The 57,671-nt window shown below is 72.9% G+C and carries 47 protein-coding genes, 2 tRNA genes and 1 pseudogene (2 of these 50 only partly in view); 40 read left to right on the top strand and 10 right to left on the bottom strand.

The features are described from left to right. Together ACY1JF_RS02470 and ACY1JF_RS02465 are read right to left on the bottom strand one after the other, a co-directional pair. Positions 1-302, bottom strand: the 5' portion of a protein-coding gene (locus tag ACY1JF_RS02470) for an acyltransferase family protein (protein ID WP_462703274.1). The gene continues 841 nt to the left of window position 1, outside the view; the window shows 302 of its 1,143 coding nt (coding positions 1-302); its start codon is at positions 300-302; its stop codon lies off the left edge, out of view. A gap of 34 nt (positions 303-336) precedes the next feature. Continuing rightward, positions 337-939: an acyltransferase gene (locus ACY1JF_RS02465; protein WP_462703273.1), complete on the bottom strand. Its 603-nt coding sequence runs from the start codon at positions 937-939 to the stop codon at positions 337-339. Between the two features lie 269 nt (positions 940-1,208). Between ACY1JF_RS02465 and rplU the strand changes: the two genes are divergently transcribed. From rplU to ACY1JF_RS02425, 8 genes are all read left to right on the top strand, one after another. Further along, positions 1,209-1,529, top strand: a complete 321-nt coding sequence (gene rplU, locus ACY1JF_RS02460; RefSeq protein ID WP_004931419.1) for a 50S ribosomal protein L21 — start codon at positions 1,209-1,211, stop codon at positions 1,527-1,529. 14 nt (positions 1,530-1,543) lie between these two features. Continuing rightward, the gene (rpmA, locus tag ACY1JF_RS02455) at positions 1,544-1,798 is read left to right on the top strand and encodes a 50S ribosomal protein L27 (RefSeq protein ID WP_215169040.1); all 255 of its coding nucleotides are present in this window, start codon (positions 1,544-1,546) and stop codon (positions 1,796-1,798) included. A 103-nt stretch (positions 1,799-1,901) separates the two neighbouring features. Beyond that, the gene (gene obgE, locus ACY1JF_RS02450; protein ID WP_462703272.1) at positions 1,902-3,338 is read left to right on the top strand and encodes a GTPase ObgE; all 1,437 of its coding nucleotides are present in this window, start codon (positions 1,902-1,904) and stop codon (positions 3,336-3,338) included. A 257-nt stretch (positions 3,339-3,595) separates the two neighbouring features. Continuing rightward, a complete protein-coding gene (locus ACY1JF_RS02445) occupies positions 3,596-5,161 on the top strand; it encodes an alkaline phosphatase D family protein (protein ID WP_462703271.1) in 1,566 nt (521 codons plus the stop codon). A 105-nt stretch (positions 5,162-5,266) separates the two neighbouring features. Continuing rightward, positions 5,267-6,457 (top strand): hypothetical protein, encoded by a 1,191-nt coding sequence (locus tag ACY1JF_RS02440; protein ID WP_462703270.1) that lies wholly within the window; start codon positions 5,267-5,269, stop codon positions 6,455-6,457. 215 nt (positions 6,458-6,672) lie between these two features. Beyond that, positions 6,673-8,169 carry a D-ribitol-5-phosphate cytidylyltransferase gene (locus ACY1JF_RS02435; RefSeq protein ID WP_462703269.1) on the top strand — a complete coding sequence of 499 codons (1,497 nt, stop codon included), beginning with the start codon at positions 6,673-6,675 and terminating at the stop codon, positions 8,167-8,169. 177 nt (positions 8,170-8,346) lie between these two features. Continuing rightward, positions 8,347-10,452, top strand: coding sequence for a hypothetical protein (locus ACY1JF_RS02430; RefSeq protein WP_462703268.1), 2,106 nt, complete (start codon positions 8,347-8,349; stop codon positions 10,450-10,452). 186 nt (positions 10,453-10,638) lie between these two features. Continuing rightward, the gene (locus ACY1JF_RS02425; protein ID WP_462703267.1) at positions 10,639-11,862 is read left to right on the top strand and encodes a glycosyltransferase family 2 protein; all 1,224 of its coding nucleotides are present in this window, start codon (positions 10,639-10,641) and stop codon (positions 11,860-11,862) included. On the opposite strand, the gene ACY1JF_RS02420 is transcribed toward ACY1JF_RS02425, so the two are convergent. Both ACY1JF_RS02420 and ACY1JF_RS02415 read right to left on the bottom strand, forming a co-directional pair. Continuing rightward, entirely contained in the window at positions 11,831-14,125 is a 2,295-nt protein-coding gene (locus ACY1JF_RS02420) for a hypothetical protein (RefSeq protein WP_462703479.1), read from the bottom strand. The genes ACY1JF_RS02425 and ACY1JF_RS02420 overlap by 32 nt on opposite strands. A 122-nt stretch (positions 14,126-14,247) precedes the next feature. Continuing rightward, positions 14,248-15,660, bottom strand: coding sequence for a polysaccharide pyruvyl transferase family protein (locus ACY1JF_RS02415; RefSeq protein WP_462703266.1), 1,413 nt, complete (start codon positions 15,658-15,660; stop codon positions 14,248-14,250). A gap of 214 nt (positions 15,661-15,874) precedes the next feature. On the opposite strand from ACY1JF_RS02415, the gene proB reads away from it, so the two are divergent. From proB to ACY1JF_RS02390, 5 genes are all read left to right on the top strand, one after another. Further along, positions 15,875-17,005 carry a glutamate 5-kinase gene (gene proB / locus ACY1JF_RS02410; protein ID WP_462703265.1) on the top strand — a complete coding sequence of 377 codons (1,131 nt, stop codon included), beginning with the start codon at positions 15,875-15,877 and terminating at the stop codon, positions 17,003-17,005. Between the two features lie 480 nt (positions 17,006-17,485). Further along, the gene (locus tag ACY1JF_RS02405) at positions 17,486-17,944 is read left to right on the top strand and encodes a hypothetical protein (RefSeq protein ID WP_462703478.1); all 459 of its coding nucleotides are present in this window, start codon (positions 17,486-17,488) and stop codon (positions 17,942-17,944) included. Between the two features lie 115 nt (positions 17,945-18,059). Then, the gene (locus ACY1JF_RS02400) at positions 18,060-19,346 is read left to right on the top strand and encodes a glutamate-5-semialdehyde dehydrogenase (RefSeq protein ID WP_462703264.1); all 1,287 of its coding nucleotides are present in this window, start codon (positions 18,060-18,062) and stop codon (positions 19,344-19,346) included. Positions 19,347-19,467: 121 nt separating this feature from the next. Further along, the gene (locus tag ACY1JF_RS02395; RefSeq protein WP_462703263.1) at positions 19,468-20,046 is read left to right on the top strand and encodes an SCO2584 family spore wall biosynthesis protein; all 579 of its coding nucleotides are present in this window, start codon (positions 19,468-19,470) and stop codon (positions 20,044-20,046) included. Positions 20,047-20,133: 87 nt separating this feature from the next. Further along, entirely contained in the window at positions 20,134-21,201 is a 1,068-nt protein-coding gene (locus ACY1JF_RS02390; protein ID WP_462703262.1) for an SCO2583 family membrane protein, read from the top strand. Between the two features lie 105 nt (positions 21,202-21,306). Here the strand turns inward: ACY1JF_RS02390 and ACY1JF_RS02385 are convergent, their stop codons facing one another. Beyond that, entirely contained in the window at positions 21,307-22,515 is a 1,209-nt protein-coding gene (locus tag ACY1JF_RS02385; protein WP_462703261.1) for a M48 family metallopeptidase, read from the bottom strand. A 124-nt stretch (positions 22,516-22,639) separates the two neighbouring features. Here ACY1JF_RS02385 and ACY1JF_RS02380 point away from each other — a divergent pair, with 124 nt between their 5' ends. The 9 genes from ACY1JF_RS02380 (at position 22,640) to ACY1JF_RS02340 (ending at position 27,866) form a co-directional block, all read left to right on the top strand. Beyond that, complete coding sequence (locus ACY1JF_RS02380; protein ID WP_462703260.1) at positions 22,640-22,801, top strand: hypothetical protein; 162 nt, start codon at positions 22,640-22,642, stop codon at positions 22,799-22,801. A gap of 191 nt (positions 22,802-22,992) precedes the next feature. Continuing rightward, positions 22,993-23,157, top strand: coding sequence for a hypothetical protein (locus ACY1JF_RS02375; RefSeq protein ID WP_462703259.1), 165 nt, complete (start codon positions 22,993-22,995; stop codon positions 23,155-23,157). A 67-nt stretch (positions 23,158-23,224) separates the two neighbouring features. Next, the gene (nadD, locus tag ACY1JF_RS02370) at positions 23,225-23,905 is read left to right on the top strand and encodes a nicotinate-nucleotide adenylyltransferase (RefSeq protein ID WP_462703258.1); all 681 of its coding nucleotides are present in this window, start codon (positions 23,225-23,227) and stop codon (positions 23,903-23,905) included. 16 nt (positions 23,906-23,921) lie between these two features. Further along, positions 23,922-25,721: an LCP family protein gene (locus ACY1JF_RS02365; protein ID WP_462703257.1), complete on the top strand. Its 1,800-nt coding sequence runs from the start codon at positions 23,922-23,924 to the stop codon at positions 25,719-25,721. A gap of 79 nt (positions 25,722-25,800) precedes the next feature. Continuing rightward, positions 25,801-26,241, top strand: coding sequence for a ribosome silencing factor (gene rsfS, locus ACY1JF_RS02360; protein WP_462703256.1), 441 nt, complete (start codon positions 25,801-25,803; stop codon positions 26,239-26,241). Next, on the top strand, positions 26,241-26,912 hold the full coding sequence (locus tag ACY1JF_RS02355; RefSeq protein WP_462703255.1) for a histidine phosphatase family protein: 672 nt from the start codon (positions 26,241-26,243) through the stop codon (positions 26,910-26,912). Before rsfS ends, ACY1JF_RS02355 begins: the two co-directional genes overlap by 1 nt. Positions 26,913-27,002: 90 nt before the next feature. Continuing rightward, positions 27,003-27,075: transfer RNA gene (locus tag ACY1JF_RS02350), tRNA-Ala, on the top strand. Between the two features lie 308 nt (positions 27,076-27,383). Further along, positions 27,384-27,617, top strand: coding sequence for a hypothetical protein (locus ACY1JF_RS02345; RefSeq protein ID WP_215169073.1), 234 nt, complete (start codon positions 27,384-27,386; stop codon positions 27,615-27,617). Between the two features lie 176 nt (positions 27,618-27,793). Further along, a tRNA-Ala gene (locus ACY1JF_RS02340) sits at positions 27,794-27,866 on the top strand. 93 nt (positions 27,867-27,959) lie between these two features. On the opposite strand, the gene ACY1JF_RS02335 is transcribed toward ACY1JF_RS02340, so the two are convergent. Together ACY1JF_RS02335 and ACY1JF_RS02330 are read right to left on the bottom strand one after the other, a co-directional pair. Further along, a complete protein-coding gene (locus tag ACY1JF_RS02335; protein ID WP_462703254.1) occupies positions 27,960-29,573 on the bottom strand; it encodes an NADH-ubiquinone oxidoreductase-F iron-sulfur binding region domain-containing protein in 1,614 nt (537 codons plus the stop codon). Next, entirely contained in the window at positions 29,570-30,844 is a 1,275-nt protein-coding gene (locus tag ACY1JF_RS02330) for a cytochrome b/b6 domain-containing protein (protein ID WP_462703253.1), read from the bottom strand. Before ACY1JF_RS02330 ends, ACY1JF_RS02335 begins: the two co-directional genes overlap by 4 nt. 390 nt (positions 30,845-31,234) lie before the next feature. Between ACY1JF_RS02330 and leuS the strand changes: the two genes are divergently transcribed. The 7 genes from leuS (at position 31,235) to holA (ending at position 42,605) form a co-directional block, all read left to right on the top strand. After that, the gene (leuS, locus tag ACY1JF_RS02325) at positions 31,235-34,120 is read left to right on the top strand and encodes a leucine--tRNA ligase (RefSeq protein WP_462703252.1); all 2,886 of its coding nucleotides are present in this window, start codon (positions 31,235-31,237) and stop codon (positions 34,118-34,120) included. Between the two features lie 239 nt (positions 34,121-34,359). Further along, on the top strand, positions 34,360-35,079 hold the full coding sequence (locus ACY1JF_RS02320) for a hypothetical protein (protein ID WP_462703251.1): 720 nt from the start codon (positions 34,360-34,362) through the stop codon (positions 35,077-35,079). A 278-nt stretch (positions 35,080-35,357) separates the two neighbouring features. Next, entirely contained in the window at positions 35,358-36,203 is an 846-nt protein-coding gene (locus ACY1JF_RS02315) for a DegV family protein (RefSeq protein ID WP_462703250.1), read from the top strand. A 105-nt stretch (positions 36,204-36,308) separates the two neighbouring features. Further along, entirely contained in the window at positions 36,309-37,592 is a 1,284-nt protein-coding gene (locus ACY1JF_RS02310) for a helix-hairpin-helix domain-containing protein (RefSeq protein ID WP_462703249.1), read from the top strand. Then, a complete protein-coding gene (locus tag ACY1JF_RS02305; protein ID WP_462703248.1) occupies positions 37,589-40,330 on the top strand; it encodes a ComEC/Rec2 family competence protein in 2,742 nt (913 codons plus the stop codon). Before ACY1JF_RS02310 ends, ACY1JF_RS02305 begins: the two co-directional genes overlap by 4 nt. A 531-nt stretch (positions 40,331-40,861) precedes the next feature. Then, positions 40,862-41,107 carry a hypothetical protein gene (locus ACY1JF_RS02300; protein WP_462703247.1) on the top strand — a complete coding sequence of 82 codons (246 nt, stop codon included), beginning with the start codon at positions 40,862-40,864 and terminating at the stop codon, positions 41,105-41,107. Positions 41,108-41,618: 511 nt separating this feature from the next. Next, positions 41,619-42,605, top strand: coding sequence for a DNA polymerase III subunit delta (gene holA, locus ACY1JF_RS02295; RefSeq protein WP_462703246.1), 987 nt, complete (start codon positions 41,619-41,621; stop codon positions 42,603-42,605). A gap of 507 nt (positions 42,606-43,112) precedes the next feature. Here holA and rpsT read toward each other — a convergent pair. Beyond that, positions 43,113-43,379, bottom strand: coding sequence for a 30S ribosomal protein S20 (gene rpsT / locus ACY1JF_RS02290; RefSeq protein ID WP_365824265.1), 267 nt, complete (start codon positions 43,377-43,379; stop codon positions 43,113-43,115). 263 nt (positions 43,380-43,642) lie between these two features. Here rpsT and lepA point away from each other — a divergent pair, with 263 nt between their 5' ends. The 5 genes and pseudogenes from lepA (at position 43,643) to ACY1JF_RS02265 (ending at position 50,782) form a co-directional block, all read left to right on the top strand. Beyond that, on the top strand, positions 43,643-45,511 hold the full coding sequence (lepA, locus tag ACY1JF_RS02285; RefSeq protein WP_462703245.1) for a translation elongation factor 4: 1,869 nt from the start codon (positions 43,643-43,645) through the stop codon (positions 45,509-45,511). Positions 45,512-46,010: 499 nt separating this feature from the next. Beyond that, on the top strand, positions 46,011-47,888 hold the full coding sequence (locus ACY1JF_RS02280; protein ID WP_462703244.1) for an AMP-dependent synthetase/ligase: 1,878 nt from the start codon (positions 46,011-46,013) through the stop codon (positions 47,886-47,888). Positions 47,889-48,218: 330 nt separating this feature from the next. After that, positions 48,219-48,814 (top strand): annotated as a pseudogene (locus tag ACY1JF_RS02275) (PP2C family protein-serine/threonine phosphatase); the annotation flags it as partial. A gap of 56 nt (positions 48,815-48,870) precedes the next feature. Continuing rightward, positions 48,871-50,103: a radical SAM family heme chaperone HemW gene (hemW, locus tag ACY1JF_RS02270; protein WP_462703243.1), complete on the top strand. Its 1,233-nt coding sequence runs from the start codon at positions 48,871-48,873 to the stop codon at positions 50,101-50,103. Positions 50,104-50,203: 100 nt separating this feature from the next. Then, positions 50,204-50,782, top strand: a complete 579-nt coding sequence (locus ACY1JF_RS02265; RefSeq protein ID WP_462703242.1) for a Uma2 family endonuclease — start codon at positions 50,204-50,206, stop codon at positions 50,780-50,782. On the opposite strand, the gene ACY1JF_RS02260 is transcribed toward ACY1JF_RS02265, so the two are convergent. Beyond that, positions 50,760-51,632, bottom strand: a complete 873-nt coding sequence (locus ACY1JF_RS02260) for a DUF3097 domain-containing protein (RefSeq protein ID WP_462703241.1) — start codon at positions 51,630-51,632, stop codon at positions 50,760-50,762. The two genes, ACY1JF_RS02265 and ACY1JF_RS02260, sit on opposite strands and share 23 nt — an antisense overlap. Before the next feature lie 34 nt (positions 51,633-51,666). Then, complete coding sequence (locus tag ACY1JF_RS02255; RefSeq protein ID WP_462703240.1) at positions 51,667-52,392, bottom strand: MBL fold metallo-hydrolase; 726 nt, start codon at positions 52,390-52,392, stop codon at positions 51,667-51,669. 160 nt (positions 52,393-52,552) lie between these two features. On the opposite strand from ACY1JF_RS02255, the gene hrcA reads away from it, so the two are divergent. From hrcA to ACY1JF_RS02225, 6 genes are all read left to right on the top strand, one after another. After that, positions 52,553-53,569: a heat-inducible transcriptional repressor HrcA gene (gene hrcA / locus ACY1JF_RS02250; RefSeq protein ID WP_462703239.1), complete on the top strand. Its 1,017-nt coding sequence runs from the start codon at positions 52,553-52,555 to the stop codon at positions 53,567-53,569. Continuing rightward, complete coding sequence (gene dnaJ, locus ACY1JF_RS02245) at positions 53,570-54,703, top strand: molecular chaperone DnaJ (protein ID WP_462703238.1); 1,134 nt, start codon at positions 53,570-53,572, stop codon at positions 54,701-54,703. A 258-nt stretch (positions 54,704-54,961) separates the two neighbouring features. Beyond that, entirely contained in the window at positions 54,962-56,047 is a 1,086-nt protein-coding gene (locus ACY1JF_RS02240; RefSeq protein ID WP_462703237.1) for a nitronate monooxygenase, read from the top strand. Then, on the top strand, positions 56,044-56,787 hold the full coding sequence (locus ACY1JF_RS02235; RefSeq protein ID WP_462703236.1) for a 16S rRNA (uracil(1498)-N(3))-methyltransferase: 744 nt from the start codon (positions 56,044-56,046) through the stop codon (positions 56,785-56,787). The genes ACY1JF_RS02240 and ACY1JF_RS02235 overlap by 4 nt, the downstream gene beginning before the upstream one ends. 82 nt (positions 56,788-56,869) lie before the next feature. Then, positions 56,870-57,388 carry a hypothetical protein gene (locus ACY1JF_RS02230; protein ID WP_462703235.1) on the top strand — a complete coding sequence of 173 codons (519 nt, stop codon included), beginning with the start codon at positions 56,870-56,872 and terminating at the stop codon, positions 57,386-57,388. Between the two features lie 45 nt (positions 57,389-57,433). Next, a protein-coding gene (locus tag ACY1JF_RS02225) for a S41 family peptidase (protein ID WP_462703234.1) crosses the window boundary here: on the top strand, positions 57,434-57,671 show its start. Its footprint extends 2,960 nt past the window's final position; the window shows 238 of its 3,198 coding nt (coding positions 1-238); it begins with the start codon at positions 57,434-57,436; the stop codon falls past the right edge of the window.

Raw genomic sequence — 57,671 nt, 5'->3', positions numbered from 1 at the left:
ACGGAGGCGGCCACCGACACGGCGAGCATCGGCCAGATCCGCGCGAAGCGGCGCCACAGGAACACCGTGGCCGGCACGCGCTTGCCGTCGTAGCTCCAGGCCAGCACGAACCCCGACAGGACGAAGAAGAACGTCACGCCGCTGCGGCCGTACCAGACCAGGTCGCTCACCCCCGGCAGGCGCCCGGACTGGCGGGACAGGTGGTAGAGCACGACGACCAGGGCCGCCCAGAAGCGCAGCCCGGTCAGCGACGGCAGCCGGTCGCGTCCCGGCGGGGCGGCCGGACGGCGGGACATGTCCATGGCGCAGGCGTCCGATGCCGGGTTCCGCCGCGCCTCACAGGCCCCGTTCCCGCAGTGTCCCGTCCTTCTCCTCGTACAGTGCCCCGCTCCTGGGGCACTCCCACACCCCCGGCTCCCCCTCCCGTTCGGCCAGCCGGACGCCGGCCCGGCCCACCCAGCCGATCCGCCGGGCCGGCACGCCCGCCACCAGGGCGAAGTCGGGGACGTCCCGCGTCACCACCGCGCCCGCCGCGACCATCGCCCAGCGGCCGATGGAGACCGGGGCCACGCACACCGAGCGGGCCCCGACCGACGCCCCGTCGGCGATCTCCACGCCGACGGCCTCCCAGTCGCCGCCGCGCTTCTGCCTGCCCTCCGGGTCCACCGAGCGCGGGTTGTGGTCGTTGGTGAGGACCACGGCCGGGCCGATGAAGACGCCGTCGCCCAGCTCGGCCGGCTCGTAGACGAGCGCGTAGTTCTGCAGCTTGCAGTTGTCACCCATGCGCACGCCCGGACCGACGTACGCCCCCCGGCCGATCACACAGCCCTCGCCCAGCCGCGCGCCCTCCCGGATCTGCGCGAGTTCCCAGACGCTGCTGCCGTCGCCGACCTCGGCGCTCTCGTCGACCTGGGCGCTGGGCTGGATCCTCAGACTCACCGCGTTCGTCCCCTCTTGCCCGCACGGCTCCCCGCACGACACCTTCGTGTGTGTGTACGGGGCGTGAGCATACGGGCAAGCGGGCCGTCCCAACCCGGTTTGACCGGCGGATGCGGTCCCCGTAACCTTGACCGTCGGCGTGTCCGCAGACCCGCCACATCCCCGTAAACCTCATCCTCCCGGGCGCCCGGTGTCCAGGGAGAGGCCGTCCGTTGGTCCGGGCGGCTGGCCTGCGGGGGTGCCGTTCTCCGAGCGAAAGAGAGATCCGCGTGTACGCCATCGTGCGCAGCGGTGGCCGTCAGCACAAGGTTGCTGTCGGTGACATCGTCGAGGTTGACAAGATTTCCACCGCCAAGGTTGGCGACACGGTCGAGCTCTCGACCCTGCTCGTTGTCGACGGCGACGCTGTGACCAGCGACCCGTGGGTGCTGGCCGGCATCAAGGTCCAGGCCGAGGTCGTGGACCACCACAAGGGGCAGAAGATCGACATTCTGCGCTACAAGAACAAGACCGGCTACCGCCGTCGTCAGGGCCACCGCCAGCAGTACACGGCGATCAAGGTCACTGAGATCCCCGCGGCTGCGAAGTAAGGGACTGAGGAGAGATGGCACACAAGAAGGGCGCATCGTCCACCCGGAACGGTCGTGACTCCAACGCTCAGCGCCTCGGCGTGAAGCGCTTCGGCGGTCAGGTCGTCAACGCGGGCGAGATCATCGTCCGTCAGCGTGGCACCCACTTCCACCCGGGCGCCGGTGTCGGCCGCGGTGGCGACGACACGCTGTTCGCGCTGCAGGCCGGTTCGGTGCAGTTCGGCACCGCGCGTGGCCGCAAGGTCGTGAACATCGTCCCGGTCGCCTGACCGGAGACTCGCGCGAGGCGGACCTCACTTCCCTCCCGGGAAGCGGGTCCGCCTTTCGCGTGTTGGACCAGGAAACATCCGTACGTAACTGGAGGCACATCCCATGACCACCTTCGTGGACCGCGTCGAGCTGCACGTCGCCGCGGGTAACGGAGGTCACGGCTGTGCCTCCGTGCACCGGGAGAAGTTCAAGCCGCTGGGCGGCCCGGACGGCGGCAACGGCGGCCGGGGCGGCGACGTCATCCTCACCGTCGACCAGTCCGTGACCACCCTGCTCGACTACCACCACTCCCCGCACCGCAAGGCCACCAACGGCAAGCCCGGCGAGGGCGGCAACCGCTCCGGCAAGGACGGCCAGGACCTGGTGCTGCCGGTCCCGGACGGCACCGTCGTCCTGGACAAGGCGGGCAACGTCCTCGCCGACCTGGTCGGGCACGGCACCTCCTTCGTCGCCGCGCAGGGCGGGCGCGGCGGGCTCGGCAACGCGGCGCTGGCCTCCGCGCGGCGCAAGGCCCCCGGCTTCGCGCTGCTCGGTGAGCCCGGCGACCTCCGGGACGTCGTGCTGGAGCTGAAGACCGTCGCCGACGTGGCGCTGGTCGGATACCCGAGCGCGGGCAAGTCCTCGCTGATCTCGGTGCTGAGCGCCGCCAAGCCGAAGATCGCGGACTATCCGTTCACCACGCTGGTGCCGAACCTCGGTGTCGTCACCGCCGGGTCGACCGTCTACACGATCGCGGACGTGCCGGGGCTGATCCCGGGCGCCAGCCAGGGCCGCGGGCTCGGTCTGGAGTTCCTGCGGCACGTGGAGCGGTGCAGCGTGCTGGTGCACGTGCTGGACACGGCCACCCTGGAGTCCGACCGCGACCCCCTGAGCGACCTCGACATCATCGAGGAGGAGCTGCGGCAGTACGGCGGGCTCGGCGACCGGCCGCGGGTCGTCGTCCTCAACAAGATCGACGTCCCGGACGGCAAGGACCTCGCCGAGATGGTGCGGCCCGAGCTGGAGGAGCGCGGCTACCGCGTCTTCGAGGTGTCGGCCGTGGCCCACCTCGGGCTGCGGGAGCTGTCGTTCGCGCTCGCCGAGCTGGTGGCCGGGGCGCGTGCCGCCCGGCCCAAGGAGGAGGCGACGCGGATCGTCATCCGTCCCAAGGCCGTGGACGACACGGGCTTCACGGTGACCCGCGAGGAGGACGGGCTGTTCCGGGTGCGGGGCGAGAAGCCCGAGCGCTGGGTGCGGCAGACCGACTTCAACAACGACGAGGCCGTCGGCTACCTCGCCGACCGGCTGGGCCGGCTCGGTGTGGAGGAGGAGCTGGTGAAGGCCGGGGCCCGGGCCGGTGACGGCGTCGCCATCGGCCCCGAGGACAACGCCGTCGTCTTCGACTGGGAGCCGTCGATGATGGCCGGGGCGGAGATGCTCGGCCGGCGCGGCGAGGACCACCGCTTCGAGGCGCCCCGGCCCGCGGCCCAGCGCCGCCGGGACCGGCAGGCCGAGCGGGACGAGGCGGACGAGGAGTTCGAGGGCTTCGGCCCGTTCTGAGGCGGGGGCCCGGGGCCGCCCGGCGCCGGGCGGCCCCGGGGCTTGTGACGGAGGCCGGCGCCCGGCCGGGACCGCGTTCGCCGGCCGATCACCCCGGCGACCCGTCGCGGCAAGCACCCGTTGGGCTGCCGCGGCGGGTTTTCCGCTGTCTGCCTTCTTGTCATGCACTCGCCTCGCTCGGTTCAGCGGGCGGTCCGTGACGGCATGGGAACTTCCGGTGGTCGCAAAGGCCACCGTGGCAAGGGAGTTCCGCCTACATGAGTGCCGACCTGACCGGAGCCGTACCGTCCGACCGCCGCCGCTTCCTGACCGGGGGCGCCGCCCTGCTCGGCGCCGCTGCCACCAGCCAGCTGTGGCAGCCCGCCACCGCCCAGGCGGCCGAGAAACCGCTGCCCGAGGACGTGTTCAGCCTCGGTGTCGCCTCCGGCGACCCGCTCCCGGACGGCGTCGTGCTGTGGACCCGCCTCGCCCCGGACCCGCTGGCCGGCGGCGGCATGCCCGCCCGGAACGTGCCGGTGCAGTGGCAGGTCGCCTCCGACGCGAAGTTCCGCGAGGTGGTCCGCACCGGCTTCGCCGTGGCCCGGCCCGCCTTCGGGCACAGCGTCCACGTGGACGTGCGCGGCCTGCGGCCGGGACGCACGTACTGGTTCCGCTTCCGGGCCGGCGGCCGGCTCTCGCCCACCGGCCGCACCCGCACCGCCCCGGCGGCGGACTCCACCGGCGCCGGCGGCCTGCGCGTGGCCCTGGCCTCCTGCCAGAACTGGCAGCACGGCTGGTTCACCCCGTACGCCGACATGCTCGAACAGGACCCGGACGTCGTCCTGTTCGTCGGGGACTACATCTACGAGTCCTCGCCGTCCGCGACCGCCGTGCGCACGCACGAGGGCACCGGCGAGCCCTACTCCCTCACCCAGTACCGCAACCGCTACGCCCAGTACCGCAGCGACCCCGACCTCGCCGCGATGCACGCGAACGCCCCCTTCGTCGTCACCTTCGACGACCACGAGGTCGACAACGACTACGCCGGCCAGGTCCCGCAGGACCCCGCCAAGCAGACGCCCGACGACTTCGTGGACCGCATCACCGCCGCCTACCAGGCCTACTACGAGCACATGCCGGTCCGCGCCACCGCCGTCCCGAACGGCCCGCACATCCAGATGTACCGGCGCCTGGAGTTCGGCCGGCTGGCCCGGCTGAACGTGCTGGACACCCGGCAGTTCCGCAGCGACCAGGCCACCACCCAGGCCGGCGCCCAGGACCCGAAGCTGACGATGCTCGGCGCCGCGCAGAAGAAGTGGCTGCTGAACGGGCTGCACGGCTCGCCCGCCCGCTGGAACCTGATCGCCTCCCAGATCATGATGGCCGAGACCGACCTCAAGGTCGGCGAGGGCAAGCTCTGGTACTACGACGCCTGGGACGGCTACCAGGCCGAACGCAACGCCCTGCTGAAGGAGTTCCGGAAGGTGGCCAACCCGGTCGTGCTCACCGGCGACCGCCACCTCACCATGGTCAGCGACCTGAGGACCGACTACGCCGACCCGGCGTCGCAGGTCGTCGGCGCCGAGTTCGTCGGCACCTCCATCTCCAGCAACGGCGACCAGGACCAGGCCGCCTTCCACGCCCAGTTCGACCCGCTCAAGGCCGACAACCCGCACTGGAAGCTGATCGACGCCCACCGCGGCTACCACCTGTTCGACATCCGCCCGGACGGCATCGACGCCCGGGTGCGGACGGTGGACACGGTGCTCAAGCCCACCGCGACCGCCTCCACCCTGGCCCGGCTGCGGGTCGAGGCGGGCGACCCCGGCGTCTCCCTCGTGTGAGGTCCGCCACCGGACCCGGCGGCGCGGCTCCCCGGTGTGAGCCGCGCCACCGCAGGCATCGCTTCTCAGCCAACCCTCAGGAAGACCTCTTACCGTCTTCTGACCATGGAGACGGACTGTACGAGAGATGACATCCCGGCCAACGGCGGGGTGTCCGCGTTCCCGGCCGGGACCCGACTGCTGCACATAGGCCCGCACAAGACCGGGACCACCTCGATCCAGGGCGCGCTGTTCGCCGCCAAGGACGCCATGGCGGCGCACGGCGTGGACTTCCCGGCCGACAGCCGGCACCCGATGTCGGCCGCCCTGGCGGTCTGCGCCCGCCCCGGGATGCTGGGCAACACCAAGCCCACCGAGCGGCACTGGGAGACGCTGGTCTCCCAGGTCGCCGCCACCGGCGGGCGGACCTCGGTGGTCAGCAGCGAGTTCTTCGCCGACGCCCCCGACGACGAGACCGTCGAGCGGATCGTCCGGGAGCTGGGCGGCGACCGGGTGCACGTCATGGTCACCCTGCGCCCGCTGGCCAAGATCATGCCCTCGCAGTGGCAGCAGTACGTGCAGAACGGTCTGCGCATGGGCTACGAGAGCTGGCTGGAGCACATGCTCAGGAAGCCGCCGTACGAGAAGCCCAACCCCAGCTTCTGGCGCCGTCACCGGCACGACCGGCTCGTGGAGCGCTGGGTCCGGGCGGTCGGCCCCGAGCGGCTCACCGTCGTCGTGGTCGACGACCGCGACCGCGGCGGGCTGATGCGCACCTTCGAGGCGCTGCTCGGCCTGCCCGACGGACTGCTCCAGCCCGTCCCGGACACGGCGAACCGGTCGCTGACCCTCGCCGAGACCGAGATGCTGCGCAAGCTCAACGTGGAGTTCCGCGGCAACGAACTCCCCGAGGAGCTGTACTCCTCGCTCGTCCGCTACGGCGCCGTCATGCACATGAAGAACGCGTGCGCCCCGGGCCCGGACGACGTGAAGATACACACGCCCCGGTGGGCCGCCGAGGCCGCCGCGGAGATCGGCGCCGAGATGGCGGAGCGGATCGCCGCCATGGGCGTCCGCGTGCTGGGCGACTTGGCGCTGCTGTCCGTCGTGCCCGAGCCCCCCGAGCCGGCCGGGACCAAGCCGCGCATCGACCCCGAGGTGGCCGCCCAGGCGCTGTACGGGGCGCTCGCCGCCGCCGCGGCGGCACCCGTGCGCAACACCGCTCCGGTCAAGTCGCGTACGGTGCACCAGACGTCCTCCAAGGACCTCGTCAAGGTGCTCGGTCACCGCGCCCTGAAGAAGCTGCGCCGGCACTGAGGTCGCACGCGGTGCCACGCCGGGCTCCTGTGGGGTTGCTCACGGCGGTTCCGCGGGAGTTTGGGCCGCCGCCGTGAGCGCTCCGTCCGTCACCAGGAGCGCCAGGTGAATGAAAGGTTGCGTGCACATATGCGGCAGAGGTCGCTCACCTTGCACTGCGGTAACCACAAGTGGGACCATTTCGAAGTTCCCTGTCGCCCCAAGGTAGGTCACCTGTGTCCCAGCACATAGCCAAGCCCCGTACCACCGCAGTGATCCTGGCCGGCGGCACCGGTCAGCGGGTGGGTCTGTCGATCCCCAAGCAGCTGCTGAAGATCGCCGGCAAGGCAGTCATCGAGCACACCCTGACCACCTTCGAGAACGCCGGCTCCGTCGACGACATCATCGTGCTGATGGCGCCCGGCTACGTGCCCGACATCGAGAAGATCGTCGCCAAGGCCGGCTTCACCAAGGTGAAGAAGGTCATCGAGGGCGGCTCGACCCGGAACGAGACCACCGAGCGCGCCATCGCCGCCCTCGGCGAGGGGCTGGGCGAGGGCGAGGACCTCAACGTCCTCTTCCACGACGCGGTGCGCCCCCTGCTGTCGCAGCGGGTCATCGACGACTGCGTGAGCGCGCTGGAGCGCTACGACGCCGTCGACGTGGCCATCCCGTCGGCGGACACCATCATCGTCACCCGCACCCACGGCTCGGACGGCGAGTTCATCACCGACGTCCCGGACCGCTCCCGGCTGCGCCGCGGCCAGACGCCCCAGGCGTTCAAGCTGTCCACCATCCGCCGCGCCTACGAGATCGCGGCCGGCGACCCGAACTTCCAGGCCACCGACGACTGCTCGGTCGTGCTCAAGTACCTGCCCGACGTGCCGATCCACGTCGTGGCGGGCGACGAGTACAACATGAAGGTCACCCAGCCCGTCGACGTCTTCATCGCCGACAAGCTCTTCCAGCTCGCCTCCAGCGCCGCCCCCGAGCAGGTGAGCGAGGAGGCGTACCGCGAACTGCTCACCGGCAGGACCATGGTCGTCTTCGGCGGCTCCTACGGCATCGGCAAGGACATCGCGGAACTCGCCGAGTCCTACGGCGCGAAGGTCTACGCGCTCGGCCGCTCCACCACCGGCACCCACGTGGAGAACCCGGAGGAGGTCGACGACGCCCTGTCCAAGGCGTACGCCGAGACCGGGCGGATCGACTACGTCGTCAACACCGCGGGCGTGCTGCGCATCGGAAAGCTCGCCGAGACCGACAACGCCACCATCGAGGAGGCGCTGAAGGTCAACTACCTGGCCCCGGTGCAGATCGCCCGGTCCTCGTACAAGTACCTGGCCGAGACCAAGGGCCAGCTCCTGCTGTACACCTCCAGCAGCTACACCCGCGGGCGCGCCGAGTACAGCCTGTACTCCTCCACCAAGGCCGCGATGGTCAACCTCACCCAGGCGCTCTCCGACGAGTGGGCCGGCGACGGCGTCCGCGTCAACTGCGTCAACCCCGAGCGGACCGCGACGCCGATGCGCACCAAGGCGTTCGGCCAGGAGCCCGCGGGCAGCCTGCTCTCCTCCGAGGCGGTGGCCCGCGCCTCGCTCGACGTGCTGCTGTCCGAGCTGACCGGTCACGTCATCGACGTGCGCCAGCAGGACCCGACCGCGGGCGCGGCCAGGGCGTCCGGCTTCGAGCAGGCGCTGGCCGCGGTGCTGGACCGTCAGGACGGCGTGTAATAATCGTCGGCAAATAGACATCTGCAATTCAGGCCCCTGCGTCCGCTCGTCAACGTCATTCGTGTCGTTGGCGCAGCGAAGGCAGGGGCCTGAATCAGTCCCTTCACCAATAGTTCACAACGTCCAGCAGAACAGCAGCAGACAACCGAGATCCCCCCTTCACCAAGCAGGTTCTCCGTGATATCCACCGCTATTCGCGTCGCCCGGGTGGGCAGCGCGGCCGAGCTGGCCGCGGCGGTCCTCATGATGCTGGGCTACCCCGGCCTCATGGTGGCCGCGCTCGTCCCGAGCGTCCCCGCCTTCGCGGCCGCGGCCGCCGTGACGTACCTGGCGGACCACTTCCTGCACCGCAGGAACAGCTACCTGATCAACCGGCTCAGCAAGGTCCGGGCCGGCCTGTCGATCCGCTTCCTGATCCGGCAGCTGCTGCTGGTTCTCCTGCTGGCCCGGCTGTCCCTCGCGGACAACCTGATCTACTACGGCGCGATCGCCTGCTTCATCGCCTTCTTCGGCCTCCAGGCCCCGCACGGCGCCCTGGTGACCCTGATCCGCAACCGCCGCCGGCTGCCGGTCGCCACCCGCAACGTCGACCTGGTCTCGCGCGTCCGCATCCCCGACGCCCCGCCGCGCGGGCTGCTGCACCGCTCGGCCGAGAAGATCCTCCACCTCGACCTGTTCGCCGTCGTCGGGATACTGGCCGCCGCGCAGCTGGACAGCCCCGCGGCCGGGTTCGCCGGCATCGGCCTCACGCTGCTGCTGGGGGTCCTGTACGTGCTGGCCCTGCTGCGCTACGTCCGCGGCCGCCGGGTCCCGCCGAACGCCGAGACGGTGCTGGCCGCGGTCGACGACTGGCTGCGCGAGTACCGGCCCGAGACGGTGCTGTACTTCTCCGGCTCCAAGGACTCCGCGTACCAGGTCAACATGTGGCTGGAGACCATGGAGCAGCTGGAGACCCGGCCGCTGGTCATCCTGCGCGAGCGGGTCATCCTGCAGAACCTGGCGCCCACCACAGTCCCGGTGATCTGCGTGCCCGGCGGCGTGCACCTGATGAACATGGACCTGTCCACGGTCCGCGTCGCGCTCTACGCCGCCAACGTCGGCAAGAACATCCACATGCTGCGCGTGCCGACCATGAAGCACGTCTTCATCGGCCACGGCGACAGCGACAAGCTGGCCAGCGTCAACCCGTTCAGCAAGGTCTACGACGAGGTGTGGACCGCCGGGCGCGCGGGCCGCGACCGCTACGCCATCGCCGACGTCGGCGTCCGCGACGAGGACATCGTCGAGGTCGGCCGCCCCCAGCTCGCCCCGATCCGCACCTGGCAGGGCGTCCCCGAGGGCCGCATGCCCACCGTGCTGTACGCGCCCACCTGGGAGGGCTGGGACGGCAACCCGGGCAACACCTCGATCGTGCTGGCCGGCGAGAACATCGTGCGGCGGCTGGTGACCGCCGACCCGCCGGTCCGCGTCCTGTACAAGCCGCACCCGTTCACCGGCACCGTCAGCAAGGAGGCCGGCGCCGCCCACCGGCGGATCACCGCCCTGGTGGAGAAGGCCGCCGCCGAGCGCGCCGCCGACGCCCGCTTCGCCGCCGACGCCTCCGCGCAGGCGAAGGCCAGGGCGGAACTGGCCCGCGTCGAGGCCCGGCTCGCCGCGCTGTCCGGCGGCTCCGACAAGGGCGACGAGGCCGAGGCCAGCCGTGACGGCGTGGTCGACGTCCGCAGGCACGAGGAGATCGCCCGGCTGCGCGCCGAGTGGAACGACGCCTACTGGGCGGCCGTCCCGGCCTGGGAGCACCGGGTCATCACGGGCGCCGAGCCGCGCCTGTACGACTGCTTCAACGTCTCCGACGCGATGGTCTCCGACATCTCCAGCGTGGTCTCCGACTTCATCGCCAGCGGCAAGCCGTACGCGGTCACCGACTCGGGGGAGCTGGGCGAGGAGGAGTTCAAGCGGCAGAACACGGCGGTGCGCGCCGCGGTGATCCTCGACAACACCGCCGCCGGGCTCGGGGCCCTGCTGGACGCGGTCCGCGACCCGGCCCGGGACACGCTGGCCGAGGACCGCGGGGACCTCAAGCGCTACCTGCTCGGACCCGACGAGCCGACCTCCATCGAGCAGTTCAACGACGCCGTCGCGGACCTCGCGGTGAAGGCCGAGGCGCGCAACGTCGGCCAGGCGTCCCGGATCGTGGCCGGCGGCCCCGACGTGGAACTGGCGGACGCGCTGCCCGTCCAGGGGGCGGGCGGCGCCGGCGAGGCGGACGGCGTGGGCGCGGCCTGACCGCGCACGCCCCGCACCGAACGGCCCGGCCCTTGAGGGCCGGGCCGTTCTCGTCGGTAAAACCGTGATGTCGATCACACGTTCGCAGGGGTGGGGCAACCCCCTGGCCCGGTCACCCGTCTAAGACATAGCCAAAGAGGTAATACGGGGAGAACTTCCCATGAGCAGGGTGACCAGGGAGTGAAAGTGACCGGGACGCAACCTGATGTCACCGTGATCATCGGGGCGTACGAGGCGATGCCGTATCTGGTCGAGTGCCTGGCCTCCGTCGAGGCGCAGACCATCGACCCGACGCGCGTCGAGGTCATCGCGGTGGACGACGGCTCCACGGACGGCACCGGGGACTGCCTGGAGCGGTTCGCCGCCCGTGCCCCCATGCCGGTCACGGTGATCCGGCAGGAGAACTCCGGCGGCCCCAGCGGCCCCCGCAACGTCGGCCTGGACAGGGCCACCGGACGTTACGTGTTCTTCCTCGACGCCGACGACCGGCTCGGCCCCGAGGCCCTCCAGCGCATGGTCGCCCTGGCCGACCGGGCCGGCACCGACGTGGTCCTCGGCCGGGTCGAGGGCGTCAACCGGGGCGCCCCCAAATCGATGTGGCGCAAGACGCTGGAGCGCACCGACGTCCACTCCTCCGCCATCAAGTTCACGCTCAGCGCGCAGAAGCTGTTCCGCCGCGCCCTGCTGGAGCGTCACGGCATGCGCTTCGACGAGTCCCTGTTCACCGGCGAGGACGCGCTGTTCACGATGGAGGCGTACCTGCGGGCGGACGGCGTCTCGGTGCTGGCCGACTACACCTGCTACTACCTGGTCGGCCGCGACGACGGCAAGCACGTGACCAAGAGCGGCGGTTACGCCCTGCGGTTCGACTCCGCGCGCTCCCTGATGGAGCTGATCGCGGAGCTCGTCCCCGCCGGTGAACGGCGCGACAATCTCATGGTCCGCCCCTTCGTCGTCACCCTGCTGCCCCAGTTCGGCCCCCGCTGGCTCAAGGACACCGAGGAGGTCCGCCGGCACAAGCTCGACCTGGCCAAGCCGCTCCTGGACGCCTACTGGACCCCGGGCGTCGCCCGCCTGCTGAAGGTCGAGGAACGGCTGCGGCTGCACCTGGTGGCACGGCAGCGGCCCGACCTGCTGGACGACGTGGTGGAGTTCGTCCGGGCCAAGCGGCAGGCGGCCGCCGTCCTGGAGAAGGGCGGTCGCCGCCTCTACCTCGTCTACCCGCACTTCCGGGACCGGAAGGCGGGCATCCCCGACGAGATCTACCGGGCCCGGGGCCGCGAGGCGCGTCCCTTCCTCGGCTACGTGGAGCGGTCGGCGGACTCCCTGCTGCGCCGTGCGGTGCGCCGGGCCCGCCGGGTCCTGCCGCACTCCCGCGTCACCGACGGCGACCGGCCGGCGGCGGCGTGACGGCGCCGGGCGGGGCGGCGCCGGGCGCGGTGGCGCCGGGCGGGGTGGCCGTCGTGCCGGGTGCGGGCGTCTCGTCGGTGGAGGCGGGCGTTTTCCCGGTGGGGGCGGGTGTCCGCGTGCCGGGTGCGGGTGTCTTCCCGGTGAGGGCGGGTGTCTCGTCGGTGGGGGCGGGTGTCTCCGTGCCGGGTGCGGGCGTCTCCTCGGTGGAGGTCGAGTCGTCCGTGTCCTCCCGCCGCTGACCGGGCAGTTCCGCCGTGCGGCGGCCGGCTGTCCGGGCCCGGTGTTCGCGGGCCGACGCGCACAGCGCCCGTACGGCCGCGGCGAACCGCTCCTGCGCGGGCGGTTCGGCCGGGCCCAGCAGCCGCAGCGCCAGCGCGGCACGGGCCTGGGCGAACGCGTCCTTCTCCGGGTGCCGCACCGCCTCCAGCAGCGCCGGGACCCCGGCGGCGTCCGGTGTCAGCACGGTCGCCGCCGCCACCGTCGGGAACGCCACCCGGAACGCCTCCTCCGCCAGCCCGCTGGTGTTCGCCACCGCGTACGGCTTCCCGCTCGCCAGGAAGTCGCTGATCACGCTCGACACATCACTGATCAGCAGGTCGGCCCGGTCGAAGCAGGAGTACAGCGCGGGCCGCGCCTCGGTGACGATCAGGTGCCGCCCCTCGGGCACCGACGCCCAGTACGCCTCGTCCCACCCGGCCGCCGCCCGGGCCACCGCCGCGGCCCGCCCCGGCTCCGGCGCCGACTGCGCCAGCATCCGCTCCGCCTGGTCCGCCCCGGCGCGCGGCGCGGACCTGGTCAGCCGCTCCAGCTCGGCCGCGTACCGCGCGAGCACGTCGCCGCCGCCCGGCCGCGGCGCCGGGCGCCGCTGGTTCGCCGCCCGGATCAGCTCCCGGACGCGCAGATCGGCGGCGCGGGCCCGCGGATCCACCGTCCCGGTCAGCGGATGCGGCTTGTACAGCAGCCGTACGCCCGGGTCGGCGAGGAGCGCCCGCACCAGGTTCTCTCCGGCCGCGATCACCGAGGTGTTGCCGGGGTTGCCGTCCCAGCCCTCCCAGGTCGGCGCGTACAGCACGGTCGTGTACGGGCCGGCCGGCGGCCCCGCGTACGGGCGTACCGCGTCCAGCTGCGGACGGCCGATCTCGACGACGTCCTTGTCCTCGACGCCGACCTCGGCCAGCGCGTACCGCTCGCGCGCCGCCGGACCGGCCACCCACACCTCGTCGTACGCCTTGGCGTACGGGTTGCAGGACGACAGCTTGTCGCTCTCCCCGTGGTTGACGAAGGCGTGCTTGATGGTGGGGATGCGCAGCACCTGGGAGGTCTTGCCGGAGTTGGAGGGGTGGATGAGCACCTGGAGCGTGGAGTGCTCCAGCCGCATCAGCGTGGACACCTTCGGCAGGCACACCACCGGCAGGTCCGTCGCCGCGAGCTTCTGCACCATGAACCGCTCCCGCAGCACCACCACCGGCCGCCCGCCGAGCCGGGCCAGCGGCTCCAGCCACATGTTCGCCTGGTACGCCGAGGAGGCGCCGCCCGAGAAGTACAGCCCGACCGTCGGCCGGTACTCCGCCAGCCACGCGTCGAACCAGTCGAGGACCTCCTGCTCACCGGCGGGCCGGCGGCCCGGCAGCAGCCGCAGCAGCAGTGCGCCGAGACCGGCCACCGAGAACACCAGGGACACGGCCAGTCCCGCCGCCCCGTACAGGGGCGCGTCGGTGGCCGCCGTGGCCAGCAGCCCGCCGGTCGCGGGCAGCCCGAGGAGCAGCAGCCGGTGGCCGGGGCGGCGCAGCAGCACCGGCGGCGCCGGGGACAGCCGCAGCGCCGAGGCGTCGATGTTCCGGGTCACCACCGGCAGCGTGCGGCTGCGCCGGACCAGTACGGAGACCGCCTGGATCGCGCAGTGCAGCGCGTAGCAGGCGAGCAGGCCGGCGACGAGCGGGGCGTACACCGTCTCGCGGTGCTGTTCGCCGAGCCGCAGCAGGCCCACCACGAGCAGCAGGTCGCGCAGGACGTGCCGCACGGTGACGTCCGCGTGCGACTTGGTCAGCAGCGACAGCGTGCCGCGCTGCCACCGGTAGACCGCGCCCTCGGCGGCCAGTGAGGAGGCGGTGGCCACCAGCAGCAGCGGCACGTCCGGCAGCAGCGCGCCGACGGCCTGGACGGTGAAGGACGTCACCAGGACGCCGAGTGCGAGCAGTCTGGCGGTGATCCGGTGGCGGCGGGGCCGCGCCGTGCGCCACCGGCGGGAGGAGGGTTCGGGCACTGCGGTCACTCCAGGGTCGTCGCGAAGCGGGCTCCCGGGTTAACGCGCGCCGACCTTGGGACGACACGCGCGTGTCCTGGAACCCGCTGTGCGACAACCGTGCTATGAGCTTCTGCCGGACCTCAGCGTCCCGGGCGCAGCGCCCGTCCCACCACGCGCCGGGCGCGGCGGTAGACCGTCGTCTTCGACCGCGACGGCTGGCCCGGCTGCTTGGCCGCGGCCTTCACCTTGGCCAGCTCCCGCTTCATCCTGGCGTTCTCGGCGGTCAGTTCACCGACCCGGCCGAAGAGGTAGCCCAGCCGCGCGGCGGTCGAGGCGGGGTCGTCACCGAGCCAGGGGCGGATGCCCGCGGGGAAGGTCAGCGACCGCATCCGCTCCTCGAAGGCCGCGCCCTGGTCGCCGTGGGTGAAGGTGTTCTCCAGGCCGTTCTTGTCCAGGAAGCCGGTGAAGCGGTCGAACCGCTCGCGGTGGTTGCGGGTGAGCGGGCCGAAGTCGGCCTCCTCGTACAGCCGCGCCGGGTCGAGGTCCTCGGGGAGCTGGTCGATCCGCTGGTGGGGTATCTCGAAGTAGCGGCACAGCTCCAGGGTCCGCGAGTCACCGGTGAGCACGGTCGCGGGCGTCCCGGCCAGCAGGGCCGCGATGTTGCCGTGGATGCGGGAGCCGAAGGAGTAGTCGTACTCGCTCAGGTCGCTGATCCAGGTCACCGGGTCGATGTAGACCCGGGCCTTGTCCTCCCCGTACATCGGGTGGTCGGGGTGGGTGGGCATCTCGGTGACCTGGCCGTTGGGGTCCGACAGGTCCCGCCAGTGCAACTGCTTGGCGTCGCTGAGGTTCTGGCCGATGTAGCACAGGTTCGGGTAGCGCGCGTGGGTCTGCCGGATCACCCGGTCCAGGCCCTGCTTGCGCACCGCGTCGTGCGAGCCGTTGATCGCGATCCGGGAGTCGCGGGTCAGCTCGGGCACCCGCTTGCGCACGACGAGTTCCTTGCCGTGCATGAACAACGAGGGGCAGCCGATGACTTCGACGTCCTTGAAGCCCATGTCCCTCAGGTACTTCTCGGTGAACTCGCCCCGCACGCCGATGGAGGCGCTGCGGTCGAGCACCGCCGAGACGAACGCGCGCACCGACTGCTCCATCGGCTTCAGCCGCGCCGCGTCGAGCCCGAGGCCGGTCTGCGCGCCGACGCCGACCACGACGACCGGGATGCGGAGCTTGCTGATCAGCCGGGTGAGCCGGTCCAGCATGGGCTGGAAGGACGGCCGGAAGGCGTTCGCGAGCGGAACGACGAAGGCGTCGAACTGCTCGTTGATCCGCCCCGCCGCGTTCACATCGGTCTTGATCCCGTTGGAGACGACCTCGGTGCCCGGGGTCGTGAGGATCTTGTGGGTGGCGTCGCTGAAGATCAGGTTGCCGGAGTTGGTGGCGATGAGGTCGTGCTGGAGCGCTTGCTCCACGGAGACGACGTCGAAGGGGCTCTTCCCGGAACGGAGGAGGAGGCGCTTGACGCGGCGGGCTGCAGGGTCTGAGGGTGACACGGAGTTCACGATATGTTTATGAGCCCTTTGATTTCTACATGAAGACAAGACAACCTTTTTATCATACGCATTGCGTGAGCAATCGGTCACTGGAATGGCCCGGACCCTGCGGCGCCCGGCCGGCGGCACCGTCCGGAGGGTGGGACGGCGCGCGGCGCCCGGCCCGGTTCACGTAGATTGCCCGGCGAGGCCGGACGCGAGGGAATGAGCACAGGTGACAGGGGCAAGGCAGGCCGTGAGCGAGGCCCGCAGGATCGTCGTCAAGGTCGGCTCCTCGTCGCTGACCACGGCGGCCGGCGGTCTGGACGCCGACCGGGTCGACGCGCTGGTCGACGTACTGGCCAAGGTGCGCGGCACGGCGGGGGAGCGGGAGATCGTGCTGGTCTCCTCCGGCGCCATCGCCGCCGGCCTCGCACCGCTGGGCCTGAGCCGGCGCCCCAGGGACCTGGCCCGCCAGCAGGCCGCCGCCAGCGTCGGCCAGGGCCTGCTCGTCGCCCGCTACACCGCATCCTTCGCCCGCTACCGCGTCCGCGTCGGGCAGGTCCTGCTCACGTCCTACGACATGAGCCGCCGCTCCCACCACCGCAACGCCTCGCGCACCCTGGACAAGCTCCTCGCGATGGGCGCGTTCCCGGTCGTCAACGAGAACGACACCGTCGCCACCGACGAGATCCGCTTCGGCGACAACGACCGGCTCGCCGCCCTCGTCGCCCACCTGGTCCGCGCCGACCTGCTCGTCCTCCTCTCCGACGTCGACGGCGTCTACGACGGCGACCCGAGCCGCCCCGGCACCTCCCGCATCGCCGAGGTCCGCGCACCCGCCGACCTCGCCGGCGTCGAGATCGGCAGCGCGGGCAGGGCCGGGGTCGGCACCGGCGGCATGGTCACCAAGGTCGAGGCGGCCCGGATCGCCGCCGCCGCCGGCATCCCCGTGGTGCTCACCAGCGCGGTGCACGCCGCCGACGCCCTCACCGGCCAGGACACCGGCACCTACTTCCACCCCACCGGCAAGCGCTCCACCAACCGCCTGCTCTGGCTCCAGCACGCCTCCGCGCCGCAGGGCGCGCTCACCCTCGACGACGGGGCGGTGCGCGCCGTGGTCGAGGGCCGCAAGTCGCTGCTGCCCGCCGGGATCGCCGCCGTCGAGGGCGACTTCGGCGCGGGCGACCCCGTCGAGCTGCGGGACGGCACCGGGCGCGCGGTCGCCCGCGGACTGGTCTCCTTCGACGCCAAGGAGATCCCCCGACTGCTCGGCCGCTCCACCCGGGAGCTGGCCCGCGACCTCGGACCCGCGTACGAACGTGAGGTCGTACACAGGGACGATCTGGTGATCCTGCACCCGTAATGGGCCGAAACGTCCCCGCACCGGTGGTGGACGTTCCGCGAAACCGCCTCCGCGATCGCGCGGGGCCTGCTCCACTTTGTCGCGAGGCCCGCCGTCCGGGCCGACCGCGCCGGGCGGCGCGCGAGCGAGAAGGAGGCCGGCGTGAGACGAGTGCGCCCGGGGGCGGCCACGCCCCGCGGCGGTGCCGGCACCCGCGCGGCCGTCGGGGAACGCGCGCTGACCGGCGTCGGGACCGGCGGGGAGCACGGCTTGGCCGGTGTCGCGGCGGACGGGGAAGGTGCGCCGGCCGGTGTCGCGGCGGACGGGGAACGCGCGCTGGCCGGTGTCGCGGCCGTCGGGGAACGCGCGCTGACCGGTGTCGGGACCGGCGGGGAGCACGGCTTGGCCGGTGTCGCGGCGGACGGGGAAGGTGCGCCGGCCGGTGTCGCGGCGGACGGGGAACGCGCGCTGACCGGTGTCGCGGCCGTCGGGGAACGCGCGCTGACCGGCGTCGGGACCGGCGGGGAACACGGCTTGGCCGGCGTCGCGGCGGACGGGGAACGCGCCCCGACCGGCGTCCCGGCCGGTGACCGCGGCCCGGACCGGGGGGCCGGGGAGGTCCCGCGCCTGTGGCACGTCACCCTCAGCGTCTCCGGTGAGCGCACCCCCGTCGCCGAGGTCCGCCGCGCCCTCGAACAGCTCGCCCACGACCACCCCTTCCTGCTGACCAGCCGCTACGCCGGCGACCACGCCGAGATCCGGTACTGGGAGCAGGCCCGCGACCTGCACGACGCCGCCGCCGTCGCCCTGCGCCTGTGGGGCGAGCACCGGCAGACCGCGGGCCTGCCGCCCTGGGAGATCGTCGGCCTGGAGGTCATCGACCGCGTCACCTACCACCAGCGCATCGCCGCGGGCTACGGCCCCGCCCCGGCGACACCGGTCGGGGTGCACCCCTTCTGAGCGGGAAGGACCCCGCCCTGGGCGGGAAGGACCCCCTCCGTCCACCTGTCGGAGTCCCGTCTCGGGGTGTGGGACATACGCCGGGTGACGCCGCCCGGCGCACTACCCTTCCCCCATGACCACGCTCTCGCCGTACGACTCGATGTCCCCGGTCACCCAGGCCGCCTACCGGGCCAAGGCCGCCGCCGCCGACCTCGCGCCGCTGCCGCGGGCCGTCAAGGACGACGCCCTGCTCGCCGTCGCCGACGCGCTGGAGGTCCGTACGAGCGAGATCGTCGAGGCCAACGCCCAGGACGTGGCCAAGGCCCGCGAGGCCGGGACCGCCGAGGCCATCGTCGACCGGCTGACCCTCACCCCGGAGCGCGTGCGCGCCATCGCCTCCGACGTACGGGACGTCGCCGCGCTGCCCGACCCCGTCGGCGAGGTGGTCCGCGGCAACACCCTCCCCAACGGCATCGACCTGCGCCAGGTCCGCGTCCCGCTCGGCGTGGTCGGCATCATCTACGAGGGCCGGCCCAACGTCACCGTCGACGCCGCCGCCCTCTGCCTGAAGTCCGGCAACGCGGTCCTGCTGCGCGGCTCGTCGTCCGCCTACCGGTCGAACACCGCCCTGGTCCGGGTGATCCGCGACGCGGTCGGCGGCGCCGGGCTGCCCGCCGACGCCGTCCAGCTCGTCCCCGGCGAGAGCCGCGACAGCGTCCGCGAGCTGATGCGCGCCCGCGGCCTGGTCGACGTCCTCATCCCGCGCGGCGGCGCCTCCCTGATCAGCACGGTCGTCCAGGAGTCCACCGTCCCCGTCATCGAGACCGGCACCGGCAACTGCCACGTCTACGTCGACGCCGCCGCCGACCTCGACATGGCCGTCGAGATCCTGGTCAACAGCAAGGCCCAGCGGGTCGGCGTCTGCAACGCCGCCGAGACCCTCCTGGTCCACCAGGACATCGCCCCCGACTTCCTGCCCCGCGCCCTGGACGCCCTTGCCGACGCCGGCGTCACCGTGCACGCCGACGAGCGGGTGATGGCGTACGCCAAGGACTCCCGCGCCACCGTCGTCGAGGCCACCCCGGAGGACTGGGAGACCGAGTACCTCTCCTACGACATCGCCGCCGCCGTCGTCGACTCCCTCGACAAGGCCGTCGAACACATCCGGCTGTGGACCTCCGGCCACACCGAGGCGATCGTCACCACCTCGCAGCAGGCGGCCCGCCGCTTCACCCAGTTGGTCGATTCCACGACGGTCGCCGTGAACGCGTCCACCCGCTTCACCGACGGCGGCCAGTTCGGCTTCGGCGCCGAGATCGGCATCTCCACCCAGAAGCTGCACGCCCGCGGCCCGATGGGCCTGCCGGAACTGACCAGCACCAAGTACATCGTCACCGGCGACGGACACGTACGGCGCTGAACCGGCCCCCGGCGCGCGGCCGGACACACGCCCCCGCGCGGGCGCCCCGCGCCCGTCCCACCCGCCGGATGAATTTCCATACCGTCTGCCCAAAATGACCCCCCAGGTCTACTCTGGATCCGTGCCGGAGGACGTGGGGGGCACGCCGTTCCCTGACGGCTGGGAGCCCGACGACGACCACGACCGCGGGGTGTCGGACGAAGAGTTCGCCTCCGTGGTCTTCGACGAGGACTTCGTACGGGCGGCCACGGTCCACGAGCCGACCGCCGTCGAACGCCTGCTGGCCGCCGCCGAGGCCCGGGCGGAGGCCTCCGAGGCGGAGGCGGCCCGCCGCGCCCGCACCAGGGGCGAGCGCTACGACGACGGATACGGCGACCTCGGCCACGACCCGGCCGACCCCTACCACGACGACGACCCGGACGACGCCGACCCCCTCGACCGCCCCTACGGCGCCCCCGCGGGCTACGGCAAGCAGCTCCGCTGGCACCGCCCCGTCGCCTGGATGCTCGCCCTGGTGATGGGCATCGGCATGGTCGCGCTGGCCTTCAGCGCCGTCTACCGGGGCGCCTCCTCGGACAGCGACCGGGACCAGGTGCCCCCGCCCGCCTCCACCGGCCCCGAGCAGGGCGGCGCCGCCACCCCCTCGGCCTCCGCCGACTACTCCCAGCCGGCCGTCCCGGTGATCCCGCGCAGCCCCTGAGCGACGCCCGCGACCCGGTGCGAAGGTGTCCGAAGTTGTCGTGTACCAGGGCGTTTACCTGGCGGCCCGGCGACCTACTCTGAAGATATGGGAGGTCCTTCAGACCCGCCTGACGGGGCACCCGAGGGCGCCTCCGGGGGCGGCGACGACGAGTACCGGTCCGTCGTCTTCGACGAATCGTTCGTTCGCGCTGCCCACCTCCAGGAGTTCTCCGCCCAGGAGCGCATCGCCGACCACACCCCCGCCGTCCGCCGCCGCCCGCCGCTGCGCCGCGGACTGCCCCGGCAGGCCCTGATCCTGATCGTGCTGATCGCGGTCGCCCTCGGCACCGCCGTCTACATGAGCCTGCGCCACCCTTACCAGAGCCCCGCCGCGCGGCAGTCCGCCGAACAGGTGCGGATGACCGTCGTCCCGCTCTCCCCGCGCGGCGAGGTGCCCGGCGCCGCCGACGCCGAGCGGCTGTTCGCGCGCAGCCCCGCCGCGCGGTTCCGGGCCGGCGCGGCGGGCGTCACGCTGCCGCCGTACCGCGACACCGCCCACTTCGCCGCCGAACAGGTCAGGAACGCCCTGCTCACCGCCAAGGAGTACGTCGTGCGCTCGGCGCTCGACCCGCGGGTGCTGGTCGGCGGGGAGACCCGCTCGGTGCGGATGCTGCTCGACCCCGACCAGACCGCCCAGTTCGACGAGAGCTTCGAACAGCCCGCCGCCGACGGCCGGCACGCGGCCACCGGATGGCTGGTGCGCTTCGACCCGGCCCGCGTCGAGCTGGCCGGCACCGGGATCCGCGTCCGGGGCTCGCTGCGGGCCCTGGAGAGCGACTCCTCCGCCCTGGAGGTCGTCGCCGCCCACACCGTCGTCTATCCGCTGCGGCCCACCGGGGACACCCGTGCCGAGGCGTCGCTGTTCACCGTCCGCCGCGAGCTGCGCTTCCGCTTCGACCGGGACGACCTGCGGCTGCACCAGGCCCGGCTCACCCTCGCCTCGCTCCAGGCGGGCCCGCTGTCCTGCGCCGAGGACGCGGCCGGGTACCTGCGCCCGCTGCTCGCCGGGCAGAGCGCCAAGGAGGGCGGCCCGGCCGGTACCGACCCGTACGCCACGGGCGAGGCCACGGCGCTGTGCGGCACCCTGGCCGAGGGCGCCCAGCCGAAGGTGTGACGATCCGGCCTGTCGGCCTGTCGGCCTGTCGGCCTGTCGGCCTGTCGGCCTGTCGGCCTGTCGGCCTGTCGGCCTGTCGGCCTGTCGGCCTGTCGGCCTGTCGGCCTAGTCGCGGCGCTCGCCGGGTCCGTCCTGCGGTCCGCCCGGCGCGTCACCAGGACGACCCGCAAAGCCCCCACGCCCTCCAGGACCCGCAGGACCCTCCGGGTTCCCAGGACCTTCCGGGCTCCCGGCACCCGCCGGGCCGTCGTGCCCGTCCTTCGGTCCCGGCCGAGAGGAGCCGAACCCGCCGAAGCCCCGCCGCACCCGCTCGCCGAGGTCCCCGGCCCCGCCGGCGATGTCGTTGACCAGCTTCATCAGCGGGTCCTTGGACGTGCGCACATGCGTGGCGTAGCCGGCCGCCGACTCCCGCCAGGAGTCACGTACCGAGGTGTCCTTGTCCTCGTCGCGCCGCGGGTAGTGGCCGTCCATGATCCGCTGGTGGTCACGGGAGGCCGCCCACTTCTTCAGCTCGGCGGCCCGCACGGCGGCGAAGGGGTGGGAACGCGGCAGCACGTTCATGATCTTCAGTACGGAGTCGCGCAGGTCGCCGCCGGCCTCGTACTCGTCGGCCTGCTCCAGGAACGCGTCCACGTTCATCTCGTGCAGGTGGTTGCCGCCCGCGATCTTCATCAGGCCGCGCATGGACGCCGTCAGGTCCTGGCCGACCAGCAGCCCCGCGCGGTCGGCGGACAGCTCCGACTTGCGGAACCACTCGCGCAGCGCGGTCACGATCGCCATGATCGCCAGGTTGCCCAGCGGGATCCAGGCGACCCGGACCGCCAGCGAGGTCAGGAAGAGCAGGACGGTGCGGTAGACCGAGTGCCCGGACAGCGCGTGCCCGATCTCGTGCCCGACGACCGCCCGCATCTCCTCCTCGTCGAGCAGCTCGACCAGCCCCGTGGTGACCACGATGATCGGCTCGTCCAGGCCGATGCACATCGCGTTCGGATTCGGGTCCTGGTTGACGTACATCGGGGGGACCTTCTCCAGGTCCAGGATGTAGCAGGCGTCCCGCAGCATGTCGTTCAGGTGGGCGAACTGCCGGTCCGAGACGCGCACCGAGTCGGACAGGAACAGCAGCCTCAGGCTCCGCTCCGGCAGCAGCCCGCTGAGCGCCTTGAACACCGTGTCGAAACCGCTCAGCTTGCGCAGCGCCACCAGGGCGCTGCGGTCGGCCGGATGCTCGTACGCGCGCGAGGAGATCCCCGGGAAGCGCCTGCGTGACCTGCCGGGCACCTGCTCGTGCCCGTTGCTCTGACGGCCGTCGGCCATGTCTTCCCCCAGGTGCGTCCTAGTGGCCCTCTGCGGACCCTGTGCGGTCCTTCGTGCCCCCGAAGCAGAGCCCAGCCTAGGCGGAGTTACCGTGGACGGGCAGTACAGCTAAGGAGTCCGTGTCATGGAGCATGTCCCCCACCCCGTCCGGCTCGCCGGGGCCGCGAACGCCGCCGAGCAGTCAGGAACGGGGCACCTGCTCCAGATCGTGCTGGTCGTGATGGTGCTGGGCTGTGTGCTCACCGCGTGGCTCCTGCTGCGGGGCTACACGTCGAGGGACGACTGAGGCGGCCGTGGGGTTCCCCGGCCGGCCCGGACCCTTCCCGGACCTCCCGAGCGAACCCTGACGGCTCCCGGCGGCTGCCGGCGCCTCCCGGTGGCTTCCCGACGGCGGAGTCGGCGTGATCGCGTGAGGGGGGCCCGCATACGATGGGCCCACGTCTTTATCCCGCCCACACGCGATAGGTCCTGCCGAAGATGAGCTTCCACAGCACCGCTGCCCAGTTGGTCACCCTTGCCGCCGAGGGCGAGGAGCACGGCGGCAACCACGAGAGCCTCAGCCCCTACGTCACCGGCATCGGCGCGTTCGTCGTCCTGCTGCTGCTGCTGTGGATCACCACGCGCTTCAACCGGGACCGCTGAGCGGAGCGCGTTCTCCAGGGGAACAGGCGGCCGAGACGTTCAGCCGGGGCCGGTAGGGTCTGCACGCATGGGAGAGCAGGACATGCCTACCGGTCCGGTGAACGGCCCGGCAAGCGGCACACGGCACCGCCCGGTCCCCGGCACCGCCCCGTCACGGCCGGGCAAGCGCCGGCTCGGCGTCATGGGCGGCACCTTCGACCCGATCCACCACGGGCACCTCGTCGCGGCCAGTGAGGTCGCCGCGCAGTTCCACCTCGACGAGGTGGTGTTCGTACCGACCGGGCAGCCCTGGCAGAAGAGCCACCGCGTGGTCTCCGCGGCCGAGGACCGGTACCTCATGACGGTCATCGCGACCGTCGAGAACCCGCAGTTCTCGGTGAGCCGCATCGACATCGACCGCGGCGGTCCCACCTACACCGTGGACACCCTGCGCGACCTGCGCTCGCTCAACCCGGACACGGACCTCTTCTTCATCACCGGCGCCGACGCCCTCGCCCAGATCCTCACCTGGCGCGACAGCGAGGAACTCTTCTCCCTGTCACACTTCATCGGCGTCACCCGCCCCGGCCACCACCTGACGGACGCGGGCCTGCCCGAGGGAGGCGTCTCCCTCATCGAGGTCCCCGCCCTCGCCATCTCCTCCACGGACTGCCGGGCGAGAGTCGCCAAGGGCGAGCCCGTCTGGTACCTGGTGCCCGACGGCGTCGTGCGCTACATCGACAAGCGTCAGCTGTACCGCGGCTTGTGAGCCGAGAGGGGCACCGGTGAACGACCGATACGACGCGGGGTACGGCGGCGGCCAGGACGGCCCGTACGAGATCGTCGGCTACGACGAGTGGGGCCAGCCGGTCTACCGCCAGGCCCCGGCCCAGCAGCCCGCCCCCCAGCAGCAGGCGTACGACCCGTACGCGCAGCAGGGACAGCCGGGGCAGCAGGGGTACGGCTACGACCCGTACGGCACCGGCGGCCAGCAGCCCGCCACCCCGTACGACCCCTACGCGAACTACGACCCCGGCGGCCAGGCGTCCGCCCCTCAGCAGGCCGCCTACGACCCCGGCGGCCAGGCGTCCGCCCCTCAGCAGGCCGCCTACGACCCCGGCGGCCAGGCGTCCGCCCCCCAGCAGGCCGCCTACGACCCCTACGCGGACGCCGCTGCCGCCGCCGGCGGCGGGCAGGCCCGGGTCGCCGAGCAGACGGCCCGCGTGCCGCGGCAGGCGGGCCCGCGCGAGGAGCCGGAGGGGCCCGGGGAAGAGGCGCCGGCGAAGTCCGGCGCGGCGGCGGGGCCGGAGTACCACACCGAGCAGTTCGCCTTCGTCGAGGAGCCGGACGGCGACTCCGAGGACGTCATCGACTGGATGAAGTTCACGGAGAACCGCACCGAGCGCCGCGAGGAGGCCCGGCGCCGGGCACGCGCGCGTGTCATCGCCCTGGTGGTCGTCCTCGCCCTGGTCGCCGTGGGCGGCATCGGCTACCTCTGGTACGCCGGAAAGCTCCCCGGCCTGTCCTCGTCGGACTCCGGGACCGGCGGTACGACGGCGGCGGGCGCCCAGAAGCGCGACGTGATCGCCCTCCACCTGCACGACACCGACGGCGGCTCCACCTCCACGGCACTGCTGGTGAACAACACCACCACCCAGCGGGCGACCACCGTGCTGCTGCCCAACTCGCTGGCGCTGACCGGCGACGACGGCAGCGTCACCACGCTGGCCAAGTCGGTCGACGACGACGGACCCGACGCCACCCAGGACGCGCTCGACTCCGTGCTCGGCACCGCCATCGAGGGCACCTGGCGCCTGGACACGCCCTACTTGCAGAACCTCGTCGACCTGGTCGGCACCATCGAGGTCGACACGGACGCGGACGTGCCCGACCCGGACGCCAAGGACGACGAGGACGCCGCCGTCCTCGTCCACCGGGGCGAGAAGCAGGCCCTCAGCGGCAAGATGGCCGTGGCCTACGCCACCTACCAGGCCTCCGGGGAGGCGCAGGACGCCCAGCTGGAGCGGTTCGGGCAGGTCATCCACGGGGTGCTGCGCAAACTGTCCTCCGACGCGCAGGCGGCGACGACCACCGTCCAGACGCTGGGTATGATCCTCGACCCGCCGCTGACCGACGAGGACCTCGGCTCCTTCCTCGCCTCGCTGGCCGACCTCGCCAAGGGCGGCGACCACGAGACGGCCCTGCTGCCCGTCCAGGACGACGGCACGCTCAGCGCCGAGGACAGCTCGGGCATCGTCAAGGACGTCCTCGGCGGCGCCGCCAAGAGCCCCGACGAGGATGCCGCGGTCAGCGTCTCCGTGCGGAACGCCAGCGGTGACGCGGAGAACACCGCCAAGGTCCGGGTCACCCTGGTCAACGGCGGCTTCGCCTTCGTGGAGGGCGGCACCGCCTCCGCCGCCCAGGCCACCTCGGAGGTGCTGTACGCGGACGCCGCCGACAAGGAGAACGCCACCGAGGTCGCCAAGACGCTCGGCCTGCCGACCAGCACGGTCGCCAAGGGCGAGGTGTCCGCCAACGCGCGCGTGTCGGTGGTTCTCGGCCAGGACTACGAGCCCGCGTCGTGACCGGACGGTAACCGCATGGGGAGAGGTCGGCGGTCGTGAGACCCTTGGTGTCAAACGACCGTCGACCGAAAGCCTGGTAGTGACCGCGACCGACCGCTCCCTGGAGCTCATCAACACCGCCGCCCAGGCGGCCGCCGACAAGCTCGCCCACGACGTCATCGCCTACGACGTCAGCGACGTGCTGTCGATCACGGACGCCTTCCTGCTGGCCTCCGCACCCAACGACCGACAGGTCAAGTCGATCGTCGACGAGATCGAGGAACGGCTCAACAAGGAACTCGGCGCCAAGCCGGTCCGCCGCGAGGGCGACCGCGAGGCCCGCTGGGTCCTGCTCGACTACGTCGACATCGTCGTCCACGTCCAGCACAGCGAGGAGCGCGTCTTCTACGCCCTGGAGCGGCTCTGGAAGGACTGCCCCGAACTGGAGCTGCCCGCCGACGCCAAGGCGACCCGCGGCAAGGGCGAGGAGCACGCCCGGACGCAGGCCGCCGACACCCCGGGCCCGGACGGGGACCGGTGATGAGTCCCACCGGTGAGGTGACGGACCGGGGGGCCGGCCGGGGACGCCGCGTCATCCTGTGGCGGCACGGCCAGACGTCGTGGAACGTGGAGCGCCGCTTCCAGGGCACCACCGACGTCGAGCTGACCGGCACCGGCGTCGCCCAGGCCCGCCGGGCCGCCCGGCTGCTGGCCGCCCTCAGGCCCGACGCGATCGTGGCCTCGGACCTGAAGCGGGCCTCCGACACGGCCGCCGAGCTGGCCGCGCTGACCGGCCTGGAGGTCGCCCACGACGAGGGCCTGCGGGAGACCTACGCGGGCGTCTGGCAGGGGCTGACGCACGAGGAGATCATCGCCCGGTACGGCGCGGAGTACGCGGCGTGGAAGCGCGGCGAGCCGGTGCGCCGCGGCGGTGGCGAACTGGAGACCGAGGTCGCCGACCGCGCCGCCCCCGTGGTGCTGCGGTACGTGGACAAGCTGCCGCAGGACGGCACGCTCGTCGTGGTCAGCCACGGCGGCACGATCCGCACGACCATCGGCCGCCTCCTGGGCCTGGACGCGCGCAGCTGGGAGGCCCTGGGCGGCCTGACCAACTGCTGCTGGTCCGTCCTCGGCGAGGGCGCGCGCGGCTGGCGGCTGCTCGAGCACAACGCCGGCAGTCTGCCGGAGCCGGTGCTCGGCGACGACGACTGAGCCGCGTGCGGGACCCGGATTTCACTTTCCGGCAGGTCGCAGGCTAAAGTTCTTCTTGTTCGCCCCGCCGAGCGGGAAGAACACCGGCCCGGGGCTATAGCTCAGTTGGTAGAGCGCCTGCATGGCATGCAGGAGGTCAGGAGTTCAATTCTCCTTAGCTCCACAGAAGGATCAGAGCGATCACGGCGAATCCCGTCCCCTTGGGGGGCGGGATTTTTCGTTCTCGCTCGGGCCTCGCTTGAGCGCCAGAGGTCCGCCGGACGTATGGCTTCATGGAGATCCGCGCCGGTCACCGTGTCCGTACTGGTACTGAGGCGTCGCTGACCGCGCCGGTCCGGGCGTGGCAGAATCAAACGGCCGGAAGGGGGCGCGGCCCGACGGGAGGGAGTACCGATGCCTGCGAGCATCCTCGGGGACAGCGGCGGCGTCCCGTACGCGTGCACGGCCTGCGGCGACAGCTGGAGCTGACCGATGGGGGCACACAGGCGGAAGTGCGACTGGTGCGGCAGCGGCACTCCGATCGTCCGCGACATGGAACCGGTCAATCCCGAGTACCAGTACTGGTGCGAGGAGTGCGCGCGGGCGCTGATCATAAAAGGCGACCCCATCGAGACGTACCGGGAACTCGAGGGCGAGCCGATCTACGGCCGGCTCCTGGAGGAGCACTGCACGCTCAAGCGGTTCTACTCGTTCGTGGCCGCCTGACACGGCGCCTGACGTGGTGCCCGGCAGGGTCGTCCGGCATGGCCGTCCGGTGTGGTCGCCTGACGGGAAAGCGGTCGAACCGGGCAGATCGGAAACGATTTGGTGTTGGACCCGGTAGACCGTGTAATGTTGGCGTCGCCGCCGGGGAAACCGGGCGGAGCGAAGCGGTAAAACGCGGGGCTATAGCTCAGTTGGTAGAGCGCCTGCATGGCATGCAGGAGGTCAGGAGTTCAATTCTCCTTAGCTCCACAGGGAAACCCCCCGGATCATCGGTCCGGGGGGTTTGTCGTGCTGGCCTCGGTCCGCTCGGTCCGCTCGATTCGCTCCTTCCGCCCTGTCCGCTCAGCGGCCGAGCGCGCGCCGGCCGCGTCCCGGGGCGAGCACCGGCAGGTTGGCCCGGGCGGGCGCCTGGGCGCGGGCGTCCTCCTCGATGCGCAGGGCCAGCGCCGGGCAGCGGCGCACCGCGCGCAGCGCCTTGGCCTCCGCGTAGCGCGGCACCTGGGCCTGCGCCACGGTCGGGAAACCGTCGGCGCCGAGCTGGAAGACCTCCGGGAGGATGTCGGCGCACAGCCCGTGGCCGCGGCACAGCGTCCAGTCGACGTAGATCTTCTGGCGGCTGGGACCGGTCTCCCCGGACGCGCCGCCGCCCGGGACGCCCGTCGGGGCCCCGCCCCCCTCGAAGAGCGGCAGCACGCCCTGTACGGGCCGTCCGCAGCCGTTGCCGAGGACATGGGCGGCCAGGTCGTCGGTGAACGCCTTGACGGTCGACTCCAGGAACATCGCCGAGCCGTCCGGGTGTGAACAGGCGCCGCGCCGCTTGACGTTCTTCGCGACCTGCTTGAGCGCCTCCAGGGCGGCCGGACCGCCGCCGTTCAGGATGTCCTCCAGACCGCGCGCCGCGGCCGGCAGTCCGAGGTAGCAGGGGCCGCACTGGCCCGCGCTCTCCTCCGCCAGCCACTGCGCCACCCTGAGCGACTCGCCCAGCGGGCACGTCTCCTGACCGATCGGCAGGATGGCGCCCGCGCCCAGCGAACCGCCCACCGCGTCCAGCGAGTTGCGGGAGACGATCGCCTCGTCGACGGTGGCCGGGTCGATCCACTTGCCGTGGTAGCCGCCGGTCAGCACCCCCTGGGGCACCGGCGGGGCGCCGGCCAGCTGGAGGACGTAGCGCAGCGGTACGCCCGTGGGGACCTCGATGACCATGGGGCGGGCGACCGCGCCCGAGACGGTGAGCATGACGGTGCCCGGCTCGTCGTACAGACCGGTGTTGCCGTAGCGCTCGGGGCCGATGCGGGCGGCGATGGCGAGCTGGGCGAAGGTCTCGGCGTTCGACAGGAGCGTCGGCGAGCCGCCCACACCGCTCCTGGAGGCGCTGATCTTGCGGCCGGGCGGGATCGCCGGGCCGCCGTCGATGGAACGGATCAGGGAGGCGGCGGCACCGGTGACCATCCGCACGGGATTGCGCTGCACGCGCGCGCGGAGCGCCGAACGGCGGCCGTTGCTCAGGCCGCGTTCGGCGAGCGCGGCCTCCATGGAGCGCTGGGTGGACTCCCGGGTGACCCCGACGACGAGGGTGCGCGCGCCCATCGCCTCGGCGCACAGCAGCGCGCCGTCCAGGATCAGGTGCGGTGCGCGGTTGATGAGGACGGTGTCCTTGCGGCAGGCCGGTTCGTCCTCGCTGCCGTTGACGACGACGACCGGGCGGACGCCGCGTTTGATCGCCGCTTCGGCGACCGAGCGCAGCTTCTTGTGGAAGGGGAAGCCCGCGCCGCCGCGGCCCCTGAGATTGATCGCCTCGGCGAGTTTGGCGAGCTGTTCGCCGCCAAGGGGTTCGAGCGGGCCGTGCACCTTGAGGTGCATCGGCAGATCCAGCCGCTCGACAAGGTCGAAGCCCGACGTGAGCTGGGGGAGGCCGACGACGCGGACCTCGGGGACGTCGGGCAGGGCCTCGTTCACTTCATGCCTCCGGAAGGCGTGTTCCAGGATTCACCCGGCCCCGGTGCGTCGAAGTCGTAGGACGCTCCGGGGGCCGGTTCGGGGGCGGGACCGCTCGTGTAGGTGTCGTCCGGGTAGTACGCGCCGGGGACGGTGTTCGACTCACCGGTGTCGTACACGTCACTCGGCCGGTAGCCGTAGCCGTAGCCATAGCCGTAGCCGTCCGGACCGGTGTAGGCCGGGATGGTGTGGCCGGTGTCGGTGAGGGGGTCGTACGCCGACGGCGGGGCCTCGCCGACCGGCGGCGGCGACGGGACCGGCCAGCCGCCCGGGGGCATCGCCGTGCCGGGCGCCGCAGTGGGCCGTACGCCCGGCTGCGTCTCCGGCGGCGGCTCCACGAAGGCGGCCGGGCCGGGGACGGTGGGCTGCTGCCAGGGGCGCCGCGGGGCGGAGACGGCGCGGTAGGCCGCGGCGAACCCGTTCCCGGGCTCCGCGGGCGCGGCGGCGGCCGAGGGCTGGTACGGCGGCGGGGCGGCGGCGCGCTGCCGGGGGACCCCCGCGTTCTCGTAGCCCGGCAGCGCGGAGCCCTGCGGGGTGGCGCCGGGCGCCGTGCGGGCGCCGTCCCGGGCCGGCTCCGCCCGGTCCGGTTCCTCCCGGGCCGGGCGGTCCCCCTGGTCCAGGAGGGCCGCCGCGCGGTCGGCGATCCGGCGCTTGACGGGCCCCGGCGCCGCGCGCAGCGCCAGGGCCGCCATCACCCCGGCCACCGACAGGCCGTACAGGACCAGGAAGACCGGCTTGGCCGCGCGGCCCGCGTAGAGGCCGTGCAGCAGGGCCGCGCACCAGGCCGGGTAGGCCAGCATGTGCATGGCCCGCCAGCGGGCCGCGACGGGGGCGGGGGAGGCGAAGCGGTTGCGCAGGGCGCCGGTGACGCCCACGAAGACCATGAGCAGGCCGGCCAGGGTGCCCAGGCCGATGAGGAAGGCCCGGCCGCCGAACTGCTCGTCGTCGGTCAGGAACAGGCCGAAGGGGATCACCGCGGCGATCCAGGTGGTGTGCGCCAGCGCCAGCTTGACCCCGATGTGCACGAGCAGGAAGACGATCGAGGCGACGGCCGTGGTGCGGTGCACGGCCTGGGCGAGGATGCGCTGGCGGGCCACGAGCAGGATCCGGTCCTGGGCGACCAGTCCCCAGATCACCGAGCAGCTGAGGCAGACCAGTGCCAGGACGCCGGCGCCGAAGTCGAGGAACGACGCCAACGAGTCGTCCGCCGTGGCGGCGAGGGATGGGTTCATGGGGGCACTCCGAGCGGTTCGGGGAAGCGGTCCCGGTGCCGCACTCTAGGTGGCGCCATACCCGTGGGTACGAGGTTTGAGTTATTGCGCTGTTATCAAATGACTATGCGGTCGTTGTGATGCCCCTTAGCGGCTGTTACGCGAAGTAAACCTTGACCGGGGTGCGGGCGGCGGAGCCCCGTCGTGGCCCGCTCGGCGGCTGCGGTACCCTGACGCCATGCGTGCCGTACGCCTTCTGCTTAGCGGGCCGCGCTGATCAGTACCGACCGCCGGTGCTCCGGACGGTCGGCAGCGGCGCGGCGTCCCCTCCTGTGCGAGGGGATTTTTCATTTCTGTCAGGAGTGAGAGTCGCAGCCGCAGGCGAAGACGATCGATGGAGCTTTGAGGATCATGAGCGAGACGAACCCCGCCACCGCCGCCGAGGCGGTGGCGCCGCACCGCTACACGGCGGCCCTGGCGGCCGAGATCGAGGCACGCTGGCAGGACTTCTGGGACGCCGAGGGCACCTACGCGGCGCCGAACCCGGCCGGTGACCTGGCGGGCGACCCGGAGACGGCCGCCCGGCCCAAGAAGTTCATCATGGACATGTTCCCGTATCCGTCCGGCGCGGGCCTGCACGTCGGTCACCCCCTGGGCTACATCGCCACCGACGTCTTCGCCCGCTTCCAGCGGATGACCGGCCACAACGTCCTGCACACCCTGGGCTTCGACGCCTTCGGCCTGCCCGCCGAGCAGTACGCCGTGCAGACCGGCACGCACCCGCGCGTGTCCACCGAGGCCAACATGGAGAACATGAAGGCCCAGCTGCGCCGGCTGGGCCTGGGCCACGACAAGCGCCGGTCGTTCGCCACGATCGACCCGGACTACTACAAGTGGACCCAGTGGATCTTCCTGCAGATCTTCAACTCCTGGTACGACGAGGAGGCGAAGAAGGCCCGGCCGATCGCCGAGCTGGTCGCCGCCTTCGAGTCCGGTGCGCGTGCGGTCCCCGGGGGACGGGCCTGGAGCGAGCTGACCGCCGTCGAGCGCGCCGACGTCCTGGGCGAGTACCGGCTGGCCTACGCCTCCGACGCGCCGGTCAACTGGTGCCCCGGCCTGGGCACCGTGCTGGCCAACGAGGAGGTCACCGCCGACGGCCGCTCCGAGCGCGGCAACTTCCCCGTCTTCAAGGCCAAGCTGCGCCAGTGGAACATGCGGATCACCGCCTACGCGGACCGCCTGCTGGAGGACCTGGAGGAGCTGGACTGGCCCGAGGCCATCAAGCTGCAGCAGCGCAACTGGATCGGCCGCAGCGAGGGCGCCCGCGTCGACTTCCCCGTCGACGGCGAGCACATCACCGTCTTCACCACCCGCCAGGACACCCTGTTCGGCGCCACCTACATGGTGCTGGCCCCCGAACACCCCCTGGTGGAGAGGTTCACGCCCGCCGCCTGGCCGCAGGGCACGCGCCCGGCGTGGACCGGCGGTCACGCCACCCCCGCCGAGGCCGTCGCCGCCTACCGCGCGCAGGCCGCCGCCAAGTCCGACGTCGAGCGCCAGGCCGAGGCCAAGGACAAGACCGGCGTCTTCACCGGCGCGTACGCCACCAACCCGGTCAACGGCGAGCGGATCCCCGTCTTCATCGCCGACTACGTCCTGATGGGCTACGGCACCGGCGCGATCATGGCCGTACCGGCGCACGACACCCGTGACTTCGCCTTCGCGCGCGCCTTCGAGCTGCCGATGCGCTGTGTCGTCGAGCCGTCCGACGGCCGCTCCACCGACCCCGCGACCTGGGACGACGCCTTCGCCTCGTACGACGCGAAGATCGTCAACTCGACCGGCGCCGACATCAGTCTGGACGGCCTGGGCGTCACCGAGGCCAAGGCCCGCATCACCGAGTGGCTGACCGAGCGCGGCATCGGCGAGGGCACCGTCAACTTCCGCCTGCGCGACTGGCTGTTCAGCCGCCAGCGCTACTGGGGCGAGCCCTTCCCGATCGTCTACGACGAGGACGGCATCGCCCACCCGCTGCCCGAGTCGATGCTGCCGCTGGAACTGCCGGAGGTCGAGGACTACTCGCCGCGCACCTTCGACCCCGACGACGCCGACACCCAGCCGGAGACCCCGCTGTCGCGCAACGAGGACTGGGTCGACGTCACCCTGGACCTGGGCGACGGGCGCGGACCGCGCAAGTACCGGCGCGAGACCAACACCATGCCCAACTGGGCCGGTTCCTGCTGGTACGAGCTGCGCTACCTGGACCCGCACAACTCCGGACAGCTGGTCGACCCCGAAATCGAGCAGTACTGGATGGGTCCGCGCGAGGGTCAGCCGCACGGCGGCGTCGACCTGTACGTCGGCGGTGCCGAGCACGCCGTGCTGCACCTGCTGTACGCGCGCTTCTGGTCCAAGGTGCTGTTCGACCTGGGGCACATCTCCTCGGCCGAGCCGTTCCACAAGCTGTTCAACCAGGGCATGATCCAGGCGTACGTCTACCGGGACGCGCGCGGGATCGCCGTACCGGCCGCCGAGGTGGAGGAGCGCGACGGCGCGTACTACTACCAGGGCGAGCGGGTGTCGCGGCTGCTGGGCAAGATGGGCAAGTCGCTGAAGAACGCGGTCACCCCGGACGAGATCTGCGCCGAGTACGGCGCGGACACGCTGCGCCTGTACGAGATGGCCATGGGCCCGCTGGACGTCTCCCGGCCGTGGGACACCCGCGCGGTGGTCGGCCAGTTCCGGCTGCTGCAGCGGCTGTGGCGCAACGTCGTCGACGAGACGACCGGCGAGGTGACGGTCGTGGACACCGACCCCGCGGACATCGACGTGGACACGCTGCGGGCGCTGCACAAGGCGATCGACGGGGTGCGCGGCGACCTGGAGGGCATGCGCTTCAACACCGCCATCGCCAAGGTCACCGAGCTGAACAACCACCTGACCAAGGCGGGCGGCCCGGTCGCGCGGCCGGTCGCCGAGGCGCTGGTGCTGATGATCGCGCCGCTGGCCCCGCACGTCGCCGAGGAACTGTGGCGCAAGCTGGGGCACACCGATTCGGTGGTGCACCAGGACTTCCCGGTGGCCGACCCGGCGTACGTGGTCGACGACACGGTGACCTGCGTCGTCCAGGTCAAGGGCAAGGTCAAGGCGCGGCTGGAGGTCGCCCCGGACATCTCCGAGGCGGATCTGGAGAAGGCGGCGCTGGCCGACGAGAAGGTCGTGGCCGCGCTGGACGGCGCCGGGATCCGCAAGGTCATCGTGCGGGCGCCCAAGCTGGTCAACATCGTGCCGGCGTGAGGGGCGCGGGGCTCGCGGGCGGCGCGGGTGGTGACGGGCGTGTGAGAGGCGTGCGCCAGGTGGCCGGCGACATGGCCGGTGACGTGGTCGATGGCGTGGTCGGCTGACGGCTCGGGGCGGTCCCCTACGGGCAGGTTCGGGGTTTTTCCGGAACTCCGGGCCTGCCCATTGCGTTTACGGTGGAAGAGAGTGGCGCGGTGGGCGTCGCGAGCGCCCTCAGGGGCCGGAGGAGGAGCACCGTGGAAGCAGTGATCGCAGTCGTCGCCCTGCTCTTCGTGCTCATGATCGCCCTTGGCGCCTACGCCACGGTGAAGGCCGTCGGCGCCGCCAAGCGGGGAGTGGACCGCGGCATCACCCAGGCCCGCCGCACGGTGGAGGAGCACACGCTGCGCGCCAAGTCCCTGGTCCAGCCCGGTTCGGCCGGTGAGGTCGCGCGGCTGCGGCTGTCGCTGCGCACCTCCATGCGGGCCACGCAGGACGCGCTGGAGGCGGGCGTGGCCGAGGACGAGTCCCTCAAGGAGTCCCTGGGCCTGTTCGCGCGGCTCAGCGCGCACGGACACGAACTCGACGCCGAGCTGCGGCGGCTGGAGACCGAGCCCGACCGCGTCACCCTCGCGGAGCGCCTCCCCGGTCTGCGCGAGCGCACCGAGCGCATCACCCGGGCGGCCGACTCCCTGCGCTGGGCGGCCCGCGACCGGGCCCGCCGCTTCGCGGACGACGACCTGGACTCGCTGAGCACGCAGATCGACGTCGAGGCCGGCGCCCTGCGGCACTGGACCCGGACGGAGCCCGCCACCCCGCCGCCGTCGTGGCCCGAGGCTCTGGCCGCCGACGACGCGAGCTCCGGCCCGGGGCGGCCGGCGTCCGCCGGGAAACCGGCGCGACCGGCGATCGACCCGGCCGGGCCGCGTCAGACGTACCCCTGGCAGAAGAAGGCCCGACCGGAGAGCACGACCTGACAGTCCGGTCTGATCTGGCGGTCTGGCTCGGCGGTGCGGTTCGGTGGTGCGGTCTGGCTCGGGGGTGCGGTCTGGTCCGGTGGTCTGGCTTGGCGGTTCGGTCCGGCGGTTCGGTCTGGTCCGGTGGTGCGGTCTGGTCCGGTGGTTCGGCTCGGCGGTGCGGTCCGTCTCGGCGGTTCGGCCCGGTGGTCCGATCCGGTCCGACAGCCTGACCTGTTCGGTGTCGGTGACCGGGGCCGGACTGCCGTACGGGCGCTACGGCAGGTAACCTCCAGCTCATGTCCCGCCATGTCGCGATCGTCACCGATTCAACGGCCTACCTGCCGCCCCGGACGATGGAGCGTCACGGCATCACCGCGGTGCCCCTGACCGTGGTCCTGGGCGACCGGGCGCTGGAGGAGGGCACCGAGATCTCGACCCGCTCGCTCGCCCAGGCGTTGCAGAAGCGACGCCCGGTCACGACCTCCCGCCCCAGCCCGGAGACGTTCGCCGAGGCCTACCGCGAGGCGGCCGGCTCCGGCGCCACCGGCATCGTCTCCCTGCACCTCTCCGCCGAGCTCTCGGGCACCTACGACGCCGCGGTGGTCGCGGCCCGCGAGGCGCCCGTCCCGGTACGGGTCGTGGACACCGGCATGATCGCGATGGCGCTGGGTTTCTGCGCGGTCGCCGCGGCCGAGGCGGCGCAGAGCGGCGGCACGGTGGACGAGGCCGTCACGGCGGCTGAGAAGCGGGCGGCGGGCACGTCCGCCTACTTCTACGTCGACACCCTCGACTATCTGCGCCGCGGCGGCCGGATCGGGGCCGCGCAGGCCCTGTTCGGGTCCGCGCTGGCGGTGAAACCGCTGCTGCGGCTGGACGGTGGCCGGATCGAGCCGCTGGAGAAGGTACGCACGGCGGCGAAGGCCATCGCCCGCCTGGAGGAGATCGCCGCCGACCGGGCGGGCGGGGCCGAGGTCGACATCGCCGTCCACCATCTCGCCGCCCCCGACCGGGCCACGGCCCTGGCGGACCGGCTGCGGACCCGGGTGCCGGGACTGGCCGACCTGCACGTCAGCGAGGTGGGGGCGGTGATCGGGGCGCACACCGGGCCCGGGCTGCTGGGGGTTGTCGTCTCGTCCCGGTGAAGCCCGTCACCCGTGCGGGTGGCGGCGATATCCACAAGTGGGCGTCGGTCCCCAGAAACCGACCATGATCATCGCGAGTGTGCCGGGTCGTCCGATCCTCGACGCATGGCACTTCGATCACGTTCTCGCGCGACGGCACCCACCAGCGGCCCGGGCCGCCGCCCCGCCTCCGACGGCCGCTTCCGCCACCGACGCCCGCCGCAGGCCCACGGCCGGGTACGGCACCCGGGCCGGGCACGGCACCATGGCCGCCGGGCCGCGGCGGAGGAACTTCGCGGACGGGCGGAGGCGCTGTTCGGCGAGCGGCCGGTGGGGGCCGCTCCCGGGGAAGGCGGTGCTCAGCGGCGAAAGTCGGGGAAGGCACCGCCCGGGCGGCGGGCCGCGGGTCCGGCCGCCGAAGCCCCGCGAGCGGAGACCCACGCGGGCGCCGGGGCGGTCTCGGGCATGAGGGCTGTTCCGGACGCCGGGGCCGTCGTAGGCACGGGTCTCGTCCCGGTCATCGGAGCTGCCGCAGGTACGGGTCCCGTTCCGGATGCCGGGATTGTCGTAGGTACGGGCCTCGCCCCGGACACCGGGGTTGCCGCAGGCACGGGAGCCGCTCCGGATGCCGGGGCCGCCCATGGCGGGCGGTCCCGTTGGGCGCGTGCCCGGCTGGCGCTGCGGGAGCGGATGCCGCTGTGGCTCCAGACCAGGTGCGGGCTGGAACGGCACGGTGCGCTGGCGCTGACCGTGGTGCTCGTCGCCGCCGCGGGGCTGGCGGTGCAGCACTTCTGGACCGGCCGGACCCAGGCCGTGCCCGCACCCGAGCTGGTGCGGGCGGCGGCAGCGCCGGACAGCCGGCGGAGCGAGCCCACGGGAGAGGCCGGGGCCGCGGGCACACCGGGCGGGACGGACCCGGTGGCGACCGGTGTGCCTGGGGCCACCCCGGGTGCCGAGATCGTGGTGGACGTCAGCGGCGAGGTCCGCGAACCCGGCGTCCACCGGCTGCCGCCGGGGTCACGGGTGGCGGACGCCCTGCGCGCGGCCGGCGGCGTACGTCCCGGCACCGACACCGACGCGCTCAACCGCGCGAGGTTCCTGATCGACGGCGAACAGGTCATCGTCGGCCCGCCCCCGGAGGGCGCGGGCGCGGGGGACGGATTTGCCGGTGCGGCCGGGGGCGGGCCGGCCGCCGGGGCACCCGGAGCGGCGCCCGCCGCCCCCGTCTCCCTCAACACGGCCACCGTCGAGCAACTCGACACGCTGCCGGGCGTCGGCCCCGTGCTCGCCGGGCATATCGTCGAGTACCGCACACAGCACGGTGGTTTCCGCTCCGTCGACGAACTGCGTGAGGTCAACGGCATCGGTGAGCGCCGCTTCGCCGACCTGCGCGACCTCGTACGGCCATGACGCGCCGCACCGAGCCGGCCCACGCACCGGGTGACCAGCACGGCACACACCCGCCGACCGGATCGGTCCCGTCGGCCGGATCGGTCCCGTCGGCCGGATCGGTCCCGCCGGCCGCCGCGGCGGCCCGGGCAGCGGTCCACGCCGCGTCCGGCAAGCGGCTCGGCACCGCCCGTCCCCGGCAGGAGGGACCGGCGGACCTGCGCCTGGTGCCGCCCGCCCTCGGAGCCTGGGCGGCGGCGGCCTTGTTCCTGGACGCGCCCGCCGGATGGACCGTCTGCGCGGCGGTCGGCTGCGCCGTCGTCGCCGGGCTCCTGCTGACGCGCCGGACAACCCGGAGGCGGTCGCGGGGAGAACACCGGGAGCGACCCCGGGAAGAACACCAGGAACCCCGGGGAAGCCGCTGGGGAAGCCACCGGCCCGCCGTCGCCGCCCTGCTGCTCTGCGTCGCCGCGTCCGCCGCCTCGGCCGGGCTGCACGGCGCGGACCTACGCCGGGGCCCGGTACCGGAACTGGCCCGGCGGTACGCCACCGTGACCGCGGAGGTGGAACTGACCTCCGGCCCGCGCCTCGCCCGCCCCTGCGTTCAGGGCAACCACACGGCACCGCCCGCCGTGCTGGTCGACGCCGAGGTACGCCGCGTGGAGCAGGCGGACGGGACGGCGGTGACGACACGGACGCCGGTACGGATGATCGTCGACCTGGACACGGCGACGCCGGAACGGGACTCCGCGGGCCCGGCTTCGGCCCCGCTCCCGTCCCCGGCCCCGGGCGCGACCGCCGACCGGGCCCGCGCCTCGCCCTGGCTCGGGCTGCTGCCGACCACGCGGGTGCGGATCACCGCCCGATCGGCGCCCCCCGCGGTGGGCGGGGACCGTATCGCCGCCCTGTGGCGGGTACGGGGCGGGGCGGCGCCGGACGTCGTGGCCGGACCGTCGGGGGCACAGCGGGCCGCGGGACGGTTGCGCGCCGGACTTCGGGCGGCCACCGACGACCTCCCGGCGGACGCCCGGGCGCTGCTGCCGGGGCTGGTCGTCGGCGACACCTCGCGGATCACCCCGGATCTGGACGAGGCGTTCAAGGAGACCGACCTCGCGCACACGCTCGCCGTGAGCGGCGCCAACTTCACGATCCTGCTCGCCCTGCTGCTGGGCCCGCCCGGTCTGGCACAGCACAGCGAGCGCCGGGGACTGGCGCCCCGCCTCGGCGTCCCGCTGCGGACGACGGCACTGCTCGGGGCGGCGCTCGCCCTCGGGCTCACCCTCGTGTGCGGCCCCGACCCGAGCGTGCTGCGGGCCGCGGCCTGCGGAGGCGTCGCGCTGCTCGCCCTGGCCACCGGCCGCCGCAGATCCCTGATCCCGGCGCTGGCGACGGCGGTGCTGCTGCTGGTCCTGTACGACCCGTGGCTCGCCCGGAGCCACGGCTTCCTGCTCTCGGTACTGGCCACCGGCGCCCTGCTCACGCTGGCGCCGCGCTGGAGCACCGCCCTGCGCGGCCGAGGGGTGCCACCCCGGCTGGCCGAGGCGCTGGCCGCCGCTGCCGCCGCGCAGGCGGTGTGTGCGCCCGTCGTCACCGTGCTGTCGGCCCGGGTGAGCCTGGTGGCGGTGCCGTGCAATCTGCTGGCCGAGTTCGCCGTCGCGCCGGCCACGGTCCTGGGCTTCGGCGCGCTGGCCACCGCCCCGGTGGCGATGCCCGTGGCCGAGGCGCTGGCGTGGTGCGCGAGCTGGCCGGCCGGCTGGCTCGCTCGGGTGGCCCGGACCGGGGCGGCGCTGCCCGGCGCGGGAGTCGACTGGCCCGGGAGCTGGACCGGGGCGGCGTCGCTCGCGCTGGTGACCGCCGGTCTGCTGCTCGCCGGGCGGCGGCTGCTACGGCATCCCTGGTGGTGCGGTGTCTGTGTGCTGGCGCTGGTGGTCGCGGTGCTGCGGCCGGCGCCGCTGACCCGGGTGATCACGGGCTGGCCGCCCCCGGACTGGCGGCTGGTGATGTGTGACGTCGGACAGGGCGACGCGATGGTGCTCGCGGCGGGTGAGGGCGCGGGCGTGGTGGTGGACGCCGGACCGGAGCCGGTCCTCGTCGACCGCTGTCTGCGCTCGCTCGGGATCACCCGGGTCCCGCTCGTCGTGCTGACCCACTTCCACGCCGACCACGTGGCGGGTCTGCCCGGCGTGTTCCGGGGGCGTTCGGTGGGAGCCATCGAGACGACCGGCTTCGAGGAACCGGCGGACCAGGTCGACTTCGTCCGCGGACAGGCGGCGGCACGGAAGATCCCGGTGCGGCACGCGGTCGCCGGGGAGCGGCGGCGGACGGGGGCGCTGTCCTGGCAGGTCGTGTGGCCCCCGCCGCCCGCGTCGAGTCAGCGGCTCGGCGTGCGGGGTCCGAACGACGCCAGCGTCACTCTGCTGGTCAGGACGGCCGGCCTCAGGCTGCTCCTGCTCGGGGACCTGGAACCGCCCGCCCAGCGGGCACTGGCCGGATCGGCGGTGGCCCCCGCGCTGGAAGGGGTGGACGTGCTCAAGGTGGCCCATCACGGCTCGGCCCACCAGGACCCGGAGCTGCTGCGCCGCGCGGCCCCGCGAGTGGCGTTGATCTCCTGCGGTGCGCACAACATGTACGGCCACCCCGCCCCCGGCACGCTCGCGGCGCTGCGTGCCCGGGGCGCCGCTGTCCTGCGTACGGACCGGGACGGCGCGCTGGCCGTCACCGGCACGGAGGAGGAGGGGCTGCGGGTGACAGGGAGCTGAGAGCAGACCGGGCGGACGACAGGTCCCACCTGCACGTCAGTTGAGCGGACCGGTACCGGAGCCGCTGGTCCGCCGCCGCAACGGGATCACTCGTGCGCGGTGCCGCAGCGGGGCCACTTGTGCGCGGTGCCGTCACGTGCGCCGCTTTGATGTGATGTGGTCCCGTGGTGCCCGGAAAGCCTCAACGGTGATCGAACCTGCCGTCGACAGGGGATGGTTCGGCGTCGCGCGGAGGGCGTCGTGGACGACCGGCCGCTTGTCGGGAAGCCGCGCGAAGCAGGTACGGCGGACCGGGCCCTTGGCGGCGGCGCAGGTTCCACCGAGCGCGGAGTGCTGAGCCGACAGGCGCTGGGCCCGGTCGACGAACCGGTGGCGCACGCCGAGTTGACCGTGAGCGACAGCGGAGGACGCGAGATCGTCAGCGGAGGGACGGACCCCTGCGGGGCGTTCGTCACGGCGGTGCCGACGGGGGGAGTACCCGCCCGGCCCGCCCGGCCCGCCCGGTCGGGCCGGTGACGGACAATGTCCGGCGTGAGCGATGTGAGACATGTGCTGGTGCTGCCCGACCGCGATGCCGCGGAGGAGGTGGCCGAGGCGCTGGGGGAGCGCTTCGGCGTCACCGAGGAGCCGCGCCTCGTCCGGGACGCGCTGGCCGGGGAGGACGATGCCGAGGACGCCCAGTGGCTCGTCGTCCTGCGGGACGAGGAACGGCGGCTGGACGCCGGGCGACTGGACGAGTTCGCCGCGGAGTGGGACGGCTGGCGGGAGGAGCCCTAGTCGTTCCGTCCCGGGAGGTCGTGGCCGGGTGAGCCAGGTCTCGGCTGAGGGATCTCGAACGGGTGAGGGCCTTCCGGTTCGGTGTGGACTGCGACGTCTGCACCTGACCGAAAGGCCCTCGCGCCCCGCCATGACGCACCCCTGACCGGGACCGGACGGCTGCCCCTGGTCCGCTGCGTGGCCGAGGACGGCGGGTGTGCGGTCGAGGACGGCCGGTGTGCGGTCGAGGACGGCCGGCCGCTGCGCCGGGCCGCCGGACGCTTCGAGGTCTCACCCGCCACGGTCCAGTGCCGGGCGCCCGTCCCCACCGCTCAGAGCAGGAGCGACGCGACGTCTTCCCCGGTGGTCGCGCCCGCGCGGTCACCACCGCGGACACACCGCGCTCCAGGGCCGGCCACCCGTCACCCGCTCCCCGGCCGCACGGGGCACCACACCTGGTCAAACCTTCGCCCTCCTAGTACGGATGTCCGCGCCGGACGCGATGTCGGTGCCGCGTGCGATGCTTGTCGCGATGGCCAGGAAGACTGCGAATGACGACCCTCTCGCCCCGGTGACGCTCGCCGTGGGCCAGGAGGACCTGCTGCTCGACCGTGCCGTGCGGGAGGTGGTGGCCGCCGCGAAGGCCGCCGACGCCGACACGGACGTACGCGACCTCACCCCGGACCAGTTGCAGCCCGGCACGCTCGCCGAGCTGACCAGTCCCTCGCTCTTCGCCGAGCGCAAAGTCGTGGTCGTACGCAACGCGCAGGACCTGTCCGCCGACACGGTCAAGGACGTCAAGGCCTACCTCGGCGCACCCGCCGAGGAGATCACCCTGGTCCTGCTGCACGCGGGCGGTGCCAAGGGCAAGGGACTGTTGGACACGGCGCGCAAGGCGGGGGCGCGGGAGGTGGCGTGCCCGAAGATGACCAAGCCGGCGGACCGGCTGGCCTTCGTGCGCGGTGAGTTCCGTACCACCGGGCGGTCGGCCACGCCCGAGGCGTGCCAGGCGCTGGTGGACGCCATCGGGAGCGATCTGCGGGAGCTGGCGTCGGCGGTGTCCCAGCTGGTCGCGGATGTCGAGGGGACCATCGACGAGGCGGTCGTCGGGCGGTACTACACCGGGCGGGCCGAGGCATCCAGCTTCACGGTCGCCGACCGGGCGGTCGAGGGCCGGACCGCGGAGGCGTTGGAGGCGTTGCGGTGGTCGCTGGCGACGGGGGTGGCGCCGGTGCTGATCACGAGTGCGCTGGCGCAGGGAGTGCGGGCGATCGGCAAGCTGTCCTCCGCGCGCGGGGGACGTCCCGCCGATCTCGCCCGGGAGCTGGGCATGCCGCCGTGGAAGATCGACCGGGTACGGCAGCAGACGCGCGGCTGGACACCGGACGGTGTGGCCGTCGCGTTGCGGGCGGTGGCCGAGGCGGACGCCGGGGTCAAGGGCGGAGGAGACGATCCCGGATACGCGCTGGAGAAGGCGGTCGTCACCATCGCGCGGGCGGCGCGGTCGCGGGGGTGGTAGGCACGAGCTGGGGTGGGCTGGGCTTCGAGGGGAGCGAGTACTTCGTGGCGCCGGCCCCGTGGCCGCCCCTCCGCCCCTGTCCGTCCGCTTCCCCTGCCTTGCCCTTCCCCGCGGGTCCCCGCTCTTCCCCGTAGTTCCCTGCCCTTCCCCGCAGGCCCCTTCCTCGCCCGTCCCGCCCCTGGGAGCTGTCTCCGGACCCCTGCGGCCCGGACCCCCTGTGTCCCGGACCCCTGCGGCCTGGACCCCTGCGGCACGGACCGAAGCGATCCGGACGCCTCGCCTCCGCCTCCGACACCGGACGGGCTGAAGCACCCCGGCCGGCCCGTCGGCCGGTTCCGGACACACCGAGGCCCCGCCCAGAAGGCGGGGCCTCGGGTCAAGCATCGGGGTGAGCCCACACCCGCGTGGCGAACGCAGGCCGCGTGCGGGCTCGGGGTGCCGGTCGGGAGCGGATGAGAGAGGGCCCGCTCTGGGTCCTTCCGGCGGTCAGACGGACCAGACGGGAGTTCAGCCCTTGATGGCGGCGACCTTCTGCGCCAGCGCCGACTTCTTGTTGGCGGCCTGGTTCTTGTGGATGACGCCCTTGGAGACGGCCTTGTCGAGCTGACGCGCGGCGGCGCGCTGGTACTCGGTGGCCTTCTCGACGTCACCCGCGGCAGCGGCCTCGCGGGCCTTGCGGATCGCGGTCTTCAGGGAGGACTTGACGGCCTTGTTGCGCAGCCGGGCCTTCTCGTTGGTCTTGATCCGCTTGATCTGGGACTTGATGTTCGCCACGAATGAGCCTCTACAGGTTCAGGCACGGGGCCCACGGGGCCCGTACCGGTGATTTTCCAGAAGTCGTGCCTCAGGCTGAGAGGGCAAGAGACACAGCCCCCCACACTACCAGCGGCCCGTCGACGCGCCCAAACCCGCCGCCGACCGCCCCGCGACCCCTCCCAGACCGCCCCGCGGTCCCCGCCCGTGGGACGATGGAAGCTACGTATCGATCCGACCCGAGACCGCAGACACTGCGGACGCCTCAAGAATCAGGACCCTGCGTGCCCGCGATCCCTAGCCATGTGCCCGAGCCGAGCCGTACCGACCCGGCTCTGATCCGCAACTTCTGCATCATCGCGCACATCGACCACGGCAAGTCCACGCTCGCCGACCGGATGCTCCAGCTGACCGGTGTGGTCGAGCAGCGGCAGATGCGCGCCCAGTACCTCGACCGCATGGACATCGAGCGCGAGCGCGGCATCACGATCAAGTCTCAGGCGGTGCGCCTGCCGTGGGCCCCCACCCACGCCAAGGACGACACGCACATCCTCAACATGATCGACACCCCGGGGCACGTCGACTTCACCTACGAGGTCTCGCGGTCGCTCGCCGCGTGCGAGGGGACCATCCTCCTGGTCGACGCCGCCCAGGGCATCGAGGCCCAGACCCTCGCCAACCTCTACCTGGCGATGGAGAACGACCTCACGATCATCCCCGTACTGAACAAGATCGACCTGCCGGCCGCGCAGCCCGAGAAGTTCGCCGAGGAACTCGCCAACCTGGTCGGCTGCGACCCCGACGACGTGCTGAAGGTCTCCGCCAAGACGGGCCTCGGCGTGGAGGCGCTGCTGGACCGGGTCGTCGCCGACGTCCCGGCCCCGGTCGGCGTCGCCGACGCCCCCGCCCGCGCGATGATCTTCGACTCGGTCTACGACTCCTACCGCGGTGTGGTGACCTACGTCCGTGTCATCGACGGCCAGCTCAACAAGCGCGAGCGCATCAAGATGATGTCGACCGGCGCCACCCACGAGCTGCTGGAGATCGGGACCAACTCGCCGGAGATGCTCCCCGCCGACGGCCTCGGCGTCGGCGAGGTGGGCTACCTCATCACCGGCGTGAAGGACGTCCGCCAGTCCAAGGTCGGCGACACCGTCACCAGCCAGCAGAAGGGCGCCACGGAGGCGCTCGGTGGCTACAAGGACCCGAAGCCGATGGTCTTCTCGGGGCTGTATCCGCTGGACGGGTCGGACTACCCCGAGCTGCGCGAGGCCCTAGACAAGCTCCAGCTCAACGACGCGGCCCTCGTCTACGAACCGGAGACCTCCGCAGCCCTCGGCTTCGGCTTCCGCGTCGGCTTCCTCGGCCTGCTGCACCTGGACGTGATCCGGGAGCGGCTGGAGCGCGAGTTCGGCCTCGACCTGATCGCCACCGCGCCCAACGTGGTCTACCGCGTGGTGATGGAGGACGGCAGCGAGCACACCGTCACCAATCCGAGCGAGTTCCCCGAGGGCAAGATCAACGAGGTGTACGAGCCGGTCGTGCGCGCCACGATCCTCGCGCCGACCGAGTTCATCGGCTCGATCATGGAGCTGTGCCAGACCCGGCGCGGCACCCTGCTCGGCATGGACTACCTCTCCGAGGACCGCGTCGAGATCCGCTACACCCTGCCCCTCGCGGAGATCGTCTTCGACTTCTTCGACCAGCTGAAGTCGAAGACCCGCGGCTACGCCTCGCTGGACTACGAGCCCACCGGCGAGCAGACCTCCAGCCTGGTCAAGGTCGACATCCTGCTGCACGGCGACAAGGTGGACGCCTTCTCCGCGATCACCCACAGGGACCAGGCGTACGCCTACGGTGTGCGGCTGGTCGCCAAGCTCAAGGAGCTGATTCCCCGGCAGGCCTTCGAGGTGCCGGTGCAGGCGGCCATCGGCTCCCGCGTCATCGCGCGTGAGACCATCCGCGCCATCCGCAAGGACGTCCTCGCCAAGTGCTACGGCGGTGACATCTCCCGCAAGCGGAAGCTGCTGGAGAAGCAGAAGGAAGGCAAGAAGCGGATGAAGATGGTGGGGTCCGTGGAGGTTCCCCAGGAGGCCTTCATCGCCGTCCTCTCCAGCGATGACAGCGCGGGATCGGGCAAGGGCAAGAAGTAACGGCCGCGGAAGGGGCCCGGACCGCCCACGGACCGGCCCTGGACCAGCTACGAACCGGTCCCGGACGGCCACGGAGATCGGACCCGGACCGGCCACGGAGATCGGACCCGGACCAGTCGCGGGGACCGGTCCCGGACCGGCCACGGAGATCGGACCCGGACCAGTCGCGGGGACCGGTCCCGGACCGGCCACGGAGATCGGACCCGGACCAGTCGCGGAGACCGGTCCCGGGCGAGCCACGGATACCAGCCCGGACCAGCCGCAGGGGGCCCGTCGCACGGAGGGACAGTGCGACGGGCCCCCTGCGTGTGCGGTGGGACGGCCGTCGGGGGAAGTGACGTGAAAGTGACCGGGCGCGGGCCCTTACATACCGGCCGGTCGGGCTTTACCCTGATCCCCTGCTCGATAGTTACTCGCGAGTTAAACAAGAGAGCGCAAGAGAGCCAAGAGAGCCAGCCGCTACAGAGCCAGCCGCACCGTCGCGGGCCCGGAGGATGTCGTGAGCGACACACAGACACTGATCGAGAACCGTCCGCCGTCCGTGGCGGGCCTCTTCCTGGAGCGCGTGGCGGCCACGCCGGACGCCGAGGCCTACCGCTACCCCGTACCGCCGGTCTCGGGCGAGGGGCCGGACGACTGGAGGTCGCTGACCTGGGCGCAGGCCGCCGAGCGGGTCCACGCCATCGCGGCCGGTCTGATCGAGCTGGGGATCGAGCCGGAGCAGCGGGTGGCGCTCGCGTCGGCGACCCGGATCGAGTGGATCCTCGCCGATCTCGGCATCATGTGCGCGGGCGCGGCGACGACCACCGTCTACCCGCAGACCAACGCCGACGAGTCGGCGTACATCGTCTCCGACTCCGGGAGCCGGGTGCTGATCGCGGAGGACGCCGCCCAGCTCGCCAAGGTCAAGGAGAAGCGCGGCGAACTGCCCGACCTGACCCATGTCGTGGTGATCGACCCGGCCGGCGCCGGCACCGGCGAGGACTGGGTCCTCACCCTCGACGAGCTGGAGCGGCGGGGCGCGGCCCGGCTGGAGAAGGACCCGGACCTGGTCGGGAACCGGGTCGGCGCGCTCACCAAGGACCAGCTCGCCACCCTCATCTACACCTCCGGCACCACCGGCCGCCCCAAGGGCGTACGCCTCCCGCACGACTGCTGGTCGTACATGGCGAAGGCGACCACCGCGACCGGGCTGATCAGCGCGGACGACGTGCAGTACCTGTGGCTGCCGCTCGCGCACGTCTTCGGCAAGGTGCTGACCTCCGGGCAGATCGAGGCCGGCCACGTCACCGCCGTCGACGGCCGCGTCGACAAGATCACCGAAAATCTGCCGGTGGTCCGGCCGACGTACATGGCGGCCGTCCCGCGCATCTTCGAGAAGGTCTACAACGGGGTCGCGGCCAAGGCGAGGGCCGGCGGCGCCGCCAAGTACAAGATCTTCCAGTGGGCCGCCGAGGTCGCCCGCGAGTACGCCAGGGCCACCCAGGACAACTTCCGCCGCACCGGCACCGCGAGCGCCCCCTTCGGCCTCTCCGTCAAGCACAAGGCCGCAGACGCCCTGGTCTACGCCAAGATCCGCGAGGCGTTCGGCGGCAACCTGCGCGCCTGCATCTCCGGCAGCGCCGCCCTCGCCCCCGACATCGGGTACTTCTTCTCCGGCGCCGGCATCCACATCCTGGAGGGCTACGGCCTCACCGAGTCCTCCGCCGCCTCCTTCGTCAACCCCGGCGAGGCGTACCGCACGGGCACGGTCGGCAAGCCGCTGCCCGGCACCGAGGTGCGCATCGCCGACGACGGGGAGATCCTGCTGCGCGGCCCCGGCATCATGCAGGGCTACCACAAGCTGCCCGAGCAGACCGCCGAGGTCCTGGAACCGGACGGCTGGCTGCACACCGGGGACATCGGCGAGCTGTCGCCCGACGGCTACCTGCGCGTCACCGACCGCAAGAAGGACCTGATCAAGACGTCCGGGGGCAAGTACATCGCGCCCGCCGAGGTCGAGGGGCGGTTCAAGGCGGTGTGCCCGTACGTCTCCAACATCCTCGTGCACGGCGCCGACCGGAACTTCTGCACCGCCCTCATCACCCTCGACGAGGTCGCGATCACGGCGTGGGCGCGGGAGAACGGGCTGGCCGGGAAGACGTACGCCGAGATCGTCGCGGCCCCGGCGACGATCGGCATGGTGCAGGGGTACGTGGATGAGCTCAACGCCGGGCTCCAGCGCTGGCAGACCGTCAAGAAGTTCCGGCTGCTGCCCCGCGACCTCGACGTCGAGCACGGCGAGGTCACCCCGAGCCTGAAGGTGAAGCGGCCGGTGGTGGAGCGCGCGTACAAGCACCTGATCGACGAGATGTACGAGGGGGCGCGCGAGGCATGAGACCGGCGTGGGGCGCGACCCGCCCCACGCCGTCCCGTCCTCTCGCCCGCCACCGCCCGACCGCTGCTCGAGGCCGGCGTCCGTCGCGCACCACCGGGCGCCGCGGTCCCGCGGCCGCCGGCGCAGTTCCGGTACGTCCGGCGGCGCAGTTCCGGTACGTCCGGCGGCGCGTCCGCGTCCAGGCGGGTCTCCAGCGCGGCCAGCCGGGCCTCGGTCGCCTCCCTCACCGGACAGCGGCTGGTGCCCCGGCTCGCCGACTGGTGCGCGGTCTGGCTGGCGGACGAGTCCCTGGGCCGCGCCGGCCGGTGCGCCGGCGGCACGTCGGCGGGCGTCCGCCTGGCCCGGCCCTGGCCGCGGCTGCCGGCCCGCGAGGGACACGGCGCCGCCGACGTCCCGGACCGCCTCGACCGGCTCCTGCTCGACGACGCCACCGAGGCCGCCGACGACGCCACCGAGGCCGCCGCCCGGACCGTGGCCGCCGCCGGAGGCCGGCCGCCCGCACCGGACGACGGTCCGCGGACCCGTTTCCTGTCCCCGCTCCACGGCGGACTGGTCCCGTTCGACGGCGGGGTGCGCTGCACCCTCGCCTCCGCCGGACATCCGCTGCCGCTGCTCACGCCCGACGGCGACGTCCGCACGGTCGCGCGGCCCCAGCCGCTGCTCGGGGTCGTGGAGGACGAGACGTACGTCGGCGAGACCTTCGAGCTGCGGCCCGGCGACAGTCTGCTGTGCGTCACCGACGGCGTCACCGAGCGGCGCGACGGCTCCCGCCGGTTCGACGACGACACGAGGGCCTCGCCATCACGCTCGCCGGGTGCGCGGGCCTGGACGCGCGGCTGATCGCCGCACGCGTCCGAGGGCTGGTGCACGCGTTCGGCGACGGCCCGCCGGAGGACGACCTGGCCCTGCTGGTGCTCCAGGCCGAGCAGCGGCCGGTGTGCGGGGCACGGATGCGGGACACGGATGCGGGACAATGGAGCCCATGCCCTCCGCACTCCCCGACGGCGAGCCCGTCCCCGCCGACGGCGCCCTGCCCGCCTCCGCGCTCGCCGGGGCCGCCGGCCGCCCCCTCGGCTTCTACCTGCACGTCCCGTACTGCGCGACCCGCTGCGGCTACTGCGACTTCAACACCTACACCGCCACCGAGCTGCGCTCCACCGGCGGCGTCCTCGCCTCCCGCGACAACTACGCCGACACCCTCACCGACGAGGTCCGCCTCGCCCGCAAGGTGCTCGGCGACGACCCCCGCGAGGTCCGCACGGTCTTCGTCGGCGGCGGCACGCCCACCCTGCTGGCCGCCGACGACCTGGTACGGATGCTGGACGCGATCCGCGACGAGTTCGGCCTCGCGCCCGACGCGGAGATCACGACCGAGGCCAACCCGGAGTCCGTCGGCCCGGCGTACCTGGAGACCCTCCGCGAGGGCGGCTTCAACCGGATCTCCTTCGGCATGCAGAGCGCCAGGCAGCACGTCCTGAAGATCCTCGACCGCACCCACACCCCCGGCCGCCCCGAGGCCTGCGTCGCCGAGGCCCGCGCGGCCGGCTTCGACCACGTCAACCTCGACCTGATCTACGGCACCCCCGGCGAGACGGACGACGACTGGCGGGCCTCCCTGGACGCGGCGCTCGGCGCCGGACCCGACCACGTCAGCGCGTACGCGCTCATCGTCGAGGAGGGCACCCGGCTCGCCCGCCGGATCCGCCGCGGCGAGGTCCCGATGACCGACGACGACGTGCACGCCGACCGGTACCTGATCGCCGAGGAGACCCTCGCCGCGGCGGGCTTCGACTGGTACGAGGTGTCCAACTGGGCCACCTCCGAGGCCGGGCGCTGCCTGCACAACGAGCTGTACTGGCGGGGCGCCGACTGGTGGGGCGCGGGACCGGGCGCCCACTCCCACGTGGGCGGCGTGCGCTGGTGGAACGTCAAGCACCCCGGCGCGTACGCGGCGGCGCTGGCGCAGGGCCGCTCCCCGGGCGCCGGGCGCGAGATCCTCACCGAGGAGGACCGCCGCGTCGAGCGCGTCCTCCTGGAACTCCGCCTGCGCGAGGGCGTCCCGCTCTCCCTCCTCCGCGAAGAGGGCCTCGCCGCCTCCCGCCGGGCCCTGGCGGACGGACTGCTCCAGCAGGGCCCGTACGACGAGGGACGCGCGGTGCTGACGCTGCGCGGGCGGCTGCTGGCGGACGGGGTGGTCCGGGATCTGGTGGATTGATCACTCGGGGGAGCGAATAGCCTCGGAATGCCAGTTCGGCCCCTGACCTGGCTCTTGGGCTGCCGCCAAAAGGACGCGGCGGATCTGGAGGGCCACGGAGATGACAGCTGTGGACGAACGCGGAGTCGCGGAGTTCTTCGCGGGGTTCGAACCGCCCGAGGGGTTCAAGGCCGAGCTGCTTCGGGGGGAAATCGTGATGACGGCCAGCCCTGATCTGGTGCACAACCGGATCGTCACCTCTGTGATGGACCAGATCCCGCACCGGCGCTGGGAGCGGCTCCAGACTCAGGACATCGACGTCGTCGACGAGGCCGGCGAACCTGTGCCCGACCTGGTGGTCATGGAGTTCGGCATCGGCCCGGACTCAGGACGTCTTCTTCCGTCTCAGGTGATCACGTTGGTCGTGGAAGTGGTCTCGAAGACCAGCGTGGACCGGGATCATGGCGTCAAGCGTCTGATCTACGCTGCTGGTGAAGTGCCCGCGTACTTGATCGTCGACCCCGTCACGGCCCAGTGTGTTCTGTACCCGGACCCGGTCGGACGAGGCGAGGGAGCTGACCATCAGGTGCAGCGGATCACCAAGTCCGGGGCGCCGCTGCCGCTGGAACAGTTGGGCGTTGAGCTGGACACCACCGTGTTCGGCACCTACAAGGGCGTCAAGCCGCATCACCGGCCGTGACGAAGTCGATCAGCTCCTCCACCCGCCCCAGCAGCTCCGGCTCCAGGTCCTTGTACGAGCCCACCCGCGCCAGGATCGCCTGCCACACCGCCCCGGTGTTGTCCGCCGGCCACCCCAGCGCCCGGCACACGCCCGTCTTCCAGTCCTGACCGCGCGGTACCCGGGGCCACGCCTCGATCCCCAGCGCGGCCGGCTTCACCGCCTCCCAGATGTCGATGTACGGATGGCCGACCACCAGCGCGTGCGCGCTGGTCACCGACTCGGCGATCCGTGACTCCTTCGACCCCGGCACCAGGTGGTCCACCAGGACCCCCAGCCGCGCGTCCGGGCCCGGCGCGAAGTCGGCGACGATCGACGGCAGGTGGTCCACGCCCTCCAGGTACTCCACGACCACGCCCTCGATCCGCAGGTCGTCGCCCCACACCTTCTCGACCAGCTCGGCGTCGTGCCGGCCCTCCACATAGATCCGCCCCGCCCGTGCCACCCGCGCCCGCGCGCCGGGCACGGCGACCGAACCGGACGCCGTACGGGACGGCCGCGGCGGCCCCGGCGACGACGGCTTCACCAGCGTCACCACCCGGCCCTCCAGCAGGAACCCGCGCGGCTCCAGCGGGAAGACCCGGTGCTTGCCGAAGCGGTCCTCCAGCGTCACCGTGCCCGCCTCGCAGCCGATCACCGCGCCGCAGAACCCGGTGCCGGGCTCCTCGACGACCAGGCCGGGATCGGCCGGGACCTCGGGCACCGGCTGCGGCTTTTTCCACGAGGGCGTGAGATCGGTGGAGTACACGCGGGGGCGCGGGCCCGAAGGGCCCTCGGGGGAAGGGCGGTGGTGGGAGACGGGTGGGCGCATTCCGCCGACGATACGAGGAACGCCACGCGGGTGATCAGCGCGACACGCCGAACCGCGCCGCCAGCGCGTCCCGCTGCGCCCGGACGAACGCCGCGTCCACCACCGCCCCGTGACCGGGCACGTACAGCGCGTCCTCACCGCCCAGGCCGAGCAGCCGGTCCAGCGAGGCCGGCCACTGCCCGGGCAGCGCGTCGGGCCCCGCCTGCGGCTGTCCCGACTCCTCCACCAGGTCCCCGCAGAAGACGACCGCCGGGCTGCCCGGCACCACCACCGCCAGGTCGTGCGCCGTGTGCCCCGGGCCCACGGCGGCCAGCAGCACCCGCCGGCCGCCGCCCAGGTCCACGGTCCGCTCGCCGCCCACCTGGTGCCGGACGGACACCAGCGCGTCCACCGCCTCCGCCGCACGGCGCCGGTCCAGCCCGTTGGCCAGCGCGTCCGCCCGCAGCGCCGCCCGCCCCTCGCCGAGGACCGCGTCCACCCCCGCCGCGCCGTACACCTGGGCCCCCGCGAACGCCGCCGCCCCGAAGACGTGGTCGAAGTGGGCGTGGGTCAGCGCGAGATGCGTCACACGCCGGCCGGCCAGCCGCTGCGCCTCGGCGCGCAGCCGCGCGCCCTCGCCGAGGCTCGACCCCGCGTCGACCACCAGCGCCGCGTCGCCGCCGACCACGAGCCCCGCCGTGCAGTCCCACACCGGCAGCCGGCGCCGCCCCACCCCGGCCGCCACCCGCTCCCAGCCCAGCTCTTCCCAAGTCACCGTCATGGCGGCGACGCTAGCGGTGCGAGCGCGCCGGGGACGGCGGCACGGGCGGCCCTTGCCGGGGGTGTACCCCACGGCCGTACACTGGGCCGGGGAAGTCTGGCACTCGCGCGCGGTGAGTGCCAGGACGGCAACGGCCGGACGTGACCGGGAGGTGTGCGCGATGCTCAGTGAACGAAGGCTGCAAGTGCTGCGCGCCATCGTCCAGGACTACGTCGGCACCGAGGAGCCCGTTGGCTCCAAGGCCCTCACCGAGCGGCACAGCCTCGGTGTCTCCCCGGCGACCGTGCGCAACGACATGGCGGCGCTGGAGGAGGAGGGGTTCATCGCCCAGCCGCACACCAGCGCCGGGCGCATCCCCACCGACAAGGGCTACCGGCTCTTCGTCGACAAGCTCGCCGGGGTCAAGCCCATGACCGCCCCCGAGCGGCGCGCGATCCAGAACTTCCTGGAGGGCGCCGTCGACCTCGACGACGTGGTGGCCCGCACGGTGCGGCTGCTGGCGCAGCTGACCCGGCAGGTCGCGGTCGTGCAGTACCCGTCGCTGACCCGCTCGACCGTGCGCCACGTGGAGCTGCTCTCGCTCGCGCCCGCGCGCCTGATGCTGGTGCTGATCACGGACACCGGGCGGGTCGAGCAGCGCATGGTGGACTGTCCGTCGCCGTTCGGCGAGACCTCGGTGGCGGACCTGCGGGCGCGGCTCAACAGCCGGGTCGCGGGGCGCCGGTTCACGGACGTGCCGACGCTGGTCGAGGACCTCCCCGACGCCTTCGAGGCGGAGGAGCGCGGTACGGTCGCCGCGGTGCTCTCCACCCTGCTGGAGACCCTGGTCGAGGAGAACGAGGAGCGGCTGATGATCGGCGGCACCGCCAACCTCACCCGCTTCGGCCATGACTTCCCTCTCACGATCCGGCCGGTGCTGGAGGCGCTGGAGGAGCAGGTGGTGCTCCTCAAGCTGCTCGGCGAGGCGAAGGATCCGGGCGTGACCGTACGGATCGGTCATGAGAACGCCCATGAAGGACTCAACTCCACGTCCGTCGTGTCGGTGGGCTACGGTTCGGGCGGCGAGGCGGTTGCCAAGCTCGGCGTGGTCGGACCGACCCGCATGGACTACCCGGGAACGATGGGAGCGGTACGCGCAGTGGCACGGTACGTCGGACAGATCCTGGCGGAGTCATAAGTGGCCACGGACTACTACGCCGTACTCGGCGTACGCCGCGACGCGTCCCAGGACGAGATCAAGAAGGCGTTCCGCAGGCTCGCCCGCGAGCTGCACCCGGACGTCAACCCCGATCCGAAGACCCAGGAGCGGTTCAAGGAGATCAACGCCGCCTATGAGGTGCTGTCGGACCCGCAGAAGAAGCAGGTCTACGACCTCGGCGGCGACCCCCTGTCGCAGAGCGGCGGCGGCGCCGGCGGTTTCGGCGCGGGCGGTTTCGGGAACTTCTCGGACATCATGGACGCGTTCTTCGGTACGGCGTCGCAGCGGGGGCCCCGTTCGCGCACCCGCCGCGGCCAGGACGCGATGATCCGTATCGAGGTGGAGCTGGACGAGGCCGCCTTCGGCACGACCAAGGACATCCAGGTCGACACGGCCGTCGTCTGCAACACCTGCAACGGCGAGGGCGCGGCCCCCGGCACCTCGGCGCAGACCTGTGACATGTGCCGCGGCCGCGGTGAGGTCTCGCAGGTCACCCGGTCCTTCCTGGGCCAGGTCATGACCTCCCGGCCCTGCCCCCAGTGCCAGGGCTTCGGCACGGTCGTGCCGACCCCCTGCCCCGAGTGCGCGGGCGACGGCCGCATCCGCTCCCGCCGCACGCTGACGGTGAAGATCCCGGCCGGTGTGGACAACGGCACGCGGATCCAGCTCGCGGGCGAGGGCGAGGTCGGCCCCGGCGGCGGCCCGGCCGGCGACCTGTACGTCGAGATCCACGAGCTGCCGCACTCCCAGTTCCAGCGCCGGGGCGACGACCTGCACTGCACGGTCACCCTCCCGATGACGGCGGCGGCCCTCGGCACCAAGGTGCCGCTGGAGACGCTGGACGGCCTGGAGGAGGTCGACATCCGCCCGGGCACCCAGTCCGGCCAGTCGATCCCGCTGCACGGCCGGGGCGTGACCCATCTGCGCGGCGGCGGCCGGGGCGACCTCATCGTGCACGTCGAGGTCCAGACCCCGACCAAGCTCGACCCCGACCAGGAGCGCCTGCTGCGCGAACTGGCCAAGCTGCGGGGCGAGGAGCGGCCCCAGGGGCAGTTCCAGCCGGGCCAGCAGGGGCTGTTCTCACGGCTGAAGGACGCCTTCAACGGGCGCTGAGCCGGGCCCGGCGCGGGCGCGCGGACGAGCGCCGTAGGCATGGGGACGAGTGCCGTACGGGCGCCGGGGCCGGTACTCGTACGGGCGCCAGGCCGGTACTCGTACGGGCGCCGGTCCCGTGCCCGTACAGGCCCCGGTGCTGACCGGCACGGGCACCGCCCCTGAGCCGCACCGGCCCGCGCGGGCAGGGGCCGGGGCCCGTTCCGGCGGCGGAAGCCCGGATTCGGTCTTGTCCCGGGGACGTGGCACCATGCGCTCATGTCCACCGCGCTGACCGATCTCTTCCCGTACCCGATCGTGCAGGCTCCCATGGCGGGCGGTGTCTCCGTGCCCCGGCTGGCCGCCGCCGTCTGCGAGGCGGGCGGGCTCGGCTTCCTGGCCGCCGGGTACAAGACGCCCGACGGGATGTACCAGGAGATCAAGCAGCTGCGGAGCCTGACGGGCCGCCCGTTCGGCGTGAACCTCTTCCTGCCGCAGCCGGAGACGGCCGACCCCGCGGCCGTCGGCGTCTACGCCCACCAGCTGGCCGGCGAGGCCGCCTGGTACGGGACGGAGCTCGGCGACCCGGACAGCGGCCGGGACGACGGCTACGAGACCAAGCTCGCCGTACTGCTCGACAACCCCGTGCCGGTGGTGTCGTTCCACTTCGGCGTCCCCGGCCGCGAGGTGGTCGACGCCCTGCACCGCGTCGGCACCTTCACCGTGGTCACCGCCACCACCGCCGAGGAGGCCCGGGCCGTCGAGGAGGCCGGCGCCGACGCGGTGATCGCACAGGGCGTCGAGGCCGGCGGCCACCAGGGCACCCACCGGGACGCCCCGGAGACGGACGGCTCGGGCATCGGGGTGCTGTCACTGGTCGCCCAGGTGCGCGAGGCGGTGAACCTGCCGGTCATCGCCGCCGGCGGCCTGATGCGCGGCGGCCAGATCGCCGCCGTCCTCGCGGCCGGCGCGAGCGCGGCCCAGCTCGGCACCGCCTTCCTCGCCACCGCCGAGTCCGGCGCGCACGCCCTGCACAAGACGGCGCTGACCCACCCCCTGTTCGTCCGCACCCAGCTGACCCGCGCCTTCTCCGGGCGCCCCGCCCGCGGCCTGGTCAACCGCTTCCTGCGCGAGCACGGCCCGTACGCCCCCGCCGCCTACCCGGACGTCCACCACCTCACCGCGCCGCTGCGCAAGGCGGCGGCGAAGGCGAGCGACCCCCAGGGGCTGGCCCTGTGGGCCGGGCAGGGCCACCGGATGGCCCGGGAGCTGCCCGCCGGGCGGCTCGTGGAGGTGCTCGTGGCCGAACTCAACGCCGCCGAAGCGGCGTTGTCGCACTACACCACCGGAGGTGCGGACCGATGACGGCACCGGTGTTCGTGGCCGCCTCCCTCGACGACCTGTCCGGCGGGGTGTACGTCCTCGACGGCCCCGAGGGACGGCACGCCGTCTCCGTGAAGCGGCTGCGGCCGGGGGAGGACGTCATCCTCACGGACGGCCGCGGGCGGTGGGCGGAAGGCGTCGTCAAGGCGGCCGAGGGCAAGGACCGGCTGGTCGTGACGGACCTGGAGAGCGTGGTCGAGGAGCCCCCGCCCGCCCCCCGCATCACGGTCGTCCAGGCCCTCCCCAAGGGCGACCGGGGCGAGCTGGCCGTCGAGACGATGACCGAGGTCGGCGTCGACGCGATCGTGCCGTGGGCGGCGTCCCGTTGCGTCACCCAGTGGAAGGGCGACCGCGGTCTGAAAGCCCTCGCGAAGTGGCGGGCCACCGCCCGGGAGGCCGGCAAGCAGTCCCGCCGGGTCCGCTTCCCCGAGGTCGCGGACGCGGCGACGACCAAGCGGGTCGCCTCCCTCCTGGCCGACGCCGACTTCGCCGCCGTGCTCCACGAGAGCGGCGAGATCCCGCTGGCCGGCGCCGCGCTCCCCGCCGAGGGCGACATCGTGCTCGTCGTCGGCCCCGAAGGCGGCGTCTCCCCCGAGGAGTTGACGCTCTTCCAGGAGGCGGGCGCCCGGCCGTACGTCCTCGGCCCCACCGTCCTGCGCACCTCGACCGCGGGAACCGCCGCCGCCGCCCTGCTCCTGGGGCGCACGGGCCGCTGGGGCTGACCGCGCCGGGGTGGTGCGCGTGTCCGTATGCGCCCTACCGCCCCGCCCCCGTCGGTGGCAGTCTGCCCGCATGGGGGTTTCGATGCGTGTTCGGTTCGGGCGGCGCGGGGTGCCGGCCGCCGTACTGGCCGTGGTGGCCGTCGGCGCTGTCGTGGCCTGCGATCCCGTCGGTACGAGTTCCGCGTCGGTGGCGTACACCACCGACCAGACGGTCACCCGCGAACTGGAGCGGCGGGACACGGGCGTGCGGTGGATCACCTGCAACGCGTCCTACGACGGCTCCGGCGCGAGCGCCTCGGCGAGCGAGGAGACGGTCGCGGAGGTGAGCTGCGAGGGGCAGACCGACGACGGCAAGGACATCACCGTCGACGGCCACGTCACCCGCGTCGTCGAGGGCGCCTGCGTCCGCGGCGAACTCACCGCCGAGGTCGACGGCAAGCAGCGGTTGCGGGTCAGCGGGCTGGGCGACTGCGACGCCACCCCCACCCCGCCGGTGAACAGCGACCCGACGCGCGTCGGGCCGGGGCCCACCGTCACCGTGACCGTCACCAGGACCGTCTACTGCCAGACCCGCCCCCAGTGCTGGCCCGAGGGCAAGTGATCCGAACCCCTGTCCCGCGCCGCCGCCGCTGCTTAGGGTGAGGGGGTGACTCAGTCCGCAGCTGCTGCCTACCTCCGGTTCCCGCATCCGCACGGCGAGCTGACCGCCTTCACCGCCGAGGACGACGTGTGGCTCGCGCCCCTCGACGGCGGGCGTGCCTGGCGGGTCAGCGCCGACAACACCCCCGTCACCCACCCGCGCATCTCGCCCGACGGCACCACGGTCGCCTGGACCTCCACCCGGGACGGCGCCCCCGAGGTGCACGTCGCGCCGGCCGAGGGCG

Source organism: Streptomyces sp. SYSU D01066-1, from assembly GCF_054956795.1.
Note: the sequence above shows the minus strand (reverse complement) of the source record. Positions and strands in the feature narration are given on the sequence as shown.

Excerpts from the sequence above, each read along its gene's own strand:
- rpmA (WP_215169040.1), top strand. The coding sequence starts at position 1,544 with ATGGCACACAAGAAGGGCGCATCGTCCACCCGGAACGGTCGTGACTCC.
- obgE (WP_462703272.1), top strand. The coding sequence starts at position 1,902 with ATGACCACCTTCGTGGACCGCGTCGAGCTGCACGTCGCCGCGGGTAAC.
- ACY1JF_RS02445 (WP_462703271.1), top strand. The coding sequence starts at position 3,596 with ATGAGTGCCGACCTGACCGGAGCCGTACCGTCCGACCGCCGCCGCTTC.
- ACY1JF_RS02440 (WP_462703270.1), top strand. The coding sequence starts at position 5,267 with ATGGAGACGGACTGTACGAGAGATGACATCCCGGCCAACGGCGGGGTG.
- ACY1JF_RS02400 (WP_462703264.1), top strand. The coding sequence starts at position 18,060 with ATGACCACGCTCTCGCCGTACGACTCGATGTCCCCGGTCACCCAGGCC.
- ACY1JF_RS02390 (WP_462703262.1), top strand. The coding sequence starts at position 20,134 with ATGGGAGGTCCTTCAGACCCGCCTGACGGGGCACCCGAGGGCGCCTCC.
- ACY1JF_RS02385 (WP_462703261.1), bottom strand. The coding sequence starts at position 22,515 with ATGGCCGACGGCCGTCAGAGCAACGGGCACGAGCAGGTGCCCGGCAGG.
- ACY1JF_RS02380 (WP_462703260.1), top strand. The coding sequence starts at position 22,640 with ATGGAGCATGTCCCCCACCCCGTCCGGCTCGCCGGGGCCGCGAACGCC.
- ACY1JF_RS02375 (WP_462703259.1), top strand. The coding sequence starts at position 22,993 with ATGAGCTTCCACAGCACCGCTGCCCAGTTGGTCACCCTTGCCGCCGAG.
- nadD (WP_462703258.1), top strand. The coding sequence starts at position 23,225 with ATGGGAGAGCAGGACATGCCTACCGGTCCGGTGAACGGCCCGGCAAGC.
- ACY1JF_RS02355 (WP_462703255.1), top strand. The coding sequence starts at position 26,241 with ATGAGTCCCACCGGTGAGGTGACGGACCGGGGGGCCGGCCGGGGACGC.
- ACY1JF_RS02345 (WP_215169073.1), top strand. The coding sequence starts at position 27,384 with ATGGGGGCACACAGGCGGAAGTGCGACTGGTGCGGCAGCGGCACTCCG.
- ACY1JF_RS02330 (WP_462703253.1), bottom strand. The coding sequence starts at position 30,844 with ATGAACCCATCCCTCGCCGCCACGGCGGACGACTCGTTGGCGTCGTTC.
- leuS (WP_462703252.1), top strand. The coding sequence starts at position 31,235 with ATGAGCGAGACGAACCCCGCCACCGCCGCCGAGGCGGTGGCGCCGCAC.
- ACY1JF_RS02315 (WP_462703250.1), top strand. The coding sequence starts at position 35,358 with ATGTCCCGCCATGTCGCGATCGTCACCGATTCAACGGCCTACCTGCCG.
- ACY1JF_RS02310 (WP_462703249.1), top strand. The coding sequence starts at position 36,309 with ATGGCACTTCGATCACGTTCTCGCGCGACGGCACCCACCAGCGGCCCG.
- ACY1JF_RS02305 (WP_462703248.1), top strand. The coding sequence starts at position 37,589 with ATGACGCGCCGCACCGAGCCGGCCCACGCACCGGGTGACCAGCACGGC.
- holA (WP_462703246.1), top strand. The coding sequence starts at position 41,619 with ATGGCCAGGAAGACTGCGAATGACGACCCTCTCGCCCCGGTGACGCTC.
- hemW (WP_462703243.1), top strand. The coding sequence starts at position 48,871 with ATGCCCTCCGCACTCCCCGACGGCGAGCCCGTCCCCGCCGACGGCGCC.
- ACY1JF_RS02265 (WP_462703242.1), top strand. The coding sequence starts at position 50,204 with ATGACAGCTGTGGACGAACGCGGAGTCGCGGAGTTCTTCGCGGGGTTC.
- ACY1JF_RS02260 (WP_462703241.1), bottom strand. The coding sequence starts at position 51,632 with ATGCGCCCACCCGTCTCCCACCACCGCCCTTCCCCCGAGGGCCCTTCG.
- ACY1JF_RS02255 (WP_462703240.1), bottom strand. The coding sequence starts at position 52,392 with ATGACGGTGACTTGGGAAGAGCTGGGCTGGGAGCGGGTGGCGGCCGGG.
- hrcA (WP_462703239.1), top strand. The coding sequence starts at position 52,553 with ATGCTCAGTGAACGAAGGCTGCAAGTGCTGCGCGCCATCGTCCAGGAC.
- ACY1JF_RS02240 (WP_462703237.1), top strand. The coding sequence starts at position 54,962 with ATGTCCACCGCGCTGACCGATCTCTTCCCGTACCCGATCGTGCAGGCT.
- ACY1JF_RS02235 (WP_462703236.1), top strand. The coding sequence starts at position 56,044 with ATGACGGCACCGGTGTTCGTGGCCGCCTCCCTCGACGACCTGTCCGGC.
- ACY1JF_RS02230 (WP_462703235.1), top strand. The coding sequence starts at position 56,870 with ATGCGTGTTCGGTTCGGGCGGCGCGGGGTGCCGGCCGCCGTACTGGCC.